57 protein-coding genes and 2 riboswitches (1 of these 59 only partly in view) are annotated in these 54,810 nt (G+C 69.9%); of the genes, 28 read left to right on the forward strand and 29 right to left on the reverse strand.

The genetic code is table 11. The features are described from left to right. From QBJ89_RS11760 to rimP, 5 genes are all read right to left on the reverse strand, one after another. On the reverse strand, positions 1–526 hold a 526-nt coding region (locus QBJ89_RS11760), incomplete at its 3' end, for a translation initiation factor IF-2 associated domain-containing protein (RefSeq protein ID WP_277980686.1). Beyond that, positions 523–1,230: a DUF448 domain-containing protein gene (locus QBJ89_RS11765; RefSeq protein ID WP_277980802.1), complete on the reverse strand. Its 708-nt coding sequence runs from the start codon at positions 1,228–1,230 to the stop codon at positions 523–525. The genes QBJ89_RS11760 and QBJ89_RS11765, both read right to left, overlap by 4 nt. 162 nt (positions 1,231–1,392) lie before the next feature. Next, positions 1,393–1,641, reverse strand: coding sequence for a tautomerase family protein (locus QBJ89_RS11770; protein ID WP_277980687.1), 249 nt, complete (start codon positions 1,639–1,641; stop codon positions 1,393–1,395). After that, entirely contained in the window at positions 1,641–3,302 is a 1,662-nt protein-coding gene (nusA, locus tag QBJ89_RS11775) for a transcription termination factor NusA (RefSeq protein ID WP_277980688.1), read from the reverse strand. The genes QBJ89_RS11770 and nusA overlap by 1 nt, the downstream gene beginning before the upstream one ends. Then, positions 3,302–3,889, reverse strand: a complete 588-nt coding sequence (gene rimP / locus QBJ89_RS11780; protein ID WP_277980689.1) for a ribosome maturation protein RimP — start codon at positions 3,887–3,889, stop codon at positions 3,302–3,304. The genes nusA and rimP overlap by 1 nt, the downstream gene beginning before the upstream one ends. A 282-nt stretch (positions 3,890–4,171) precedes the next feature. Here rimP and QBJ89_RS11785 point away from each other — a divergent pair, with 282 nt between their 5' ends. Both QBJ89_RS11785 and QBJ89_RS11790 read left to right on the forward strand, forming a co-directional pair. After that, positions 4,172–5,284 carry a PQQ-dependent sugar dehydrogenase gene (locus QBJ89_RS11785; protein WP_277980803.1) on the forward strand — a complete coding sequence of 371 codons (1,113 nt, stop codon included), beginning with the start codon at positions 4,172–4,174 and terminating at the stop codon, positions 5,282–5,284. A gap of 87 nt (positions 5,285–5,371) precedes the next feature. Next, the gene (locus QBJ89_RS11790; RefSeq protein ID WP_277980690.1) at positions 5,372–6,574 is read left to right on the forward strand and encodes an MFS transporter; all 1,203 of its coding nucleotides are present in this window, start codon (positions 5,372–5,374) and stop codon (positions 6,572–6,574) included. A 57-nt stretch (positions 6,575–6,631) separates the two neighbouring features. Here QBJ89_RS11790 and QBJ89_RS11795 read toward each other — a convergent pair whose 3' ends face one another. Together QBJ89_RS11795 and QBJ89_RS11800 are read right to left on the reverse strand one after the other, a co-directional pair. After that, positions 6,632–6,793 (reverse strand): PEPxxWA-CTERM sorting domain-containing protein, encoded by a 162-nt coding sequence (locus tag QBJ89_RS11795; RefSeq protein WP_277980691.1) that lies wholly within the window; start codon positions 6,791–6,793, stop codon positions 6,632–6,634. Positions 6,794–6,868: 75 nt separating this feature from the next. Further along, complete coding sequence (locus QBJ89_RS11800; protein WP_277980692.1) at positions 6,869–7,132, reverse strand: hypothetical protein; 264 nt, start codon at positions 7,130–7,132, stop codon at positions 6,869–6,871. Positions 7,133–7,274: 142 nt separating this feature from the next. Further along, positions 7,275–7,377: riboswitch (glycine riboswitch) on the forward strand. Beyond that, a riboswitch (glycine riboswitch) is annotated at positions 7,378–7,491 on the forward strand. Between the two features lie 52 nt (positions 7,492–7,543). Here QBJ89_RS11800 and gcvT point away from each other — a divergent pair. The 4 genes from gcvT (at position 7,544) to gcvPB (ending at position 12,073) form a co-directional block, all read left to right on the forward strand. Then, positions 7,544–8,704 carry a glycine cleavage system aminomethyltransferase GcvT gene (gene gcvT, locus QBJ89_RS11805; RefSeq protein ID WP_277980693.1) on the forward strand — a complete coding sequence of 387 codons (1,161 nt, stop codon included), beginning with the start codon at positions 7,544–7,546 and terminating at the stop codon, positions 8,702–8,704. Position 8,705: 1 nt separating this feature from the next. After that, complete coding sequence (gene gcvH / locus QBJ89_RS11810) at positions 8,706–9,077, forward strand: glycine cleavage system protein GcvH (protein WP_277980694.1); 372 nt, start codon at positions 8,706–8,708, stop codon at positions 9,075–9,077. Positions 9,078–9,143: 66 nt separating this feature from the next. Beyond that, a complete protein-coding gene (gene gcvPA / locus QBJ89_RS11815; protein ID WP_277980695.1) occupies positions 9,144–10,502 on the forward strand; it encodes an aminomethyl-transferring glycine dehydrogenase subunit GcvPA in 1,359 nt (452 codons plus the stop codon). Continuing rightward, the gene (gcvPB, locus tag QBJ89_RS11820; protein WP_277980696.1) at positions 10,499–12,073 is read left to right on the forward strand and encodes an aminomethyl-transferring glycine dehydrogenase subunit GcvPB; all 1,575 of its coding nucleotides are present in this window, start codon (positions 10,499–10,501) and stop codon (positions 12,071–12,073) included. Before gcvPA ends, gcvPB begins: the two co-directional genes overlap by 4 nt. A 92-nt stretch (positions 12,074–12,165) precedes the next feature. On the opposite strand, the gene QBJ89_RS11825 is transcribed toward gcvPB, so the two are convergent. After that, the gene (locus QBJ89_RS11825) at positions 12,166–13,071 is read right to left on the reverse strand and encodes a DMT family transporter (RefSeq protein WP_277980697.1); all 906 of its coding nucleotides are present in this window, start codon (positions 13,069–13,071) and stop codon (positions 12,166–12,168) included. Between the two features lie 90 nt (positions 13,072–13,161). Here QBJ89_RS11825 and QBJ89_RS11830 point away from each other — a divergent pair, with 90 nt between their 5' ends. After that, positions 13,162–14,694 (forward strand): aminoacyl--tRNA ligase-related protein, encoded by a 1,533-nt coding sequence (locus QBJ89_RS11830; RefSeq protein WP_277980698.1) that lies wholly within the window; start codon positions 13,162–13,164, stop codon positions 14,692–14,694. A gap of 22 nt (positions 14,695–14,716) precedes the next feature. Here QBJ89_RS11830 and QBJ89_RS11835 read toward each other — a convergent pair whose 3' ends face one another. The 7 genes from QBJ89_RS11835 to QBJ89_RS11865 form a co-directional block, all read right to left on the reverse strand. Next, entirely contained in the window at positions 14,717–16,393 is a 1,677-nt protein-coding gene (locus tag QBJ89_RS11835; RefSeq protein WP_277980699.1) for a hypothetical protein, read from the reverse strand. A 24-nt stretch (positions 16,394–16,417) separates the two neighbouring features. Continuing rightward, positions 16,418–16,708, reverse strand: a complete 291-nt coding sequence (locus tag QBJ89_RS11840; protein ID WP_277980700.1) for a response regulator — start codon at positions 16,706–16,708, stop codon at positions 16,418–16,420. Positions 16,709–16,886: 178 nt separating this feature from the next. Beyond that, the gene (locus QBJ89_RS11845; RefSeq protein ID WP_277980701.1) at positions 16,887–17,363 is read right to left on the reverse strand and encodes a chemotaxis protein CheW; all 477 of its coding nucleotides are present in this window, start codon (positions 17,361–17,363) and stop codon (positions 16,887–16,889) included. After that, positions 17,306–18,919 carry a chemotaxis protein CheA gene (locus tag QBJ89_RS11850; protein WP_277980702.1) on the reverse strand — a complete coding sequence of 538 codons (1,614 nt, stop codon included), beginning with the start codon at positions 18,917–18,919 and terminating at the stop codon, positions 17,306–17,308. The genes QBJ89_RS11845 and QBJ89_RS11850 overlap by 58 nt, the downstream gene beginning before the upstream one ends. A gap of 108 nt (positions 18,920–19,027) precedes the next feature. Further along, positions 19,028–19,204, reverse strand: a complete 177-nt coding sequence (locus QBJ89_RS11855) for an Hpt domain-containing protein (RefSeq protein ID WP_277980703.1) — start codon at positions 19,202–19,204, stop codon at positions 19,028–19,030. Next, positions 19,201–19,593, reverse strand: a complete 393-nt coding sequence (locus QBJ89_RS11860; RefSeq protein WP_277980704.1) for a response regulator — start codon at positions 19,591–19,593, stop codon at positions 19,201–19,203. Before QBJ89_RS11860 ends, QBJ89_RS11855 begins: the two co-directional genes overlap by 4 nt. Next, on the reverse strand, positions 19,586–20,005 hold the full coding sequence (locus tag QBJ89_RS11865) for a CheR family methyltransferase (RefSeq protein ID WP_347342831.1): 420 nt from the start codon (positions 20,003–20,005) through the stop codon (positions 19,586–19,588). Before QBJ89_RS11865 ends, QBJ89_RS11860 begins: the two co-directional genes overlap by 8 nt. On the opposite strand from QBJ89_RS11865, the gene QBJ89_RS11870 reads away from it, so the two are divergent. Together QBJ89_RS11870 and QBJ89_RS11875 are read left to right on the forward strand one after the other, a co-directional pair. Further along, entirely contained in the window at positions 19,889–20,179 is a 291-nt protein-coding gene (locus tag QBJ89_RS11870; protein ID WP_277980705.1) for a hypothetical protein, read from the forward strand. The two genes, QBJ89_RS11865 and QBJ89_RS11870, sit on opposite strands and share 117 nt — an antisense overlap. A gap of 546 nt (positions 20,180–20,725) precedes the next feature. After that, positions 20,726–21,739 carry a zinc-binding alcohol dehydrogenase family protein gene (locus tag QBJ89_RS11875; protein ID WP_277980706.1) on the forward strand — a complete coding sequence of 338 codons (1,014 nt, stop codon included), beginning with the start codon at positions 20,726–20,728 and terminating at the stop codon, positions 21,737–21,739. Between the two features lie 7 nt (positions 21,740–21,746). On the opposite strand, the gene QBJ89_RS11880 is transcribed toward QBJ89_RS11875, so the two are convergent. Continuing rightward, the gene (locus QBJ89_RS11880) at positions 21,747–22,565 is read right to left on the reverse strand and encodes a DUF4336 domain-containing protein (RefSeq protein ID WP_277980707.1); all 819 of its coding nucleotides are present in this window, start codon (positions 22,563–22,565) and stop codon (positions 21,747–21,749) included. 105 nt (positions 22,566–22,670) lie between these two features. On the opposite strand from QBJ89_RS11880, the gene QBJ89_RS11885 reads away from it, so the two are divergent. Genes QBJ89_RS11885 through QBJ89_RS11895 form a run of 3 tightly spaced genes read left to right on the forward strand, consistent with a single transcriptional unit; the run spans position 22,671 to position 25,656 of the window. Next, positions 22,671–23,792: an 8-amino-7-oxononanoate synthase gene (locus QBJ89_RS11885; RefSeq protein WP_277980708.1), complete on the forward strand. Its 1,122-nt coding sequence runs from the start codon at positions 22,671–22,673 to the stop codon at positions 23,790–23,792. Continuing rightward, positions 23,789–24,409, forward strand: a complete 621-nt coding sequence (gene bioD / locus QBJ89_RS11890) for a dethiobiotin synthase (RefSeq protein ID WP_277980709.1) — start codon at positions 23,789–23,791, stop codon at positions 24,407–24,409. Before QBJ89_RS11885 ends, bioD begins: the two co-directional genes overlap by 4 nt. Then, positions 24,406–25,656 carry an adenosylmethionine--8-amino-7-oxononanoate transaminase gene (locus QBJ89_RS11895; RefSeq protein ID WP_277980710.1) on the forward strand — a complete coding sequence of 417 codons (1,251 nt, stop codon included), beginning with the start codon at positions 24,406–24,408 and terminating at the stop codon, positions 25,654–25,656. Before bioD ends, QBJ89_RS11895 begins: the two co-directional genes overlap by 4 nt. Before the next feature lie 129 nt (positions 25,657–25,785). Here the strand turns inward: QBJ89_RS11895 and QBJ89_RS11900 are convergent, their stop codons facing one another. Further along, a complete protein-coding gene (locus QBJ89_RS11900) occupies positions 25,786–26,199 on the reverse strand; it encodes a GNAT family N-acetyltransferase (RefSeq protein ID WP_277980711.1) in 414 nt (137 codons plus the stop codon). Further along, positions 26,196–26,681: an SspB family protein gene (locus QBJ89_RS11905; RefSeq protein ID WP_277980805.1), complete on the reverse strand. Its 486-nt coding sequence runs from the start codon at positions 26,679–26,681 to the stop codon at positions 26,196–26,198. The genes QBJ89_RS11900 and QBJ89_RS11905 overlap by 4 nt, the downstream gene beginning before the upstream one ends. Positions 26,682–26,754: 73 nt before the next feature. On the opposite strand from QBJ89_RS11905, the gene hisB reads away from it, so the two are divergent. The 9 genes from hisB (at position 26,755) to QBJ89_RS11950 (ending at position 33,689) form a co-directional block, all read left to right on the forward strand. Further along, positions 26,755–27,342 carry an imidazoleglycerol-phosphate dehydratase HisB gene (gene hisB, locus QBJ89_RS11910; protein ID WP_277980712.1) on the forward strand — a complete coding sequence of 196 codons (588 nt, stop codon included), beginning with the start codon at positions 26,755–26,757 and terminating at the stop codon, positions 27,340–27,342. Further along, entirely contained in the window at positions 27,339–27,650 is a 312-nt protein-coding gene (locus tag QBJ89_RS11915) for a YciI family protein (protein WP_277980713.1), read from the forward strand. Before hisB ends, QBJ89_RS11915 begins: the two co-directional genes overlap by 4 nt. Further along, positions 27,647–28,252, forward strand: a complete 606-nt coding sequence (gene hisH, locus QBJ89_RS11920) for an imidazole glycerol phosphate synthase subunit HisH (protein WP_277980714.1) — start codon at positions 27,647–27,649, stop codon at positions 28,250–28,252. Before QBJ89_RS11915 ends, hisH begins: the two co-directional genes overlap by 4 nt. Positions 28,253–28,475: 223 nt before the next feature. Next, positions 28,476–29,210 carry a 1-(5-phosphoribosyl)-5-[(5-phosphoribosylamino)methylideneamino]imidazole-4-carboxamide isomerase gene (gene hisA, locus QBJ89_RS11925; RefSeq protein WP_277980715.1) on the forward strand — a complete coding sequence of 245 codons (735 nt, stop codon included), beginning with the start codon at positions 28,476–28,478 and terminating at the stop codon, positions 29,208–29,210. A gap of 494 nt (positions 29,211–29,704) precedes the next feature. After that, on the forward strand, positions 29,705–30,466 hold the full coding sequence (gene hisF / locus QBJ89_RS11930; protein ID WP_277980716.1) for an imidazole glycerol phosphate synthase subunit HisF: 762 nt from the start codon (positions 29,705–29,707) through the stop codon (positions 30,464–30,466). 11 nt (positions 30,467–30,477) lie between these two features. After that, complete coding sequence (locus QBJ89_RS11935; RefSeq protein WP_277980717.1) at positions 30,478–31,062, forward strand: septal ring lytic transglycosylase RlpA family protein; 585 nt, start codon at positions 30,478–30,480, stop codon at positions 31,060–31,062. 53 nt (positions 31,063–31,115) lie between these two features. Then, positions 31,116–31,466, forward strand: a complete 351-nt coding sequence (locus tag QBJ89_RS11940; protein ID WP_277980806.1) for a phosphoribosyl-ATP diphosphatase — start codon at positions 31,116–31,118, stop codon at positions 31,464–31,466. Positions 31,467–31,476: 10 nt separating this feature from the next. Then, positions 31,477–31,863 carry an HIT domain-containing protein gene (locus tag QBJ89_RS11945; protein WP_277980718.1) on the forward strand — a complete coding sequence of 129 codons (387 nt, stop codon included), beginning with the start codon at positions 31,477–31,479 and terminating at the stop codon, positions 31,861–31,863. A gap of 278 nt (positions 31,864–32,141) precedes the next feature. Next, positions 32,142–33,689, forward strand: coding sequence for an amino acid permease (locus tag QBJ89_RS11950; RefSeq protein WP_277980719.1), 1,548 nt, complete (start codon positions 32,142–32,144; stop codon positions 33,687–33,689). Positions 33,690–33,749: 60 nt separating this feature from the next. Here QBJ89_RS11950 and mscL read toward each other — a convergent pair whose 3' ends face one another. Continuing rightward, on the reverse strand, positions 33,750–34,226 hold the full coding sequence (mscL, locus tag QBJ89_RS11955) for a large conductance mechanosensitive channel protein MscL (protein ID WP_277980720.1): 477 nt from the start codon (positions 34,224–34,226) through the stop codon (positions 33,750–33,752). A 121-nt stretch (positions 34,227–34,347) separates the two neighbouring features. Here mscL and QBJ89_RS11960 point away from each other — a divergent pair, with 121 nt between their 5' ends. From QBJ89_RS11960 to QBJ89_RS11970, 3 genes are all read left to right on the forward strand, one after another. Next, positions 34,348–34,887, forward strand: coding sequence for an NUDIX hydrolase (locus tag QBJ89_RS11960; RefSeq protein ID WP_277980721.1), 540 nt, complete (start codon positions 34,348–34,350; stop codon positions 34,885–34,887). A 189-nt stretch (positions 34,888–35,076) separates the two neighbouring features. Continuing rightward, positions 35,077–36,150, forward strand: coding sequence for a polysaccharide pyruvyl transferase family protein (locus QBJ89_RS11965; protein ID WP_277980722.1), 1,074 nt, complete (start codon positions 35,077–35,079; stop codon positions 36,148–36,150). Next, complete coding sequence (locus QBJ89_RS11970) at positions 36,143–37,528, forward strand: Coenzyme F420 hydrogenase/dehydrogenase, beta subunit C-terminal domain (RefSeq protein WP_277980723.1); 1,386 nt, start codon at positions 36,143–36,145, stop codon at positions 37,526–37,528. Before QBJ89_RS11965 ends, QBJ89_RS11970 begins: the two co-directional genes overlap by 8 nt. A 342-nt stretch (positions 37,529–37,870) precedes the next feature. Here the strand turns inward: QBJ89_RS11970 and QBJ89_RS11975 are convergent, their stop codons facing one another. The 5 genes from QBJ89_RS11975 to QBJ89_RS11995 form a co-directional block, all read right to left on the reverse strand. Continuing rightward, positions 37,871–39,139 carry an MFS transporter gene (locus QBJ89_RS11975; RefSeq protein WP_277980724.1) on the reverse strand — a complete coding sequence of 423 codons (1,269 nt, stop codon included), beginning with the start codon at positions 39,137–39,139 and terminating at the stop codon, positions 37,871–37,873. Positions 39,140–39,204: 65 nt separating this feature from the next. Continuing rightward, positions 39,205–40,974, reverse strand: a complete 1,770-nt coding sequence (locus QBJ89_RS11980; protein ID WP_277980725.1) for an alpha-amylase family glycosyl hydrolase — start codon at positions 40,972–40,974, stop codon at positions 39,205–39,207. A 57-nt stretch (positions 40,975–41,031) separates the two neighbouring features. Continuing rightward, positions 41,032–43,515, reverse strand: a complete 2,484-nt coding sequence (locus QBJ89_RS11985) for a TonB-dependent receptor domain-containing protein (protein ID WP_277980726.1) — start codon at positions 43,513–43,515, stop codon at positions 41,032–41,034. 163 nt (positions 43,516–43,678) lie between these two features. Beyond that, a complete protein-coding gene (locus tag QBJ89_RS11990) occupies positions 43,679–44,674 on the reverse strand; it encodes a LacI family DNA-binding transcriptional regulator (protein WP_277980727.1) in 996 nt (331 codons plus the stop codon). A 32-nt stretch (positions 44,675–44,706) separates the two neighbouring features. Continuing rightward, positions 44,707–45,051 carry a hypothetical protein gene (locus QBJ89_RS11995; protein WP_277980728.1) on the reverse strand — a complete coding sequence of 115 codons (345 nt, stop codon included), beginning with the start codon at positions 45,049–45,051 and terminating at the stop codon, positions 44,707–44,709. 239 nt (positions 45,052–45,290) lie between these two features. Here QBJ89_RS11995 and QBJ89_RS20220 point away from each other — a divergent pair, with 239 nt between their 5' ends. The 3 genes from QBJ89_RS20220 (at position 45,291) to QBJ89_RS12010 (ending at position 47,141) form a co-directional block, all read left to right on the forward strand. Beyond that, a complete protein-coding gene (locus tag QBJ89_RS20220) occupies positions 45,291–45,464 on the forward strand; it encodes a hypothetical protein (protein WP_431522534.1) in 174 nt (57 codons plus the stop codon). Between the two features lie 69 nt (positions 45,465–45,533). Next, positions 45,534–45,788 carry a hypothetical protein gene (locus tag QBJ89_RS12005; protein ID WP_277980729.1) on the forward strand — a complete coding sequence of 85 codons (255 nt, stop codon included), beginning with the start codon at positions 45,534–45,536 and terminating at the stop codon, positions 45,786–45,788. A 240-nt stretch (positions 45,789–46,028) separates the two neighbouring features. Continuing rightward, positions 46,029–47,141 (forward strand): ABC transporter ATP-binding protein, encoded by a 1,113-nt coding sequence (locus QBJ89_RS12010; protein ID WP_277980730.1) that lies wholly within the window; start codon positions 46,029–46,031, stop codon positions 47,139–47,141. Here the strand turns inward: QBJ89_RS12010 and QBJ89_RS12015 are convergent. The 3 genes from QBJ89_RS12015 to QBJ89_RS12025 are packed head-to-tail and all read right to left on the reverse strand — an operon-like array spanning position 47,115 to position 50,115. Further along, positions 47,115–47,972: a carbohydrate ABC transporter permease gene (locus QBJ89_RS12015; RefSeq protein ID WP_277980731.1), complete on the reverse strand. Its 858-nt coding sequence runs from the start codon at positions 47,970–47,972 to the stop codon at positions 47,115–47,117. The two genes, QBJ89_RS12010 and QBJ89_RS12015, sit on opposite strands and share 27 nt — an antisense overlap. Next, on the reverse strand, positions 47,963–48,844 hold the full coding sequence (locus QBJ89_RS12020) for a carbohydrate ABC transporter permease (RefSeq protein ID WP_277980732.1): 882 nt from the start codon (positions 48,842–48,844) through the stop codon (positions 47,963–47,965). Before QBJ89_RS12020 ends, QBJ89_RS12015 begins: the two co-directional genes overlap by 10 nt. Beyond that, the gene (locus QBJ89_RS12025) at positions 48,841–50,115 is read right to left on the reverse strand and encodes an extracellular solute-binding protein (RefSeq protein WP_277980733.1); all 1,275 of its coding nucleotides are present in this window, start codon (positions 50,113–50,115) and stop codon (positions 48,841–48,843) included. The genes QBJ89_RS12020 and QBJ89_RS12025 overlap by 4 nt, the downstream gene beginning before the upstream one ends. A gap of 135 nt (positions 50,116–50,250) precedes the next feature. Here QBJ89_RS12025 and QBJ89_RS12030 point away from each other — a divergent pair, with 135 nt between their 5' ends. Next, complete coding sequence (locus QBJ89_RS12030) at positions 50,251–53,211, forward strand: TonB-dependent receptor plug domain-containing protein (protein WP_277980734.1); 2,961 nt, start codon at positions 50,251–50,253, stop codon at positions 53,209–53,211. Positions 53,212–53,311: 100 nt separating this feature from the next. On the opposite strand, the gene QBJ89_RS12035 is transcribed toward QBJ89_RS12030, so the two are convergent. After that, positions 53,312–53,842, reverse strand: coding sequence for a response regulator transcription factor (locus tag QBJ89_RS12035; protein WP_277980735.1), 531 nt, complete (start codon positions 53,840–53,842; stop codon positions 53,312–53,314). Continuing rightward, positions 53,839–54,810: the 3' portion of an ATP-binding protein gene (locus QBJ89_RS12040; protein ID WP_277980736.1), read on the reverse strand. 327 nt of this gene lie beyond the right edge of the window; only the last 972 of its 1,299 coding nucleotides appear in the window; its start codon lies off the right edge, out of view; it ends in the stop codon at positions 53,839–53,841. Before QBJ89_RS12040 ends, QBJ89_RS12035 begins: the two co-directional genes overlap by 4 nt.

Here is a 54,810-nt window from a genome sequence, read left to right on the forward strand (position 1 = left end):
CGGCAGCGGGCGTGCTCGCTGCGATCTCCGCAGGTGCGGGCGCCGGAGTCGGCTCGGCTGCCGGCGTGGGCTCGGGGGTCGGGGCAGGCGCGGCGGCAGCGGCGCGCGCCTCGGCCTCGGCGCGGGCGCGCTCCTCGACGCGACGGCGCTCGTCCTCGGCGGCGCGCTGGCGCTCGCCCTCCTCGCGGCGGCGCGCTTCCTCCAGCGCGTGCATGCGCTGGTCCTCGGCCTCGCGCAGCAGACGACCCTGCCGCTCCTGCGCGGTCTCATTCGAGACCGGCGGACGCGGCGCAGGGCGCGCCGGCGCGGGTGCTGGCGTGGCCGCGACCGGCTCGGGCGCGGGCGCCTGCGTCGGCTCGGGCGTGCCTTGCGGACCGAGCACGCGGCGACGCTTCACCTCGACCACCACCGTATTGCTACGGCCATGGCTGAAGCTCTGCTTCACCTTGCCGGTCTCGACCGTGCGCTTCAGCCCCAGCGGCGCGCGCATTCCGAGTTTCGGCTTGTCGTTGTCGGTCTCGCTCACTCAAATTCCTCGTGCATTCTCACGGCCGAAGCGGGCCCGGCGGTGCCGGGCGCCGATGCGCCTTGCGCGGCCGTAGCGCAAGGTGCGGGGATCAGTTCAGGGCCGATAAAGTGCAGCCAGCGGTCGAGCGCTTCGCCCAATCGTCCGGCCGCGGTGCGGTCTATGACGCCGATGTGTACCACATTTTCGCGGCCCAGCGCCAACGACAATATGGGGCGCTCGACCGGTAACGCCAAGCCCTTGAGGTCACTTCCTTCGCGATCGCTGCCGACGCGCCATGCCTGGGCCAGCTTGCGGCGCCCGTCCTCGCTCGCGTCGGCGGCGTGGTACAGCGCGTGCAGCTTGCCCGAGCGCGCCGCGGTCTCGATCCGCTCCGCGCCGGTCGCGATCGTGCCGGCACGCGCCTCAAGCCCGAGTCGGTCGAGCGCGTTGCGCTCCAGCGCCGCCGCGATCAGGCTGGGCAGGTCGTCAGGAATGGTAAGGTCACCGGTCTTGAACGCACGCGCGAGCGCGCCGCGCAGCTTGCCCTTGGCGACCGCCCGTTCGAGTTCGGGACGCGCGACGCCGATCCACGCGCCGCGGCCGGGCGCCTTGGCGCGCACGTCGGGCAGCACGCGCCCGTCCGGCGCGAGCGCGAGGCGGATCAGGCGCGCCGGGTCGGCACGTTCGCGCGTGAGGATGCAGGAGCGGACGGGGTCGCTCATGCGGCACACTCCTGGCCATTTCCCGTCATCGCGGGCTTGACCCGGGATCCATGGCGCCGCGAGCGCCACATCTGCTCAGAGGCGAACGTCGCGCCACCGTTCACCGCGCCACCACAGGCGACACGGTCGAAGGAGCGACGCTGCGCGAGGCCGCCTAGGGTCTCATTGTCCGGGTGCCGCATGTGCGTCTCCCTGGCTGGAAGACGCGGCACCCGCCGCGCCGGCATCGCGGTCGGCGAGCAGCTGCCCGCCGGCGCCGTAATTCTCGGTCGACACTTCCTCGATCACGACCTGCACCGCGGCCGGGTTCTTACCCAGCCGCGTCACCAGCGAGGACGTGACGTCAGCCACGATCCCCGCCTTCTGCTCGCGCATCGCGCTGCCCGCCAACCGGATCGAGACGAACGGCATCAGGCCTGCGTCTCCGGCTCGGTGGTCTCGTCGCCAGCGCTGTCCGCCTCGACCGTCTCGTCCGGCGCGCCGCCTTCGTCCTCAAACCAGTGCGCGCGCGCGGCCATGATGATCTCATTGCCCTGCTCGTCGCTCAGCCCGTACTCGCCAAGCACGCCGCCGTTACCACGACCGTCGTTGCGCGAGTCGCGGCGCGGCGCGTCGTCGTTGCGGCGGCGCGGCTCGGCGCGCTTCTTCTCGACCAGCTCGTCGGTGGCGAGGTCCGCCAGGTCGTCGAGCGTCTTGATGCCCGCCTTGCCAAGCGTGACCAGCATCGCCTCGGTGAGATACGGCAGCTCGGCGAGCGCGTCCTCGACGCCCAGCGCCTGGCGCTCCTCGCGCGCGGCCTGCTCGCGGCGGTCGAGTGCCTCCTGCGCGCGGCTCTGCAGCTCCTGCGCGAGATCCTCGTCGAAGCCCTCGATCCCGGCGAGCTCGTCAAGCTCGACATAGGCGACCTCTTCCAGCGCGCCGAAGCCCTCTGCCACCAGCAGCTGAGCCAGCGTCTCGTCGACGTCGAGCTCATTCTGGAACAGCTCGGAATTCTTGACGAACTCCTGCTGGCGCTTTTCGCTGGCGTCGGTCTCGGTGAGGATGTCGATCGCCTTGGCGGTGAGCTGCGAGGCGAGGCGGACGTTCTGGCCGCGACGGCCGATCGCGAGGCTCAGCTGGTCGTCCGGGACGACCACCTCGATGCGATCCTCTTCCTCGTCGATCACCACGCGCGCGACGTTAGCCGGCTGCAGCGCGTTGACGACGAAGGTGGCAGTGTCGGGCGACCAGGGGATGATGTCGATCTTCTCGCCCTGCATCTCCTGCACCACCGCCTGGACGCGGCTGCCCTTCATGCCGACGCAGGCGCCGACCGGGTCGATGCTGGAATCGTGCGAGATCACGCCGATCTTGGCGCGGCTGCCCGGATCACGGGCGGCCGCCTTGATCTCGATGATGCCGTCGTAGATCTCGGGCACTTCCTGCGCGAACAGCTTCTTCATGAAGTCGGGATGCGCGCGGCTGAGGAAGATCTGCGGCCCGCGGTTCTCGCGCACCACCTTGAGGATCAGCGAGCGGATGCGGTCGTTGACGCGTACCACCTCGCGCGGGATCTGCGCGTCGCGACGGATCACGCCCTCGGCGCGGCCGAGGTCGACGACAATATGGCCAAACTCGACCCGCTTGACGACGCCGGTGATGATCTCGCCGGCGCGGTCCTTGAACTCTTCATACTGGCGCTCGCGCTCGGCGTCGCGCACCTTCTGGAAGATTGTCTGCTTGGCAGCCTGCGCCTGGATGCGGCCGAACTCGATCGGGGGCAGCGGGTCGACCAGATAGTCGCCGACGCTCGCGCCGGGCTGGAGCTTCTGCGCGCCCGCGACGTCGACCTGCTTGTAGATGTCGTCGACCAGCTCGACCACCTCGACGACGCGCCACAGCCGCAGATCGCCGTTGTTGGGATCGAGCTTGGCGCGGATGTCCATCTCCTGGCCGTAGCGAGTCCGCGCGGCGCGTTGGATCGCGTCCTCCATCGCCTCGATGACGATCGCCTTGTCGATCATCTTCTCGGACGCGACCGAATTGGCGATCGCGATCAGCTCGGCACGGTTGGCGGTGACCCCGGTGGCCATCAGTTCGATTCCTCTTCTTCCGTATCGGCGTCCGTGTCGGCGGACATGTCTTCTAACTCTTCGTCGGCGCCCTCCATCGAGAGCGGCACGGTCGCGGCGATCAGCCGGTCGGTGAGCACCAGCTTCGCATCGGCGATCAGTGCGAACGGCACGCGCGCCAGCTCGTGCGTGCGCGAGTGACGGATCGCAATCTGGCCATCGGCGTCGATGCCTTCCAGATCACCCTTGAACTGCTTCTGCCCGTCGACCGGCTCGGTCAGCACGATGCGCGCCTCATGGCCGGCCCAATCAGTGAAGTCCTGGCGGCGCGTCAACGGCCGGTCGATGCCGGGCGACGACACCTCGAGCCGGTAGGCGCCGTCGATCGGGTCGCGTCCCTCGGTCTCGAGCTGGTCGAGCAGGTCGGACAGCCGGCGCGACAGTTCGGCGCAATCGTCGATGGTGAGCTGGCGCGTGTCGGGGCGCTCGGCCATCACTTGGAGCGTGCGCTCGTCACCCTTGCCGAACAGCCGCACGCGCACCAGCGCGAAATGCAGCGCCTGCGCCTCAGGCTCGATCAGTCGGTAGAGGGTGTCGTTGTCGCTCAAGTGCACCTGCCGGACATGCGTTGGTCGCCGCCGCGGAGCGAGCCCCGCAGCCCCTTGCACCTCGCGATGTAAGAGAAAGCACGGCGGATATAGCGGCGTCCCCGCGCGGTCGCAAGCGGCAGGGTGGTGTGTCGCCAAATTCGTGCGCGCCGACAGCCGCCGCTGCGATCGTGTAACTAAGTGTGGCCACGCCGGTCGGGGCTTTGAGCGGGGGCGCGCGCCCGGCTAGGCAGGGCCAAGGCCGGGCGACGCTGCTCCTCGGCGCAGGGGAGATACGCCATGATCAGCCGCCGCATCGCCACGACACTCGCCGCCGCGCTGCTGGCGTATGCCGCGCCGGCCGCCGCGCAGGCGGCGCTGCCCTTCACGATCACGCCGGTGGCGGATCTCGACTCGCCCTGGGCGATGACCTTCCTGCCGGATGGCCGCATGCTGGTCACCGAGAAGACCGGACAGCTGCTGCTGGTCGCCGCCGACGGCGCGACACGGCGCATGATCGCGACGCTGCCGGTCAGCGCGGCGGGGCAGGGCGGGCTGATGGACGTGGTGCTCGCCCCCGATTTCGCTCGCAGCCGCAACGTCTATCTCAGCTACTCGGCGGCCGGACAAAGCGGCAAGACCGTGGTGCTCGCGCGCGGCACGCTCACGCGGGCGGCGGGGGCGGAGCAGCTGACCGGTATCGAGACGCTCTACCGCGCCACTCCGCTGGTGGAGGGCGACGGCCATTTCTCGGGCCGAATCGCTTTTTCTCCGGACGGCAAGCATCTGTTCTTCACCGCGGGCGAGCGGCAGAAGTTCACGCCGGCGCAGGACAAGCGGGCGGCGCTCGGCAAGGTGCTGCGGCTCACCCCCGACGGCCGGCCCGCGCCCGGCAACCCGCTCGCGGCGCAGGGCTTTCTGCCCGAAGTGTGGAGTTACGGCCACCGCAACTTGCTCGGCCTCGCGTTCGATCGCGCGGGGCGTCTGTGGGAGCAGGAGATGGGGCCCAAGGGCGGCGACGAGGTCAACCTGATCCTGCCGGGACGCAACTATGGCTGGCCGAACGCCTCGAACGGCACGCATTACGACGGCCGTGACATCCCCGACCATCGCGCCGGCGACGGCTACGAGGCGCCGAAGGTGTGGTGGAACCCGTCGATTTCGCCGGGCGGTATGATGATCTACTCGGGCGCCTTGTTCCCGCAGTGGCGCGGCGACGCCTTCATCGGCGGACTCTCGTCCAAGTCGCTGCTGCGCGTCCATCTCGACGGCACCTCGGCGCGCAAGGGCGATCAGTGGACCATGGGCGCGCGCATCCGCGAGGTGGAGCAGGGACCGGACGGAGCGATCTGGCTGCTGGAGGACGGTGGTGAAAAGGGGCAAGGGCGCTTGCTGAAGCTGACGCCAACCACCTGAGCATCGTCGTGCAGCGCGCTGCACCCTTGACGCTGCACTGCACAATCGCCAGCTGGTCCGGTACAGCATCGCAACCGGGGATATATCATGGCGACCGCCGTCGCCGACGTGCGCCACGCGCCCGTCGGGCTGATCCATCTGTCGCTCGCGGTCGGCGGCTTCGCAATCGGCACCACCGAATTCGCGACGATGAGCCTGCTGCCCGACATGGCGCGGAGCCTTCACGTCGACGCACCCACCGCTGGCCATGTCATCAGCGCCTATGCGCTGGGCGTTGTGGTCGGCGCGCCGACGCTCGCGGTGCTCGGCGCGCGGATGGCGCGTCGCACGCTGTTGATCGCGCTGATGACCCTGTTCGCGCTGGGCAACGCTCTGTCGGCGGTTGCGCCGAGCTATTCCACGATGATGCTGGCGCGCTTTCTCGCCGGTTTGCCGCACGGCGCCTATTTCGGCATCGCCATGCTGGTCGCCGCCTCGCTGGTGGACCAGGGCAAGCGCACCCAAGCGGTGGCGCGCGTGATGCTGGGGCTGACGGTCGCGACGGTCGTCGGCGTGCCGCTGGCGAATTTCATGGGACAGCTGATCGGCTGGCGCTCCTGCTTCGTCGTCGTCGCCGGGCTCGCCGGGCTGACCGCGGCGCTGGTCGCCGCGTTCGCTCCTCGCGACCGCGGCGATCCCGCGGCAAGCCCGCTGCGCGAGCTCGGTGCGCTGCGCCGCACCCAGGTATGGCTGACGCTCGGCATCGGCGCGATCGGCTTCGGCGGGCTGTTTGCGGTCTACACCTATCTTGCCGACACGATGGCGGCGGTGACGCAGGTGGGGCCGCGCACGGTGCCGCTCGCGCTGATGACCTTCGGTGTCGGCATGACCCTGGGCAACATCGTGGTACCGCGCTTCGCCGATCGCGCGCTGCTGCCGACCGCGGCGGCGGTGCTGGTCTGGGCGCTCGTCGCGCTGCTGCTGTGGCCGCTGGCGGCGCCGCACCTGTGGTCAGTGCTGGTGGTAATGTTCGCGATCGGGGTGAGCGGCGCGCTCGGCAGCGTGCTCCAGACACGGCTGATGGACGTAGCCGGGGACGCGCAGGCGCTGGCGGCGGCGCTCAACCACTCCGCCTTCAACACCGCCAATGCGCTCGGGCCGTGGCTCGGCGGAATGGTGATCGCGGCGGGCTATGGCTGGACCTCGACGGGCTATGTCGGCGCCGCGCTGGCGTTATGCGGGCTGGCGGTGCTCGGCGTGTCGGCGCTGGTGGAGCGGGGCACAGGCTCGGTCACGCTTGTGCGGCGGTGACGATCCGCGCGTAAGACGGGCGCGTCGCCGTCGAGCGCCGCGCCCGTCCATTCCTGCTCAGCCCAGCTGCGCGCCGGTGAAGCGAGCCTTGCGCTGGCGCAGCGTGTAGCCGACGACGCCGAAGCCGAGGATCATCAGCGTCCAGGTCGCGGGCTCGGGCACTGCTGCCGAAAGAAGTGAATAACGGGCGCCGGAGAAGCCGTCTGCGTTGCCCAGCATCAGGGTCCTGCCGGTGTGGGCGAAGTTATATGGCGCGTTCATACCGGCAATGAATCACTCCCCGATTACCTGTTTTCACATCACGATACCTGGTTTCGCCTCTGCGATTGCGGCGAGCACCATCCGTTCCCACACCGCGACGTCGCCCGCCGCTGCCATCGCCGGGCTCGGCGCGCGCAGCGTGTGGAGCACGGCGATCGCATCGTCGCGATAGTCCTTCCACGTCGCCTCGACCTGCGCCGAAGCCGACTCGGAGTGGCCGTGGCCGTTGGCGCTGAGATGCTGGCCGGCGAGGACGCGGGCGATGCGGTCGACGGCGGGCGAGGTGGCGGTGTCCATGCGAGCTGCTCCTTCTCCTGTGGTGCAAACGTCTTAGCACGGGCGCGGCTCCGCTGCGCGGTGGCCATAGGGCGCCGTGAACGCGATTGACTCGTGTCGCGCTTGCCGTAGAGCGGCGGATGTCGATGCCGGGTGACCGGCATGGGCGGGCGCGGGAGAGTGCGGCGGGCCTTGCAGGCCGCGAGCCGCCGCCGAAGGAGCAACCACCCCGGAATCTCTCAGGCAGCAGGGACCGCGCCGGCCTTCATCGACACTCTGGAAAGCGGCGGCGCGTGCCTCGGGCAGGCGCTTCCCACCGAAGGGGTAACCCGCGCTCGTGCGCGGGGAAAGCTCTCAGGTCCCGTGACAGAGGGGGAAACGGATCAGGCCGGGCGACCGGCGCGATTCGCCCTCGCACGTACGGACATGATGATGAGCGACTCCGTTCCCCCATCGACCGACCTCCCGATCGACGACGAGCTCGAGCCGATCGAGATCCTCACTCTCCCGCTCGACGCCTGGCACCGCGAGCGTGGCGCGCGCATGGTCGAGTTCGCCGGCTATCACATGCCCGTCCAGTATGAGGGGATCATGGCCGAGCATCTGTGGACGCGCGAGCATGCCGGTCTGTTCGACGTCAGCCACATGGGCCAGCTCGGCGTTACCGGGCCGAACGTCGCCGCCGCACTGGAGGCGCTGATGCCCGCCGCGATCAGCGACGCGCCGCGCAACAAGGCGCGCTACTCGCTGCTGCTCGACGATCAGGGCGGCGTGCTCGACGACCTGATGCTGACGCCGCAGGGCGAGGATCAGGTCTACATGGTCGTCAACGGCGCGACCAAGTATGACGATCTCGCGCACATGATCGAGCGCCTGCCCGACGAGATCACGCTCAATCTGATGGAGGAGCATGCACTGCTCGCTGTCCAGGGACCGGAGGCGGTCGCCGCGGTGGCGCGGCTGATCCCAGGCGTCGACGCCCTGGTGTTCATGCAGGCGGGTGCATTCGACTGGCAGGGCCATGCGCTGTGGATCAGCCGCTCGGGCTATACCGGCGAGGACGGCGTCGAGATCTCGGTTCCCGCGGAGGCGGCGGTGGCGCTCGCCGACGCGCTGGTGGCGCAGCCCGAGATCAAGCCGATCGGTCTCGGCGCGCGCGACTCGCTGCGGCTCGAGGCGGGGCTGCCGCTCTACGGCCACGATCTCGACCCTACCACGACGCCCGTGATGGCCGACCTCGGCTTCGCGCTGGCCAAGCGCCGCCGCGAGGCCGCCGACTTCCCCGGCGCCGCGCGTGTGCTCGCCGAGCGCGAGGCGGGACCCGCGCTGCGCCGCGTCGGGCTGCTCGTCGAGGGGCGCCAGCCGGTGCGCGAGGGTGCGACCGTGGTCGACGACGGCGGCGCGATTGTCGGCCGCGTCACCAGCGGCGGCTTCGCGCCGAGTGTGGGGGCGCCGATCGCGATGGCCTATGTTCCCGCCGCGCTTGCCGCGCCCGGCACCGGCGTGACGCTGTCGCAGCGCGGCAAGCCGCACCGCGCCACCGTAACCGCCATGCCATTCGTTCCCCACCGTTACTTCCGAGGAGTGAAGTGAGATGAGCCGTTATTTCACCGAGGACCACGAGTGGATCGAGGTCGACGGCCAGACCGGCACGGTCGGCATCAGCGACTATGCGCAGGGGCAGCTCGGCGACATCGTCTTCGTCGAGGCGCCGGATTCGGGTCGCAGCCTGGGCAAGGGCGACGAGGCCGCGGTGGTCGAGAGCGTCAAGGCCGCTTCTGACGTCTACGCGCCCGTGTCGGGCACGGTGACCGAGGGCAATCCCGCGCTCGCCGAGGAGCCCTCGCTGGTCAACTCGGACCCGGAAGGCGAAGGCTGGTTCTTCAAGCTGACGCTCAGCGATCCGAGCGAGCTCGAGGCGCTGATGGACGAGACCGCCTACGCCGCCTTCGTCGCCAAATTGTGATGTGACTCTCCTCCCGGACGGGAGGGGAGCAACCCTTCCCTGAGGGGAAGCGGGAGAGACCAGACCATGCGCTACCTACCGCTCACCCCGGCCGACCGCAGCGACATGCTGGCGGTGATCGGCGCTTCCTCGGTCGATGACCTGTTCGTCGACGTACCCGAACCCGCGCGGCTCGACGGCCCCGTGCGCGACTTGCCGCTTCACGCCAGCGAGTTGGCGGTCGAGCGCCACATGACCGCGCTGGCACGCAAGAATGTCGTGGCGGGCGAGGTGCCCTTCTTCCTCGGCGCCGGCGCCTATCGCCACCACGTGCCGGCCTCGGTGGACCATCTGATCCAGCGCGGCGAATTCCTCACCGCCTATACCCCCTACCAGCCCGAGATCGCGCAGGGCACGCTGCAGATGCTGTTCGAGTTCCAGACGCAGGTCGCGCGCCTGCTCGGAACCGACGTCGCCAACGCCAGCATGTACGACGGCTCGACCGCCTGCTGGGAGGCGATCGGGATGGCGCGGCGGATCACGCGGCGCGGCAAGGCGCTGCTCTCGTCCGGGCTGCACCCGCATTATGTGTCGGTCGCCAAGACGATGGCGCGCTACACCGGCGACCTGCTCGCAACCGGCGCGCCCGCGCTGACCGCTGCGACCGACGTCGACCAGCTGATCGCGGCGATCGACGCCGACACGTCGTGCGTCGTTGTGCAATATCCCGACATCCTCGGCCGCGTCGCCGATCTGACCCCGCTCGCCGAGGCGTGCCAGGCGAACAAGGCGCTGCTGATCGCGGTGGTGACCGAGCCGGTTGCGCTGGGGGCGCTGCGTGCGCCGGGCGAGATGGGCGCGGACATCGTCGTTGGCGAGGGCCAGTCGCTCGGCGTCGGGCTCCAGTTCGGCGGGCCGTACGTCGGGCTGTTCGGCTGCAAGGACAAATACGTTCGCCAGATGCCCGGCCGGCTGTGCGGCGAGACGATCGACGCCGACGGGCGCCGCGGCTTCGTGCTGACGCTCTCGACCCGCGAGCAGCATATCCGCCGCGAGAAGGCCACCAGCAACATCTGCACCAACTCGGGGCTGTGTGCGCTGGCCTTCTCGATCCACATGACCCTGCTGGGCGAGGCGGGATTGCGCCGGCTCGCCGGGGTCAACCACGCCGCGGCCTGCCGTGCCGCCGACCGACTCGCGCAAGTGCCCGGCGTGCGCGTGATCAACGAGGCCTTCTTCAACGAGTTCACGCTCGACCTCGGGCAGGAGGCGCGGCCGGTGGTGCGCACGCTGGCGGAGCGCGGCGTGCTCGCGGGCGTGTCGCTCGGGCGGCTCTATCCGGGCGAGGCGGCGCTGGAGAACGGCCTGGTGGTGGCGGTGACCGAGACGGTGACCGACGAGGATATCGAGGCGCTGGCGACGGCGCTGACGGAGGTGCTGGCATGACGATCAACCAGAGCGGCTGGAAGCCGACCGCGCCCGCTGGCCGCGGCGACGCGGCGGGCGCGACCTTCACCGGCAACAAGGCGCTGATGCTGGAGGAGCCGCTGATCTTCGAGATCGGCGACGATCAGACCACGGGCGTCGACTTCGCCGCCGGCGACGTCGCCGGCTCGCGGCTGGGCGGTCTGACGCGCAAGGACCCGATCGGGCTGCCGGGGCTTTCGGAGCCCGAGACGGTGCGCCATTACACGCGGCTAAGCCGGCAGAATTACGCGATCGATCTCGGCCTCTTTCCGCTCGGCTCGTGCACGATGAAGCACAACCCGCGGCTCAACGAGAAGATGGCACGGCTGCCGGGCTTTGCCGACGTTCACCCGCTCCAGCCGATCGACACGGTGCAGGGCGCATTGGAGGTGATCCACCAGCTCGCGCATTGGCTCGTCACGCTCACCGGCATGCACTCGGTAGCGATGAGCCCCAAGGCGGGCGCGCACGGCGAGCTGTGCGGCATCCTCGCGATCAAGGCCGCGCTGGCGAAGCGCGGCGAGGGGCACCGCAAGGTCATCCTCGTGCCCGAATCGGCGCACGGGACCAACCCCGCCACGGCTGCCTTCGCCGGCTTCAGCGTCGAGGACATCCCCGCCACCGCCGAGGGTCGCGTCGATACCGCGGCGCTCACGGCGCGGCTCGGCCCGGACGTGGCCGGGGTGATGATCACCAATCCCAATACCTGCGGCCTGTTCGAGCGCGACCTCAAGGCGATCTCCGACGCGGTTCACGCTGCGGGCGGGTACGTCTACTGTGACGGTGCCAATTTCAACGCGATCGTCGGGCGTGTCCGTCCGGGCGACCTCGGCGTCGACGCGATGCACATCAACCTGCACAAGACCTTCTCCACCCCGCACGGCGGCGGCGGCCCGGGTTCGGGACCGGTGGTGTTCTCCGAGGCGCTCACCCCGTTCGCGCCGCTGCCGTTCGTCGAGCGCGACGGCGACCAGTTCCGCCTCGTCGAGGAGGAGAATGCGGACGCGCATCACGCCGACAGCTTCGGCCGCATGGTCGCCTTCCACGGCCAGATGGGGATGTTCACGCGCGCGCTGACCTACATCCTCAGCCACGGCGCCGACGGATTGCGCCAGGTCGCCGAGGACGCGGTGCTCAACGCCAATTACGTGCTGCGCCGGCTGGAGGACACGCTCGACGCGCCGTTTGCCGGCTCGGGCCCGTGCATGCACGAGGCGATCTTCTCGGATCGCGGGCTGGCGCCGGGCTTCTCCACGATCGACATCGCCAAGGCACTGATCGACGAGGGCTATCACCCGATGACCATGTACTTCCCGCTGGTCGTCCACGGCGCGATGCTGGTGGAGCCGACCGAGACCGAGAGCAAGGCGGCACTGGATCAGTTCATCGGCGCGCTGCGCTCGGTGGCGGAGCGTGCCAAGGCGGGCGACGAGTCGCTCAAGACCGCGCCGCATTTCGCCCCGCGCGCGCGCCTCGACGAGACGCTCGCGGCGCGCAAGCCGGTGCTGGTGTGGAAGCCGAAACTGGCGGAGGCGCAGGCGGCGGAATAGCCGGGCGCCCCGAGACGAGGCGTCGACAACTCGGCCCCCCCCTCAGCACGGACGGAGATAGCCTCGCTCCGCTCGTGCTGAGCTGGCGCCTCTCACGCGATCCCCTGCGCCATCGCCTGCCGCGTTTCCTCGCGGCGGCGGACGTGCTCGCGCCACACGATATACAGCCCCGCCGCGACGATCACCGGCGCGCCCAGCCAGGTCGCTCGATCGGGGAGATGGTCGAACACCAACCAGCCGAGCAACGTCGCCCAGAGCAGCGACGTATAGTCCATCGGTACCACCGCCGAGACCGGCCCGAAGCTCAGCGAGCTCGTCATCGCCACCTGCGCCGCGCCGCCGAACAGCCCGCACGTAACGAGCACCAGCCAGAGCCACGGCGTATGCGGCTGTGCCCAGATCGCATAGGCGATGCCGAGCGGCAGCAGCGAGAGCGTCGAGAACCAGAAGACGGTGGTGAGCGGCTTCTCGGTGCGCCCGATCGTGCGCAGCAGGATCGTCACCACCGCGGTCAGCACCGCGGCGAGCAGACCGCTCAGCGCGCCGTGGAGCGGGATCTCATGGCCGCCGGGCTGCGCCACGATGACGACGCCGGTGAAGCCGACCGCCACCGCCGCCCATCGGCGCCAACCGGTCGGCTCCTTCAGCACCAGCGCACCCAGTACCGTCGCGAAGATCGGCATCGAGAAGCCGATCGTCGTCGCCTCGGCGAGCGGCAGCACGGTCAGCGTGTAGAAGGTGAACGCCATCGAGATCAGGCCCACGACGGCGCGTGCCAGATGCGCACCGAAGCGCCGCGTCGGCAGCGTCGCGAACCCGGGTCCGAGGCCCACCACAGCGGTGACGAGCAGCGCCGCACCGCACTGGCGCCAGAAGAGGATCTCGGCGAGGTGTGCGCCACCGGCCTCGGCCAGCTTGATGCAGGTGTTCATCAGCGCGAACAGCGCCACCGAGGTGAGCCGCAGCGCGACGGCGAGGAGGATACGATCGGATGCCACCCGCTGGCCTGTAGCGAGTTGGCGGTCTGAAGCGAGCCGCGACCTTCGATACGGTTGGCAACCGCTGCCCTCCCGGACTAAGCGCCACGCATGATCAAGCACGCTCTTCCCGTCACGCGCGAGGCCGATTTCGCCGCCTGGTATCAGTCCGTCATCGCCGAGGCCGACATGGCCGAGGAATCGGGGGTGCGCGGCTGCATGGTGATCCGGCCGTGGGGCTATGGCATCTGGGAGCGGATCCAGCGCCTGCTCGACGACCGCATCAAGGCAACGGGCCACGAAAATTGCTATTTCCCCGTGTTCATCCCGCTCTCCTATTTCGAGCAGGAGGCCGCGCACGTCGAAGGCTTTGCCAAGGAAATGGCGGTGGTCACTCACCACCGGCTGATCGCCGACGGCAAGGGCGGGCTGGTGCCCGACCCCGAGGCCAAGCTGGAGGAGCCGCTGGTGGTCCGGCCGACCTCGGAGACGGTGATCGGCCATGCCTTCGCGCGCTGGGTGCAGTCGTGGCGCGACCTGCCGGTGCTGATCAATCAATGGGCCAATGTCGTCCGCTGGGAGATGCGCACGCGCATGTTCCTGCGCACCGCCGAGTTTCTCTGGCAGGAGGGGCATACCGCGCACGCCTCCGCCGAGGAGGCGCGCGAGGAGACGCTGCGCATGCTCGAAGTGTATCGCGACTTCGCCGAGAGCGACCTCGCGCTGCCGGTGGTCGCGGGCGAGAAGCCCGAGAACGAGCGCTTTCCCGGCGCCGTCGCGACCTATTCGATCGAGGCGATGATGCAGGACGGCAAGGCGCTCCAGGCGGGCACCTCGCACTTTCTCGGCACCAATTTCGCCAGCGCGCAGAACATCCGCTTCCAGAACAACGCGGGTGAGCTGGAGCTGGCGAACACGACGAGCTGGGGCGTGTCGACGCGGACGATCGGCGCGCTGATCATGGTCCATGGCGACGATGACGGGATGCGCGTGCCGCCGCGTGTCGCGCCGTGGCAGGTGGTGATCGTACCGATGCTGCGCGACACGCCCGAGGACGAGCCGCTGGTGGCCTATTGCCGCGCGCTGCAGCAGGCGCTGGCGCGGCAGAGCGCGCTCGGCGAGCCGCTGCGCGCGCTGCTCGATCTCAAGCCGGTGAAGTCGACCACCAAGCGCTGGGGCTGGGTGAAGAAGGGCGCGCCGCTGGTGATCGAAGTCGGCGGACGCGACATGGCGGCGGGCAACGTCTCGCTGATCCGCCGGGACCGGCTGTACCGCGCCGACGGCAAGCTCGACAGCGTGGCGATGCCGCGCGACGCGCTCGTCGCCGGGGCGCCCGCACTGCTCGAAGCGGTCCAGCAGGCGTTGTACGAGGAGGCCGCGGCGCGGCTGCGCGCGGGGATCACCCCGGCGGCCGACTGGGCCGCGGTGGCGGCGCATTTCGCGCCCGAGGTGCGCAACCCAGGCTGGCTTGAGGTGCAATGGGCGCGCCCGACCGGTGCCGCACTCGACGCGGTGGTGGAGAAGCTCAAGGCGCTCAAGCTGACGCTGCGCAACGCACCGAGCAATCAGGCGCCGGCGGACGGCACCTGCGTCTTCACCGACGCGCCGGCGGTGGAACGCGTGCTGGTCGGCCGCGCTTATTAAGGGCGGCCGGCGCTGGCGTCGCTCAGAACAGCCCGTCCTCTTCCTCCGACTCCTCGGTGAGCGGCTCCATGCCGGGCAGCAGGAAGCCGGTGTGGACGTCGCGCTCCGCCGCCATCGTGTAGTTCGCGGCGACCTGGTCGAGCAGCGCGCGCAGCGCCGCGTCTCCCGCACCGGGCAATGTGTCGGCGACCCGGATACCCTGCGCGCCGAGCTGCTCGCCGATCGCGGCGACCTCGCTGGCGAGCGCGAGCGGGCGCTCCAGCACCGCGTTGGCGGCGCGCAGCTCGGCGATGAGCGCGCGCGCCTCGCCCTCGCCGTCGCGTATGCCGCGCTCGCTGGTGGCATGGCCCTCACGGATCACCTCGGCGGCGAGCGCGAGCCGATGGCCGGTGGCACCGCCGCGCGAGCGATGCGACGCCGCGATCGTCGCGCCGCTCGCGGACATGGCTTCCAGCGCGCCGGTGATCGCCGCGGTGGCGCGGTCCAGCTGTGTCGCGCAGGTTCCCACCTCGACCGCAACCACTGCCACCGCGCGCCCCATGACGCCAAACCGACGACACAGCAGCCGGGTGTTCACCGCCATGTCGCCGACGTCGCGTCGGATCAGGCGCAGGCCGTCGCAGCGCTGCGCCAGGCCGTCGAGCGAGTCGGTGGTCAGCCGCACGAGCGCGTCGGTGTCGCGATCGGCGTCATGTAGCTGTTCGGTCAGGGCGCTCACCGCCGCGACGTCGCGATCCAGCTCACCCAACGGGTCGCCGCCGTCGCCTTCGGCCATCGCCGCGTTCAGCGTGAGCAGCCGTTCCGTCTCGTCGCCGATCGCACGGAGCGCGTCGCCCAGCTGCGCCGCGCCGGCGGCGAAATCGGCCGCCAGCGAGAGGGTCTGCGCCGCGGCCAGCGCGCGCAGATGGGCGCCCACGCCGGCGTCGCCATCGCGCTCGGCGACGTCGGCGTAGGCCAGGGTCGCCGCGACATGCTCGATCCGCTGCCGCGTGCTGTCGCCGACCTGGAGCGCGTGAAGTGCCGAGCCGACCCGCTTCGCCACGGTGCGCGCCGCCGCGGCGAGCTCGGCCGCGCCGCGGCGCAGCGTCTCGCGGTAACCATCCAGCGCCGCGGCGTCATGCTCGAGCCGGTCGGGAACCTCGGGCACCACCTTTGCGCCCTCGGCGAGCAGCCGCGTCGAGGCGGCGCTGCCGCGCGTGATCCCGGCGGCGAGCGTGCTCAGCTCGGCGAGGATGTGGGCGATATGCTGCTCGCCCTGCTGCAATCGATGCAACATGCCGTCGACGAAGTCGACGAACACCGCCTCGCCCGAGGCGGCGATCTTGATGTTGGGGCCGTAGATCTCGAGGAGCCGCAGCGTGTCGCGCATCTCCAGCACGCGGGCGCGGATCACGCCGAGCTGGGTCGCGATCGCGCTCAGCTCGGCGTCGCGCTCCGCCTGCGCCGCCGGCAGGGTGGTGAGCCGTTGCGCGACCGCACGCAGATCGGCGACCGATTCGGTCGCCGCCTCGGCATCGATCGCGTGGGTCACGCCGTCGAGCGCGCCGATCACGCGCTGCACCGCGCCGACCGCGCTTGCGAGCGTACGGCCAGCCTCGACGAAATGGCGGTCGAGTTCGGCCGCCAGCGCCGCCAGCACGGCGGCGGGCACCGTCGTCTCGGTCCGCTGTCCGGCGTCTGGCGCTACCATGTGCAGCATCGCGTCATTCCTCCCGGCGTCGGCTCAGGCCGAGGGTACCAGCTTGCGGACGATCTTGAGCAATGCCTCGGCCTCGACCGGCTTGGTAAGCCAGCCGGTCGCACCCGCCGCCTTGGCGACGTTGCGCATGTCCTGCGCCGACTCGGTGGTGAGCAGGACGATCGGCGTGAAGCCCAGACCGGGAAGCTGGCGCGCGGCGCGGACCAGGTCGATCCCGCTCAGCGATCCCATGTTGAGGTCCGTCAGGATCATCGCGGGCTTGAGCCCGCCGCTGAGCAGCTCGAGCGCCTGCTCACCGTTCCCGGCCTTGTGCACCGCAAGGCTGGTCTCGCCAGGCGAGCAGCACCTGGACCAGCGCGCTGTGCATGCCGGTGCAGTGCACCAGCGACACGCTGGCCGTGGGCCTCTCGGCGAGGAAGGCGACCAACTCCATCGCCTCCTCGACCGCGCAGCGCTGTTCGATATGCGCGCGCGCGGGTGTAGCGGATCGGCATCACAGCAGCTCCTTGAGGTGGAGGATGAGCAGCACACGCCCGTCGCCGAGGAGGGCGGTGCCGCAATAGCCCGGCACCGCGGCGAGCAGCCCGTCCATCGGGGTGAGGATAACGTCCATGCCCTCGCGGAAATCGTCGATGACGAGGCCGATCGTCTCGCCGGCGACGCGGCACACCAGCACCGCCTCGCCGCGCTCGCCCGGCATGCGCGCCGCGTCGCCCGCCCCGAGCCGCTGTGCCATCCGCACCAGCGGTACAATCGCGTCGCGCAGCACGAACACCTCGTCGCGACCGACGCGCTGGATCGCCTCCTGCCGCAGCCGCACGGTCTGGACGACGAGGTCCATGGGGATGCCGTACAGGCTGCCTGCGATGTCGACGACCATCACGCGGGTCACCGCCATGCTGAGCGGCAGCGTCAGCCGCGTGGTGGTGCCATGGCCGAGCTGCGACTGGACCGAGACACGTCCGCCCATCTGTGCACGGTGCTGAGCACCACGTCCATGCCGACGCCGCGCCCCGACAGATCAGAGACTTCGGCCGCGGTGGAGAAGCCGGGACGGTAGATCAGGTTGACCGCTTCCTGATCGCTCAGCCGGTCGGCCGCCTCGCGCGTGACGATCGCCTTGCTCACCGCGGCGTCGCGGATCGCGGCGGGATCGATGCCGCGTCCGTCGTCGCTGACCTCGACGATCACGCTGTCGGTGTCCTGGAACGCGCGCAGTCGCAGCGTCGCCGCAGCCGCCTTGCCCGCGGCCAGGCGAGTCTCGGGCAGCTCGATGCCGTGGTCGAGCGAGTTGCGCACGACGTGGAGAAGCGGATCGCCAAGCGCCTTGATGATCGTCTTGTCGGCGGCGGTGTCCTGCCCCTCGACGACCAGCTCGACCTGCTTGTCGAGCCGCCGCCCGAGGTCGCGCACCAGCCGCGGAAAGCGGTCGAAGATCTCGGCTACGGGCAGCATGCGCACCTGCATGATCGCGCCCTGCAGCTCCTGCGTCAGCCGATCGATGATCGCATATTGCTCCTTGATCTCGCGCGCCATCTCGCGCGAGCCGTGGATCTCCTCGGCGCGCTTGGCGAGGAACGGCAGTGCGTTCTTGGAGACGACCAGCTCGCCGATCAGCGTCATCAGCGAGTCGATCTTGGCCTGGTCGACCCGCAGCGTGCGCGTCGGCGCGGGCGCCTCCGCGACGGCGGTGGCGCGCGGCGGCTGGGGCACGCGCGGCGGCGCCGCGGCGGCCGCGTCCTGCGCTGGCTCGGCATCGGCGAGCGGGTCGAGCGTGGCGAGAAAGCCGAGCAAAGGTGCGACGTCGTGCGCGGCATGCGCCTCGGCCAGGACCGCCTGCCACGCATCGGCGAGCAGGTGATGGCCGAGGCTGCGGAGAGCGTTGCCGATCACCGCCGCGACCGAGCTCAGCCGTACCGGGTCATAGCCGGATCGCGCGAGCAGCCGCAGCTGCGTCGCCACCAGCACGCGCACCGGCGAGCTATCGGCCACGGCCGCCGCCGCGCCGAGTGCGGCTGCCGGCGCCGGTGCGGTGACCTCGACCGCGTCGCCGCCCGCCAGCAGCCGCAGCGCGCATCGGTCCAGCTCATAGGCCATCGCCTCCTCGGCCGCCTCGCGCGTCGCCGCGGTCAGCGCGATCAGGCGCAGATTGCAGCCATACGGGTCGAAGTCGGGGCCGGGCTGCCACGGCTCACGCGGTTGGATCGCGAGGCCGATCAGCTCGGGCAGCTGCTGGATCGCCGCCACTGGGTCGCTTCCGGCATAGAAACAGGCGGGGTCGGGCTCGTAGCGCAACACCAGGATCGCGTCGCCCGCGGCGCGGCGCGCCGCCGCGACGGCGAGCGCGGCGGCATCGAAGTCGGCGAGCCAGTCGGCCGGGGCGACCGTCAGCGCCGGGTGCGGGCGGCGGCGTGCCGCCCGACGCCGTGCCGAGATGCGCGCGCAGGAGGGCGGCATGGTGCGCGGCGATGCGCTCGGCATCGGCGGCGAGCCGACCGTCGCGCGCCAGCTGGTCGATGAAGGCACTGACCTGATCGAAGCTGTCGAGCAGTTCGTCCACTACTCGCGAGTTCAGCGTGAACTCGCCCGCGCGCACCGCGGCGAGCAGGTCCTCGCCGGCATGGACCAGCCGCGTCATGCGGCGGCGTCGAAGAGCCCGGACGAGCCCTTGAGCGTGTGGACCGCGCGGAACACCTCGTTAATCGCAGCGTCGTCATCGGGCGCGCGCTCGAGCACGAGCAGGCCGGCCGCGGCGGCCTGGAGCAGCTCGCGCGCCTCCTCGACGAAGCGCGTCAATAGCAGGTCGCTCATGCCACCACTCCCGTCATCAGCGCGGCGAAATGAAGCAGCGCGGCGGGCGCGGCGGGCTTGACCAGGTAGAGATTGGCGCCGGCCTCGAGCGCGCGCTCGGCGTCGCCCGCGCCCGCCTCGGTGCTGATCGTGACAATGGGTACTGCCTGGCCAGCGGCGTCGGCGCGCAGCCGCTCGATCAATGCATAGCCGTCCATCTTGGGCATGTTGACGTCGACGACGAGCAGATCGAACGGCGCGACCAGCGCGCGCTCCAGCCCTTCAAGCCCGTTTGCCGCTTCGTCGACAACGAAGCCGGCGCTCTCGAACACCGAGCGATAATAGAGGCGCGTCGTCATCCCGTCGTCGCCGACGAGGATGCGTTTGCCGTGAGGATGCGGCTCAGTCATGATCGACGGGTCTCTGGTAGAGGATCGTGGTGCCGAAACGGCGCGGTGCGAACAGGGACGACATGCGGCTCATGCTCTCGGAATGGCCGAGGCAGATCACACCGCCTGGTCGAAGGCTGTCGTAGAGCGTCTCCACTGCCTGACGGCGTGAGACCTCATCGAAGTAGATCAGCATGTTACGGCAGAAGATCACGTCGATGTCGCGATAGCGCCGCATCGTCGCGGCATCCGCCACGTTGACCTGGGTGAAGTCGATCGAGCCGCGCAGCGCGTCGCAGATGCGATAGCCGTCGCCGTGCGGCGTGAAGTAGCGCTGTTTCAGCGCCGGCGGCAGGCGGTGGAGCGCGCGCTCGCCGTAGACGCCGGCGCGCGCGTCGGCCAGCGCGCGGCTGTCGATGTCCGAGGCGAGGATCTCGATGTCTTCTGCTGGCGCGCGAAGGTGCGTGCCTTGCGCTTCTCCGCCTCTGCGGTGAGCCGCACGCTGTTGATGGAGAGCGCCGCGTTACGCGAGCCCCCCTCGTGCACGCTGCTGCTAGACGTCACAATGCTACTTTTCTTGGCAAGAGCCATGGGGGTGCTCCACTGATCGTTTGAGGCACCTCCCTTCCGCGGTAGGCCGTATATCATGTCTTGAATTAGAAATCACTTTGAGCGGATGTGAAGACAAACTTCTGCGGTGATTGACTTTGCGGTGAGTGATGTCATCTTCACCATGAGAATTAATTGCAAATCGTGAGGTGCGCGGTTTTGGTGTGTAAAGCGTTGTTGTTGTACATCTTGAGACAGAGAGGTTCGTATGAATTGATCGCAGTGGAGATTGTAGGCTAGCGTTGCCATGACGTCGGTCTGCGACGGGATGAAGTCGTTGGGACCGTTTTTTACGCGACGCGGTGGGCTCGGCGCGGCCATGCCTCGGGAGCGACGGAAGGATGAGAAACCCAGCCGCGCCGCTGACGACTCCCCGCCTTAGATCGAGCACGGGTAAGTGGGCCCTCGACGCCGCTGTATGCCTGCGAGCGGTCGTCGCCGACCGGCTGTGCCCAGTCCCAGCCCGCGACCGAAATATGATTGCACGTGCGCGAGGGGTATTTCATAGGTGCAAGATCAACCGCCTACGAGGAAGTCCGGCGCCGTGCTGACGATCATCTGCGACCGACCGCTGGCGCTGCGCGTCGCCGAGCGTGAATCGCCGACGCGCGCGAGCGACGAGTTGCTGGTGCGGATACGGCGCGTCGGCCTGTGCGGCACCGACTACCACATCTATGCGGGCAACCAGCCGTTTCTCAGCTATCCCCGGGTCATGGGGCACGAGCTTGCCGGCGAGGTGGTCGAGGCGCCGCCGGGCTCCGCCTATCGTCCCGGCCAGACCGTGACGATCAATCCCTACCTCGCCTGCGGGCATTGCGTCGCCTGTCGCGCCGGCAAGCCCAATTGCTGCGCCCACATCGCGGTGCTCGGCGTCCACACCGATGGCGGCATGGCCGAGCTGATCGCGGTGCCCGAGCGCGCCGTGATCGACGCCACCGGACTCGCGCCGGAGCAGGCGGCGATGGTCGAATTTCTCGCGATCGGCGCGCATGCAGTGGCGCGCGCGCGGCTGCGGGCGGGAAGTAGCGTGCTGGTGAAGGGGGCGGGGCCGATCGGCCTCGCCACCGCTCTGTTCGCGCGGCTGGACGGTGCCGCGGTGACGCTATGCGACACGCGCCAGCCGCGGCTGGATCGCGCCGCGCACGACTTCGGTTTCGACTCGCTGGTGCTCGCCGACGGCGCGGCGCAGGCGCGCTTCGCGGCGATGACCGGCGGCGACTTCTTCGAAACGGTGTTCGACGCGACGGGCCATCTCGCGGCGATGTGCGACGGGCTCCATCAGGTCGCGCACGGCGGCAGCTACGTGCTGGTGAGCGTGGTCAAGGGCGACCTGGTCTTCGCCGACCCGGAGTTCCACAGGCGCGAGACGACGCTCATCGCCAGCCGCAACGCGCTGGCCGCCGATTTCGCGCGCGTGATCGCCGCTATCCGGGACGGTACGATCGCCACCGAGGCGCTCCACAGCCACAGCGTCGAGGCAGCGGACCTGCCGCGACGACTGCCCGAACTGATCGACGCGGCCGACACGGTGCTGAAGGCGATCGTCCGCTTCGACTGAGCGTCGTCTACACCCAGGCGAACGCACCCCTGAGGCGCGCCGCGCCACCGTTCGCGAACGGTGCGCCGTGCGCCATCACCACGCCCTCGGGCGCCAGCGCCACCATCGCACGGATCGCCGCGCGCATCGGCTCGCCGCCGAGCCGCAGCGCCACGCGCAGGTAGAGCGGCGTGGTACCCGCGGTGCCGCGGGTCGCGCGGGCGACGAGCGCGGTGATCGCGGGCAGCCGCGCCGGCTCGAGGTTCTGCACCAGGTCAGTGAGGATCAGCGTGCGCGTGGCGCGGTGGAGGAACCAGATTTCGCGGAAGCCCGCTCCGCCTTCGACCACGCCCTGGTCGATCGCGCTCGCCCAGGCGGGCGGTGCCTCTTCGCCCAGCACCGAGTCGATCCGCAATCCGGCGCGACGCACCTGCGCGCGCTCGGCGAGGCCCGGTGCGACCCACAAAGTCGCGCGCGGGAAGGCGCGCTGCCAGCGCGGCAGATAGGTCCAGTGTGCCACGTTGGGCGCGACCAGGTGCTGGATTGGACCCAGCGCCTCCAGCGCCGTCGCGAGCGCCGGCGTATAAGGCGTGGGCGAGTGGAGCAGCAGCGCGCCGTCGTCGAGCCGGACCACGGTCATGCGCACCGGCAGCGTGAGGCCGCCGGCGTGTATCGGCCCGCTGTCGACCAGCCAGATATTCTCCGCGAACGGCTTGGGCGCGTCGAGCGGCGGATAGGTGGCGGGTGCGGCGGGGCGCCGGCTGGCGTAAACATAGCCGGCGAGCACGCCCGCGACGGCAATCGCGGCGAGCGCGGGCGCGGCGGCAGGGTAAGGGCGTCGTGTCATACCGCAGACAACGTCGCGCACGCCGCGTCGTGCCGCGTCTCGCCGCAGTTGTGGCTCGCCGCGCCGGCTGGTCTTTTCCCGCCCTCAGGACCTATAGGCGCGGCGATGCTGCTCGCCTCGCACCGTGATCATCTCGCCGCGCTCGCCGCGCGCGACCGGCTCCGTACGCTCGCACCACGTCGCGGCGTGGACTTCTCGTCGAACGACTATCTCGCACTGGCCACGGCACCGCGGTTGCGCGCGGCGGCGACGGCGGCGCTGGAGCGCGGCGTTGCGCTCGGCTCTGGCGGCTCGCGGCTGCTGCGTGGCAACGACACCGAACATGAAGCGCTGGAGGCGGAAGGCGCGCGTTTTTTCGGCAGCGCCGCGACGCTGTTCTTCGGCAGCGGCTATGCTGCCAACACCGCGCTGTTCGCGGCGCTGCCCCAATCGGGTGACCTGCTGGTGTATGACGCGCTCGTCCACGCAAGCGCCCATGACGGAATGCGGCTCGGCCGCGCCGAGACCGTCGCCGCCCCGCACAATGACGCGAACGCGGTCGATTCGGTGATCGCCGCATGGCGCACCCGCGGCGGCAGCGGCACGCCGTGGATCGCAGTGGAGAGCCTGTACAGCATGGACGGCGATCGCGCTCCGCTCGCGGATCTCGCCGCGGTCGCCGAACGCCACGCCGCCATGCTGGTGATCGACGAGGCGCACGCCACCGGCGTGTGGGGTGACGACGGACGGGGCTTCGCCGACACGCTCGACGGGCGCGAAAATGTCATCACGCTCAAGACCTTCGGCAAGGCGCTCGGCTGCGAGGGGGCGCTGCTGTGTTGCTCGCGGCTGGTGCGCGACTTCCTGGTGGCACGCGCGCGCCCCTTCATCTTCTCGACCGCACCGGCGCCGCTTGCCGCCGCGGTCGCACGCGCCGCGCTGACGATGCTCGCCGACGAGCCCGAACGGCGCGAGCGGCTGCACGCGCTGATCGCGCACGCGGGCGCGCGGCTCGGGCCGCTGGGTGCGACCGTAACGGGGACCCAAGTCATGCCGCTGCTGGTCGGCGACGATCGCGCCGCGCTCGACCTCGCCGCCGCGGTGCAGCGTGCCGGCTTCGATGTGCGCGCGATCCGTCCGCCGACCGTGCCGGCCGGGACCGCTCGGCTGCGGCTGTCGCTGACGCTCCACGTCGGCGCGGCCGAGATCGACTCGCTCGCCGACGCGGTGGCGGAGGCGCGGCGATGAGCGTGATCGCGGTGACCGGCACCGATACCGGCGTGGGCAAGACGGTGTTCGCCGCGGCCCTGACGGTCGCGCTTGGCGCCATCTACTGGAAGCCGGTGCAGGCGGGGCTGGACGACGGCAGCGACGCGGCCAGCGTCGAGTCGCTCGGCGTCGAGCGCGCGCGGATCGTCCCCGAGGCGTATCGGCTCACCACGCCCTGCTCGCCGCACCGCGCCGCCGAGCTCGATGGAGGCGTGATCGATCCCGCGCGGCTGACGCTACCCGCGGTCGAGGACGATCTCGTGGTGGAAGGCGCAGGTGGGGCGCTGGTGCCGCTGACCCGCGACTGGCTGTTTGCCGACCAGATCGCGCGCTGGGGCTGTCCCACGGTGCTGGTGGCGCGCACGTCGCTGGGCACGATCAACCACAGCCTGCTTTCGATCGAGGCGCTACGTGCGCGCGGCGTGCCGCTGCTCGGCGTCGCGTTCGTCGGTGACGCGCAGGAGGACAGCGAGGCGACGATCGCGGCGATCGGCCGCGTGCGCCGGCTCGGCCGATTGCCGCTGCTGCCGCGGCTCGACGCGGCCGCGCTGGCGGAGGCCTTTGCCGATGCGTTCGACGTGGCGGCGTTCCGATGAGCGGTTCGCCCGTCTGGCATCCCTTCACCCAGCACGGTCTGGGCGAGCCGATACCGCTCGTCGCTCGCGGCGAGGGCGCGGCGCTGCATACCGCCGACGGGCGTCGCGTGATCGACGCGATCTCCTCCTGGTGGGTGACGACGCACGGCCACAACCACCCGCGGATCGTCGCCGCGATCCGCGACCAGGCCGAGCGGCTCGACCAGATCATCTTCGCCGGCTGGACCCACGCGCCGGCCGAGGAACTGGCACGCGCGCTGACGGCGATCATGCCCGCGGAGCTGACCCGCGTCTTCTTCTCCGACTCGGGCTCGACCAGCGTCGAGGTCGCGCTGAAGATGGCGCTGGGTTACTGGCATGCGTGCGGCGAGCCGCGCGACCGCATTCTGGTGATGGCGCACAGCTACCACGGCGACACGATCGGCGCGATGTCGGTCGGCGCGCGCGGCGTGTTCAACCGGCCCTATGCGCCGCTGCTGTTCGACGTCGGCACGATCCCGTTCCCTGCCGGAGGGGCGGAGCAGGCGACGCTCGACGCGCTGGAGCAGGCCTGCGCCAGCGGCGCGGCGGCGTTCATCGTCGAACCGCTGGTGCTCGGCGCCGGCGGAATGCTGTTCTACCCGCCCGCGGTGCTCGCCGCGATGCGCGCGATCTGCGCGCGCCACGGCGTGCTCTTCATCGCCGACGAGGTGATGACCGGCTGGGGTCGCACCGGCACGCTGCTGGCGTGCGAGCAGGCCGGGGTGGTGCCCGACATCCTGTGCCTCTCCAAGGGGCTGACCGGTGGCGCGGTACCGCTGGCGGTGACGATGGCGACCGAGCCGCTGTTCGAAGCGCATCGCAGCACCGATCGCGCGCGGATGTTCTTCCACTCGTCGAGCTACACCGCCAACCCGATCGCCTGCGCCGCCGCCTGCGCCAATCTCGCGGTCTGGCGTGACGAGCCGGTGCGTGAGCGGATCGTCGCGCTGGCGAACGCGCAGGCCGAGCGCGTGGCGGCGCTCTCCGCTCTGCCGGGCGTAAGCGGCGCACGCTCGCTGGGCACGATCGCGGCGCTCGAGCTGGGGGAGGGGGCAGGCTATCTGTCCGATCGCGCGCCGCGACTGATGGCCTTCTTCCGCGAGCGCGACGTGCTGCTGCGCCCGCTCGGCGACACGCTGTACGTCATGCCGCCTTATTGCATCGGGGCGGACGATCTCGATCGGGTCTATGCGGTGATCGCCGGGGCGGTGACAGCGTTCGGGTGAGGGTGAGGCAAGCTTCTGTAAAGGCGGGCATGTTGTGCGGGCTCCGCGCCCTCGTACCGGCAACCGACATTTCATGGAGGTGCCGCTTCGGCTCCGGGTGCGGCGCCTCCCAGACCGTCTCGCCTGCTCTCAGTCGATGCGCTTCGCCAGAAAGTAGCGCGACTCGCCCGGCGGGTAATCGTCGATCGCGCCGAACATCGCGTAGCCCAGCTTCTCGTAGAAGCCGCGTGCCTGGAAGCTGAACGTGTCGAGCCACACGCCGACGCATCCGAGCCGCGTCGCCTCCACCTCCGCGGCGAGCATCAGCGCGCGGCCCTCGCCGCGGCCGCGCCGTTCGGGCGGCAGCGCGAGATATTGCACGAACAGCCAGCGATAGCTCGCCACGCCCCACAGACCGCCAACGATCGCCCCAGCCTCGTCGCGGAGCACCAGTGCGATCTCCTCGCGCGGCATCTGCCCCACCGCCGAGTCGTTGTGCGCGACCAGCGGCGCGAGGATCGCGGCGCGCACCGCCGCGTCGGGCGCGGCGACTCGCTCGATCACTTCTTTCGCTTGAAATCCACGGCGACGACGTTCGAGCCATCGCTCGCGCCGCTCGCGGGCGGGCCGTCGTTATCGGCCGGGTCGTGCCCGCCGGGGCCGTCGCCCGGCCCCTCTTGCGCCTGGAAGCGCAGCTCGAAGTTGACCGCCGGGTCGTGGAAGCCGGTGATCGCCGAATAAGGGATCACCAGCTTCGACGGCACCTGATTGAAGCTGAGCCCTACCGAGAAGCGCTCGTCGTCGACCGTGAGGTCCCAGAAGCGGTTCTGGAGCACGATCGTCATCTCGTCGGGGAAGCGCTCGACGAGGCGGGACGGGATGTCGACGCCGGGGGCCTGGGTCTTGAAGGTAATGTAGAAATGGTGCTGGCCGGGCAGCCCGCCCGTCTCGGCGACCACGCCCAGCACGCGGCCTACCACGGCGCGCAGCGCTTCCTGCACGATCTCGTCATAGGGGATTTGGCTGTCGGGCAGCATGTCGTTCATGCGCTTATGGGTAGCGCGGTGGGACGAGCGGTCAAGGTTGCTTGGACCGTCCAGCGCGTTATGGACCGGCGTCATGCGCACCGCCACGCTCCGCCGCGACACCAGCGAGACCCGTATCAGCGTGTCCGTCGACCTCGACGGCACCGGCCAATATGACATCCACACGGGAGTCGGCTTCTTCGATCACATGCTGGAGCAGCTCGCGCGTCACTCGCTGATCGACGTCACGCTCCACTGCGACGGCGACCTCCACATCGACCAGCACCACACCGTCGAGGACAGCGCGCTCGCGCTCGGCAGCGCGGTGGCGCAGGCGCTCGGCGACAAGCGCGGCATCCGCCGCTACGCCGACGCGCTGTCTCCGATGGACGAGACGCTGACCCGAGTCGCGCTCGACATCTCGGGGCGGCCGTGGCTGGTGTGGAAGACGGCTTTCACCCAGACCCGGCTGGGCGAGATGGACACCGAGCTGTTCCAGCACTGGTTCCACAGCTTCGCGCAGAATGCCGGGATCACGCTCCACGTCGAGACGCTGTACGGCGACAACAATCATCATATTGCCGAGAGCGCGTTCAAGGGGCTGGCGCGCGCGCTGCGCGAGGCGATCGAGATCGACCCGCGCAAGGTCGGCGTGATCCCCTCGACCAAGGGCACGCTGTGAGCAGCTTTCGCGCCAGCGGCGAGCTGAGCCTGATCTTGCTGAGCTATGTTCGCCCGCTCGACGAGATCGACTCGCTGATGGCCGCGCACGTTGCGTGGCTCGACGCCGGCTTCGCCGAGGGTGCCTTCCTCGTCGCGGGGCGGCGCGAGCCGCGCAGCGGCGGGGTCATCGTGGTGCGCGGCGACCGTGCCGCGGCCGAGGCGATCGCCGCGACCGACCCGTTCGTCACCGCTGGCGCGGCGACCGTGGAGGTGGTGCCATTCCACGCCAGCTTCGCCGCCGACCCGGTCCGCGCGTGGCTGGCATGACGCTGGCGCTGATCGACTATCAGGCGGGCAACCTCCACTCGGTGGCGAACGCGCTGCGCGCCGCCGGCTGCGCCGACCTGGTCGTCACCGCCGACCCCGACGCGGTGGCGCGCGCCGACCGCATCGTGCTGCCGGGGGTGGGCGCGTTCGGCGCGTGCGCCGCGGCGTTGCGCGCGGTCGACGGGCTGGTGCCCGCGCTCGAGCGCCGCGTGCTCGAACAGGGCGCGCCATTCCTCGGCATCTGCGTCGGGATGCAGCTGCTCGCAACCGCGGGCGAGGAGCTCGGCCGCCACGCCGGGCTCGGCTGGATCGACGGCACGGTGCGCCGGATCGACGTCGCCGGCACCGACGCCAAGGTGCCGCACATGGGCTGGAACGACGTGGTACCGCAGGCCGAGCACGTGCTGATCGTTCCGGGCGAGGCCTATTTCCTCCACAGCTACGCTTTTGACGGCGCGCATGTGGTGGCGACCACCGATCATGCCGGCCCCGTCACCGCCGCGGTGGCGCGCGACACTGTGGTGGGGGTGCAGTTCCATCCCGAGAAGAGCCAGCGCTACGGCCTCGCACTGCTGGAACGCTTCCTGGCGTGGCGTCCGTGAGCGGCGCGGTGTTAACGAGTCGGTCGCCCTCGTCCAGCCGGCGGCGTCATCCTGAACTCGTTTCAGGATCCACACCTGCGCGCGGCCGCCGGCCGCTGAGTTGGCGACACGGTGGATTCCAGACCAAGTCCGGGATGATGGCGGTGAGTGGGGGAGGCGTGGTCCCGGTCAAACGCGTCTCCCAGCGCCCCCATCCACCTGCCATCTCGCCGAGTAGTCCCGCATGACCCTCATCGTCTTCCCTGCGATCGACCTCAAGCAGGGCCAGGTGGTCCGCCTCGCCGAGGGCGACATGGCGCGCGCCACCGTCTACGGCGACGACCCCGCCGCACAGGCGATGCTGTTCGCCGAGGCGGGCGCGGCGCACCTCCACGTCGTCGACCTCGACGGCGCCTTCGCCGGCGCCAGCGTCAACGGCGAGGCGGTGCGCGCGATCGTCGCGCGCTTCCCCGGCCACGTCCAGCTCGGCGGAGGCATCCGAACGCGCGAGAGCGTCGAGCGCTGGTTCGATCTGGGGGTAGCGCGCGTGGTGATCGGCACCGCCGCGCTGGAGGACCCCGAGTTCGTCCGCGACGCCGCGCGCGACTTCCCCGGCGGCGTGGTGGTGGCGGTGGACGCGCGCGACGGCATGGTCGCGACCAAGGGCTGGGCCGACGTCTCCACCACCAGCGTGGTCGAGCTCGCGCGCCGCTTCGAGGACGCGGGCGTGGCGGCGCTGCTGTTCACCGACGTCGGCCGCGACGGGTTGCTCAAGGGCGCCAACATCGAGGCGACGGTGGACCTCGCGCGCGCGGTCGACATTCCGGTGATCGCGAGCGGCGGGGTGGCGGGAATCGCGGACATCCACGTGCTGGCGCTGCACGCGCGGGACGGGGTGGAGGGCGTGATCACCGGGCGCGCTTTGTATGATGGCCGCCTCGACCTGGCCGCGGCGCTGAGCGTGGCGGCGGCGGCGTAGCGGGCGCGCGGGCGGCGAAGCGGTAGTTCGGCTCCTCGTGCCCGCGCGCGCGGGAGCCTGGCGAACCGGACGTTGCGAGCTGTTGCCCTGCGTGACCCCGGGCTCCGGCGTTCGCCGGCGAACAGCTCAGCCTGGACAAGCCGGTTCCTGACCCACACCGCTGCGCGCGACCAATCCGCGCGCCGCGCCGCGTCGTCCGTGCGGCGCGTGCAGCCAGAAACGATTGTCCTGCTCCAGTTGAACCTCCCATGCGTGCTGGCGGAACCAGGACCAATGCGTGATCGTACGGCGCTCGTGCGGCCACTCGGTTGGAAAAGCGCCTCGCGGGTTGGCCAGCATGACTAGCAGCGCACAAAGCCGGCATCGCATCGCCCGACTCTTCCTCGGCCGAAAAAAGCAATGATGCCGTCGTGCGCGCTGCAAGGAACCCCCGCGCTGACCGACTTCGGTGGCGCGCTTGCCCTTGCCCGCCCGCTTCGGCATGAGCGGCACGCATGACCGTCCGTGCCCGCGTGATCCCCTGCCTCGACGTCGCCGATGGCCGCGTCGTCAAGGGCGTCAACTTCGTTGATCTGGTCGACGCCGGCGACCCGGTCGAGCAGGCGCGCGCCTATGACGCCGCCGGCGCGGACGAGCTCTGCTTCCTCGACATCACCGCCAGCCACGAGGCGCGCGGCACGCTGCTCGACGTCGTCAGCCGCACCGCCGCGGTCTGCTTCATGCCGCTTACCGTCGGCGGCGGGGTGCGCAGCGCCGAGGACGCGCGCGCTTTGCTGCTCGCCGGCGCGGACAAGGTCGCGGTCAATTCCGCCGCGCTGGCGCGCCCCGAGCTGGTGAGCGACATCGCCGAGCGGTTCGGCAGCCAATGCTGCGTCGCGAGTGTCGACGCGCGCCGCGTCGGCGACGGCTGGGAGGTGTTCACCCACGGCGGACGCCGCGCCACCGGGATCGATGCGGTGGTGCACGCGCTGCGCCTCGCCGAGCTGGGCGCGGGCGAGCTGCTCGTCACCTCTATGGACCGCGACGGCACGCGCGACGGCTACGACCTCGCGCTGGTGCGCGCGATCGCGGATCGCACCGAGGTGCCGGTGGTGGCCTCGGGCGGGGTGGGCACGCTCGACGACCTCGTCGCGGGGGTGACTGAGGGGCATGCCTCGGCGGTGTTGGCCGCCTCGATCTTCCACTTCGGCCAGGCCACGGTCGCCGAGGCGCACGCAGCGCTTGCAGCGGCGGGCGTGCCGGTGCGCGCACATTGAGGTGCGGCGCGGTGCGGGCGGGATGGGGCCGAGCCGCACGGCGCACGACGGGGGCGGCGCTGCTGGCGGCGCTGCTCGCCGGCTGTGGCGGCCACTATCGGCCGGTGAGCGACGCGCCGGTGCGGCTCGGCCGCCCTTATGTCGTGCGCGGCGTCACCTACACGCCCGCAGTCGACCCGAGCTACGACATGCTTGGCTATGCCAGCTGGTACGGCGGCGAGTCGGGTAATCGCACCGCGTTGGGCGAGCGGTTCCGCGCCAAATGGGTGACCGCGGCGCACCCCACGCTGCCGCTGCCCAGCTACGTCGAGGTCACCGCGCTCGACACCGGGCGCGTGATCCTGTTGCGGGTGAATGATCGCGGCCCGTTCGTGCGCGACCGGCTGATCGACCTGTCGCGCGGCGCGGCCGAACTGCTCGGCGTGCGCGCGCGCGGCCACGTCGCGGTGCGCGTGCGCGTGGTCGAGCCGCCCGAGCGGGACCGCGCGCGACTGCGCCGGGGCAGAGCCGCGGCGCCGCGACCCGACGTCTCGCCCGAGGTTGTCGCCAACCTGCGCGCGCAGCTCGACACCGGCCTGCGCGCGATCGGTCGCTGAGGGGGCTCCGCCCCGACTTGACCAGCGGCGTCTCGCACGGCACCCGGCGCACCATGGACCAGCCCGACCCGCTCGACCGGCTCTTCGCGACGGTTGCCTCGCGCCGCGGCGCCGACCCTGCCTCTTCCTATACCGCGTCGCTGTTCGCGAAGGGGCGGCCGCGCATCGCGCAGAAGCTCGGCGAGGAAGCCGTTGAGACCGTGATCGCGGCGCTGCGCGGCGACGAGCGCGCGATCGTGCCCGAGGCGGCGGACCTGCTCTACCACCTGCTGGTGCTGCTCGCCGACGCCGGGTTGACGCTCGACGAGGTTCGCGCCGAGCTGACGCGGCGCGAGGGCGTGTCGGGGCTCGACGAGAAGGCCGCGCGCGGCGGCCCGCTGCCGCTCTCCTTCCGACCCGAGTGAGGACCGCCCGATGACCGTCGATGCCACCCAGCCCTATGACGACGCCAACATCTTCGCCAAGCTGGTGCGCGGCGAGATCCCGTCGCGCCGGGTCTATGAGGACGAGCACAGCATCGTCTTCCACGACATTGCGCCTTGGGCACCGGTGCATTTGCTCGCGGTGCCGAAGGGTCGCTATGTCAGCTGGGACGATTTCTCGGCGAGCGCGAGCGTTGAAGAAATCGTCAGCCTCACCCGCGCGATCGGCCAGGCGGCGCGCGAGGCGGGGCTGGTCGAGCGCGGCTATCGTCTGATCGCCAACACCGGGCTCGACAGTCACGCCGAGGTGCCGCACCTCCACGTCCACATCCTCGCCGGCCGCGCGCTCGGCCCGATGCTGGTGCAGCAGGACGGGTGAGGACGGGAGCTGGATGTTCTAGGTGGATTGCCGGACTTGGTCCGGGATCCCCTCTCCCGCACGAGCAGCGCGCGGTGGTTGTGCGGCACGGTGGATCCCGGACCAAGTTCGGGATGACGGATGTGTAGGGGCATGGCGGGCCGGTACGGCCTGGATCGGCACCGAGGTCCACCTGACGCTCCCCCAACGCCCTGTCATCTCCGCGCAACACTATTGCGCGTCGCCACACACCCGCTACGCTCCTGTCCAGCAATTTTCCCTTGGGGGCATCGAACGTAATGATCTTCGGGCGCGTCAAACCTCTCGACGCCATCCTCGCCACCGCCGAGCGCAAGTCGCTCCACCGCACGCTCGGCTGGTTCCAGCTGACGCTGTTCGGTATCGGCTGCGTGATCGGCACCGGCATCTTCGTGCTCACCGCCGCGGGCGCGCAGAAGGCCGGGCCGGGCCTGATGCTGGCGTTCGCTATCGCCGGCGCGATCTGCATCGTTGCGGCGCTCTGCTACGCCGAGATCGCGGCGATGATCCCGGTGGCGGGATCGGCCTATACCTACACCTATTCCACCATGGGCGAGCTGCTCGCCTGGACGGTCGGGTGGGCGCTGATCCTCGAATATGCCGTCGCCGCCAGCGCGGTGGCGGTCGGCTGGTCGGGCTATTTCAGCGGGACGATCCTCAACCAGTTTCTCGGCATCCATTTGCCGGCTTGGCTCTCCGCCGCCCCACTCGCGCTTGGCGGCGCGCCGGGAGGGTTCATCAACCTGCCCGCGGTGGTGATCGCGGGGCTGATCACCTGGCTGCTGATGATCGGCACCACCGAGAGCGCGCGGGTCAACGCGGTGCTGGTGGCGATCAAGGTGATCGCGCTCACCGCCTTCGTCGCGCTGACGCTGCCGAGCGACTCGTTCAGCAGCGGGAATTTTAACCCCTTCCTGCCGGCGGGCGTGTTCGGCGGCTTCGGCACCGGCGTCGGCGCGGTTGGCGCGGCGGCGACGATCTTCTTCGCCTATGTCGGCTTCGACGCGGTCTCGACCGCGGCGGAAGAGACCAAGAACCCGCAGCGCAACGTGCCGATCGGGCTGATTGGCTCGCTGCTGTTCTGCACCATCTTCTATATCCTGGTTGCCGCTGGCGCGATCGGCACGATCGGCGGCCAGCCGATCATGGGACCGAACGGCATACCCTTCCCGACCGGCTCGGAGGAGCTGGCGCGCCAATGCGCGCTGCCGCGATATGCCGACATGCTGGTGTGCTCGAACGAGGCGCTGGCGCACGTGCTGCGCGCGATCGGCTGGTCCAAGGTGGGCAATATGCTCGGCATCGCCGCCTTCCTGGCGCTGCCCTCCGTGATCCTGATCCTGATGTTCGGCCAGACCCGCATCTTCTTCGTGATGAGCCGCGACGGGCTGCTGCCGGAAAAGCTCTCGGCGGTGCACCCGAAGTGGAAGACGCCCTATGTCGTCACCGCGATGACCGGGATCGGCGTGGCCTTCGCGGCGGCGTTCCTGCCGGTGGGGCAGCTCGCCGACATCGCCAATGCGGGGACGCTCTACGCCTTCATGATGGTGGCGTTCGCGGTGATGATCCTGCGCCGTACCGCGCGTGACCATAAGCGTGATTTCCGCACCCCCGCGTTGTGGCTGGTCGGGCCGTTGACGATCGTGGGCTGCGTCTTCCTGTTCTTCAACCTGCCCTCGGCGGCGATGCTGGTGCTGCCGATCTGGGGCGGGGTCGGGCTGATCATCTACTTCGCCTATAGCCGCCACCACAGCCATGTCGGCCGCGGCATCGTCGACGCCGACGACAACGCGACGACGCTGCACTGAGCAGCCTCCGCTCGACCGTGACGCTCTCCCGCGTGGGGAGAGCGTCCGGAGATCGCCGGCTCAGACCAGTGGGGGCGGGGTGCGCGTCCCCGTGCCGGCGCGCAGCTCGTCGCGGATCTCGCGCAGCAGCGCAACCTCGGCGGCTTCGGCGGCGGGCTCGGCGGTGCCTTCCTTCTTCTCGCGCTCGGCCGCGGCGATCACGCGGTTGACGCTGCGCATCAGCAGGAAGACGATGAAAGCGAGGATGATGAAGTTGATCACCACGGTGATGAACTCGCCGTAGCCGAACAGCGGCACCCCCGCCGCCTTGAGCTGGGCATAGCTCGTCAGCGAGCCGGCGTAGTTCGCGGGGACCGGCCCCAGCTTGACGAAATAGCTCGAAAAATCGAAGCCGCCGAAGAGCGCGCCGACGATCGGCATGATGATGTCGTCGGTCAGCGACTTGGTGATAGTGGCGAAGGCGCCGCCGATGATCACGCCGACCGCCAGGTCGAGCACATTGCCTCGAGCGATGAACGCCCTGAAATCCTTCAACATGTCCGTCTCCCTGCCGGCTCTCGTCGCGGGCAGATCCAGGTTAAGCGCGGATTGTCGCTTCGCCAAGCCACCGCGCTGACCTAGAGAGGCGCCTTTCAACGTCAGCACCGAGCGAGATCCGATGACCAAGCCGCACCGCGACGCCGATGCTCCTGCCGAGACGGTCTGGGCGGGCCGCTACATCGAGGTGAAGACCCAGGGGCAGTGGGAATATGTCGCACGCCGCAACGGCATCCAGGCCGCGGTGATCGTCGCGATCGACGACGCCGACCGGGTCGTGCTGGTCGAGCAGTATCGCGTGCCGCTCGGCCGCCGCTGCCTCGAGCTCCCTGCCGGACTGATCGGTGACGAGACCGCGGGTGAAGCGGTCGCCGCCGGCGCCGCGCGCGAACTGGAGGAGGAGACGGGTTATCGCGTTGGGCGGATCGAGGAGCTCGGCTTCTTCTACTCGTCGCCCGGCATGAACAGCGAGGGCTTCACGCTGGTGCGCGCGTATGATCTCGAGAAGGTCGGGCCGGGCGGCGGCGAGGCCGACGAGGACATCGAGGTGCACTTGGTGCCGCGCGCCGAGCTGGCGCGCTTCGTGCTGGCGAAGCGCACCCAAGGCGTGGCGATGGACGTGAAGATGCTGCTGCTGCTGGCGGACGGCCTGCTGGCGTGAATTCTCCCCGGCACGGGGGGGCTCCGCCTGCGGAGAGCGCCCTCCGCCAGCCTGCGGCTGGTCCCCAGCAGCGGCTTGATCATGCTCCGCGTGATCAAGGGTCGTCCGGGAGACGATCCGACCCGCTGCTCCGCGGGCGAGGAGGAGTTGTAAGCGGAACCGCTCGAGCCCAGAGCGATTAACCCCATAATGACTGCCTCACCGCGCAAGGTCGGGATCCTGACCTTCCACCGCTGCATCAACTACGGCTCCTACTGGCAGGCGCGCTGCCTGACGGAGGGGCTGCGCTCGCTCGGCCACGACGCGCGGCTGCTCGACCATCACAGCGACCAGGTCGCGCGTGCTGAGTGGCGCTGCTCGTTCCAGCCGACCTTGCCCGAGCGCACGCCGCGTACGGATCTTCCGGCCTACAAGACCAAGGGCCGCAAGTTCGTCGCCGCCTTCGATCGCCTGCCGCAATCGCCGCGTTTCCCGCTGCACCGGCCCGACACCAGCGGCTATGACGCGATCGTCGTCGGTAGCGACGAGGTGTGGAACTTCCGCCACCCCTGGTACGGCGGCGCGCCGATCTTCTTCGGCGAGGGGCTGAGCGCGCCGCGGCTGGTCTCCTACGCTGCCAGCTTCGGCAACCATGACGCCGCTGACGGCATCTCGGACGATTGGGCCGCCAAGCTGCGGCGCTTCACCGCGGTGTCGGTGCGTGACGCCAACTCGCGCGCGCTGGTGCAGACTGCGCTGGGCGCCACCCCGCCGCTGGTGCTCGACCCCGTGCTTCAGTTCGGCGACCGCGTCCACGCCGCCGCGCCGCCGTCGGGCAAGGGCGGCTATGCCCTGGTTTACGGTCACGGCTTCCCGGAGTGGCTGCAGCGCCAGATGCGCGACTGGAGCCAGCGCAGCGGCGTGCGCCTGGTCAGCATCGGCTATCGCAACGACTGGGCCGACGAGCAGGACATCGCCGCCGGCCCCGAGGAGTTCGCGCAGCGCGCCGCCAACGCCAGCGCACTGGTGACCAACTTCTTTCACGGCTGCGTCTTTGCGCTCAACAATCGGACGCCTTTCGTCACCGCGCCGTCGCCCTACCGTTTCAACAAGGTGCGCGACCTCGCCGCGGCGCTCGACGCGCAGCGCCATATCGTCGCGCCCGGGCTCGGGGCGGCTGACTATGACGCTTTGCTCGGCGCGCCGCCCGCACCGGCGGTGTATGAACGGATCGAGGGGCTTCGAGCCGAGTCGCTCGCCTATCTGCGCCGCGCGCTTGGTTGAGCCGCTCGCGCCGCGCGACGTGGTGCGCTCGGGGCTGTGCATCGGCTGCGGCGGCTGCGCGGCCGACGCGCCGGCGGGCGCGATGGCGTGGGATCGTTACGGCACGTGGAAGCCCGCCGGTGCCTTCACGTCCGCATCCACCGAAGAATTCGCGCAGCGCTGCCCCTTCTCGCCCGACGCGCGCGACGAGGACCAGATCGCCGCCGAACGTTTCCCTGACGCGCCGCGTGTGACGCCGTTGCTGGGCCGGCACGAATCGACCTGGGTCGGGCATGTCGCCGAGGGTGCGTGGCGCGAGTCGGGCAGTTCGGGCGGCATGGTGAGCTGGGTCGCGGCCGAGTTGCTGCGCACGGGTGCGGTGGACGCGGTGGCGCATGTCGCCCCGATTGCGACGCCGCAGGAGGACGGGCGCTACTTCGCCTATCGCCTGTCACGCGACGCCGGATCGCTGCTGACCGGCGCCAAGTCACGCTATTATCCGGTCGAGCTCGCCGCGGTGCTGCGCGAGATCCGCGCGACGCCGGGGCGTTATGCGATCGTGGCGGTGCCGTGTTTCGCCAAGATGATCCAGCTCGAACGCGCGCGCGACCCGGTGTTGCGCGAGCGCGTGCCGCACGTGCTCGGGCTGTTTTGCGGGCATCAGAAGAGCGCCCGGCTGGTCGACAGCTTCGCTTGGCAGCTCGACACGCCGCCGTCGCGCGTGCGCGCGGTCGATTATCGCATCAAGGACGCGGGGCGGCCGGCAAACTGGTACCGCGCACACCTCACGCTCGACGACGGCACCGCGCGGGCCGAGGACTGGTGGCACCTCGCCGATGGCGACTGGGGCGCGGGCTTCTTCCAGAACAGCGCCTGCGACATGTGCGACGACGTCGTCGCAGAGACCGCCGACGTCGCGTTCGGCGACGCCTGGGTCGAGCCCTACTCGTCCGACGGACGCGGCACCAACGTGGTGGTGGCGCGCACGCAACTCGTCGACGGTCTGATCCGCGTCGCAGTGGCGGAAGGGCGGCTGGCGCTGGAGGAAGTAGACGCCGCGTTCGTCGAGGCGACCCAGGCGGCGGGTTTTCGTCATCGCCGCGAAGGGCTGGCCTATCGGCTGACGTGGCGGCGCTGGCGCAGCGGCGTGGCCAAGCGCAAGCGGGTCGCGCCCGCGGCGCGCGCGCTGCCGCTGCGGCGACGCTTGGTGTATCGCACGCGCGCCGGCATCGCGCGCTGGAGCCACCGGCTGGCGTGGCTGTCGGCGCGGACGGGGAGGCCAGGGCTCTACCTTCATTGGGCGCGGCCGGCGCTGGCCTTCTATCGCTCGCTCGCCTGGTCGCATGGGCGGCTCGGGGGCTGGATCGACCGGGTGCTGCCGGACGTACGGCAGCGATAGAATCAGCGAGGACGCGAGGCGACTGGGCTCGTGGCGCAGCGGCGTTCTTCACTTCGCATGGAGGAGCCGAAGCTCCTTGCGGCGACGCGGCGGCGATCTTTGCGCCTCTTGCGTTAACAGGAGCGCAACCTCGCTAAGGCGTGCCCAATCCCGGTAAAGCGCCGCGCACATTGGCTGACCGGATGATGGTCTGCGCGGAGGCGCGGAGACGCAGAGAGGGTTCACTCGCTGCTGCGCCCCGCGCGTCATCTGCTAAGGGAATGCAGCGCCGGCGCGCGCTCCCGTCTCTGCGCCCCTGCGTCTCTACGCGAGTCTTCCGCGCTGCCTAGAGGCGCTAGGCTGTCACGCTGCCAAGCGGGCACTGCGCCCCACCAGCACGGTCGCGACCGCGCCGAGCAGCATCAGCGCGCCGGCGAGCAGCAGCACCGCGCGCGCGTCGCCGCCGAGCAGGTTGTGGTAGAACAGCGGGATCGACAGGCTCTCGATCATCATCGGGATGACGATGAACATGTTGAAGATGCCCATGTACACGCCGTTGCGCGCGGGCGGGATCATGTCGGTAAGCATGACGTACGGATTGCCCATCATGCCGGCCCAGCCGATCCCGATCCCGACCATCGCGACGTACAGCCAAGCCTCCTGCCCAATCGCGGGGATCGCCAGCATCGCCGCACCCGAGGCGGCGAGGCAGCAGGCATGGACCCGCTTGGCGCCGTAGCGCCGCGCCAGCGGCATCAGCGCGAGCGCGGCGACGAAGGCGACCGCGTTGTAAAAGGCGCCGAGCTGCCCGACGGTCAGCGCGGTGTCGCGGAACGCCTGGCTGGTCGCGTCGGCGGTGCCGTGGAGCGAGCGCGCCAGCGCGAAGGCGATGAACTGCCAGTATGCGAACATGGCGTACCATTGGCACAGCATCGCCAGCGCAAGCTGGCGCATCGGGCGCGGCATCTCCACCAGCGCGGTGCGAAGATCCGCGAGGGCGGATCGCAGCGTCAGCGGCTCGGCCTCGAGTCGCGCGCGCTCCCCGGCCGGCAGCGGCAGCTCGGGCACGCGCCAAACCGACCAGAGGATCGTCGACAGCGACAGCACCGCGCCGATCACGAACGCGATGCGCGTGATGTCGGGGATGCCGTTGGCGTCGACCGCGTCCTTGTCGAGGCCGACCCACACCAGCAGGCTCGGCGCGAGATAGGAGAGCGTCTGCGCCAGCCCGGTGAAGGCGGATTGCGTCAGGAAGCCGGTCGGCCGCTGCTCGGGCGCGACCCGGTCGCCGACATAGGCGCGATAGGGCTCCATCGTCACGTTGTTGGCGGCGTCGAGCACCCACAACAGGCTCGCAGCGACCCACAGCGCGCGGCTATACGGCATTGCGAACAGACACAGGCTGCACAGCACCGCACCCACGAGAAAATAGGGCGTGCGGCGCCCGAGACGCGAGGTGGTGCGGTCGCTCATCGCACCGATCAGTGGCTGGACGAGCAGCCCGGTGACCGGCCCGGCGAGCCACAGCAGCGGCAGCGTCGCCTCGTCGGCGCCGAGATATCCGTAGATCGGGGCCATGTTGGCCTGCTGCAGCCCAAAGGAGAATTGCAGGCCGAGGAAACCGAGGTTCATCTCGACGATGCGCGCAAGCGAGAGGCGGGGGCGCGACGTCTCCCGGGCTGCTACCGTCGTCGACCTCATCGCTCTCCCTCCAGCCAGACCACGCCCCAGCCCGGCGCGATCTCGCAGGATGCGCCGGTCAACCGATCGCGGCCGGCCGAGGGAAGAGCGACAGGCGCCGCGCCGAAGTTGAGGAACACGCGGTCGCTCCCGCATGCCACCCCGAGCAGCGCCGGTGCGCCCGTGTCGATCAGCGCTGGCGCGCCCGCGCCGCCGCTCGCTACGCGCGCCGCCCGCAACGCGCGCAGGTCGCCGCTGATCCGACGTGCCGCCGCACCGTCGAGCGCGGCCCAGTCCATCTCGGGCCGATGCAGCCAGCGGCCCTCGTGCGCGCGCTCCGGATCGTCGCGATAGGAATCATCGTTGAGCAGGCCGAGCTCGTCGCCCATGTAGGTCGTCGCCAGCCCGCCGCTCGCGATCGCCAGCGCGTTGAGCAGCGCGATGCGGCGGTATGCCGCCTCGCGCTCCGCCTCGTCACGCGCTGACTCCAGTCCGGCCAGCGAGGCCATGGTGCCATTGCTGCCGTGGAGCACCGCGCCGTCGCTCTGGAACGGCGCGCCGCGGCCCCAGCCGCCGTCCGCCCCCTCGAGGAAATGCGCCGCCGTGGCGAGCCGGCGCTCGGGCGCGGGGTCGATCGCGCGGAGGTCGCCAAGCACCGAACCCCAGCCGATATCGTCGTGGCAGCGCGCGTAGCTCAGCCAGTTGGCGCCGCGCGGCAGCCCGCCGCTCGCGCCGATGATCGCCGCCGGCAAGGCCGCCGACTGCTCAGCGAGGCCGACCCAGCCCGCCACCATCAGCGAGTTGTTGTAGACGAGGTGGCACTCGGGCTCGAACCCCTCGCCCTCGTCCAGTCCGAAATAGGGCGGCACGTAGGCGGTGGGCACGATCGCCTCCGCCTTGAGCAGGGTGGCGGGTGCGGCGATATCGAGCGCGGCGCGCAGTGCGCGGACGATGTAGTGGGTCTCGGGGAGGTTGCGGCAGTCGCTATCGGGCTGCTTCCACAGGAAGGCGATGCTGTCGAGCCGGAACGCCTCGACGCCGTGGTTGCCGAGCCGCAGCGCGACGTCGAGGATGGCGAGGAAGACGTTCGGGTTGCGCCAGTTCAGATCCCATTGAAAAGGGTAGAAGGTGGTCCAGACGTGACCGCCCATCGCCGGCACGAGCGTGAAATTGCCCGGGGCGGTGGCGGGGAAGACCTGCGGCAGGGCAGCCTCGCGCGCGCGCGCCTCGGCCTCGTCGAGCACGATGTAGAAGTCGCGATAGAAGGGATCGCCCGCCTTCGCCGCCTTGGCCCAGAGATGGTCCTCGGCGGTGTGGTTGAGCGCGAGATCGACGCACAGGCTGATCCGCGCGTCACGCAGGCGTGCGGTGAGCGCCTCGAGGTCGTCGATCGTGCCGAGCCGCGGCTCGACGGCGAGATAGTCGGAGACGGCGAAGCCGCCGTCGCTGTCGCCCTCGCGGGCTTTCAGCAGCGCGAGCAGGTGGAGGTAGCGTACACCGAGCGCCTCGAGATGACCGACCTTGCCGGCGAGCCCCGCGACCGTGCCGGCGTAGCGGTCGACATAGGTGGAATAGCCCAGCATGTCGGGGCGGACGAACCAGTCGGGATCGGCCAGCCGCGCCGCGTCGAGCGCGCGCAGCGCCTCGGGCCGCTCGGCGTGGCGCTCGCGGAGAAGTGCCTCGGTCGCGGCCCACAGCGCGTCGGTGTCACCCTGCGCGCCGTAGAGCCGGTCGAGCTGTCGCCGCAGCCGCGGTGCGATCGCGGCGAGCCGCTCCTCCATCGTCATCCTTCCTGTCACATCGCGCACCATAGACGCGCCCAGTGCCGCCGCCACACCTGTGCGTCAGAAATCGAAGCGCACCGAGGCGGCAATGGTGCGACCGTTGATCGAGCGCGCGCGCACCAGCCCGTTGGCGGGGATGCTCGCGTCCTCCGCCTCGGTGATGCCCTTGACGTCGAACAGATTGTTGACGTTGAGATTGAAGCTGACGTTCTCGGCGGCGCGCACCAGCAGGAAGCCGTTGACCTGGGTGTAGGCGGGCATCTTCAGGTCGTTGATCGGCTGCGTGTAGCTCGAGGTGGTGCCGATCACGTTGGTGCCGACGCTCACGCGCCCGAAGTCGAGCTGCGGCGTCGCCTGGTAGACGAACGCGGCCTGGCGTTGCGGGCGGTTGCCGTCGAGCGTCGAGTCGGTGGCGTCGCGCTTGATCGTGGCGTCGGTATAGGTGCCCGCCGCGGTCAGCGAGAAGGGGCCGGCGCGAAAGCGGCCCTCCAGCTCGACGCCGGTCGCCTCGTAGTCGCGGCTGGTGAACTGCTGCTGCGACAGCAGGTAATTGGTCTCCTGCGTGCGCGCGTTGAACACGGTGGCGTAGAGCGCCAGCGGCCCGGTCGAGAACTTCAGCCCGCCCTCGGCCTGCTTGACGAAGTCGTATGGCTTGGCCCCCGCGACCAGCCCGCCGGTAGTGGTGTCGATCAGCGGGCCGAACAGCAGCCGGTCGGCGTTGACGCGGCCGCCGCGGCTGTAGCGCGCGAACGCCGCCAGCGTGTCGCTCAGCCGGTAGTTGATACCGGCCGAATAGGAGAGATAGCGGTAGGTATAGTCAACCGGCGTGCGGTTGGCGGGGATGAACGCCACTGCCTGCTCGGCCGAGGAGAGGAAGCCGTTGCCGTCGATGTCCTGCGCGCGCGTCGTCGTGGCGCCGGGCAGGTCGCCCGCGATCCCGCCCTTGGCACTCCCGAAATCATAGCGCAGCGAGCCGTCGACGTTGAGCCGGCCGAGCTCGAAGCCGAGCTGCGCGAACGGCGCGTTGGTGGTGTAGCGCATGTCGTAGCTGCGGCGGCAGCAATTGCCGAAGAAGGACGCGGAGTAGAGCGTGCCACCCGCGGTGCGCGCCACGCCGGTCGAGTCGCGCACGTCGACCAGCACCGAGCGGCCGTCGCCCTGCACGGTCTGGTAGAAGCTGGTCCACAGCCAGTCGGTGACGATGTCCTGGCGCGAGTTGTAGATGCCCGCCGCCAGCGTCACCGCGCCGCCGCCGACATCGACCTTGCCGTTGACGCGCAGATCGTTGGTGATGTTGTTGAGGCTCTTCAGGTCGACGTCGAACAGCACCACGCTGGCGAGCAGGCCGTTGCCGCCGAGCGTCGACGGACTCGCGATGCGCTGCCCGGCGAGCGGCCCGCTCGCGTAATAGAGCTGTGCGTTCGGACCGGCGAGCGCGTCGGCGGCGGTCTGCGCATCGCCGACGCCGGCGGGGAAGGGGGAGATGAAGTCGCCCGAGATGTCCGAATAACGGAACCGCTCGGTCACGTTCCAGCCGTCCGCGATCGCGACCTGGCCTTCGAAGCCGACCGACTTGACGTCGGGGTGCATGCCGTCGCTGATGCTGCGCCGCACGGGCTGGTTATCGCCGTCGAGTGTCAGCACCGAGCCGATGTAGCGGCTGTGCAGCGTGTCCTGGTTGATCGAGAAACCGGGCACGTTGCTGTAGCTCGGGTCTGCGCCGCTGCCGCTCACGCGCACCGGGTTGGGTAGATAGGCGATGCTGCGATCGTCGAGATACTTGCCGTACAGGCGGATGTAGCCACCCTCGAACTCGCGCGTGATATTCGCCTTGATCTGGCCGCCGCGCATCGCGTCATAGCCGACCTCGCGCGGGCCGTCGCCGAGGCGATAGTAGCCGCTCAGTTCGTAACGCGTGTTGGCGTCGATCCGGCCGCCATAAGCGAAGTCGGCGCGATACTCGCGATAGTCGATACCGGACGAGAGCTGGAACGAGCCGCCCTCCTGCTCGCCCGTCTTAGAGATGAAATTGATAATCCCGCCGGGTGAGTTGCTGGCGAAGGTGGAGGCGGAGCCGCCGCGCACCGACTCGATGCGCGCGAGCGACAGGTCGTTGCGGATGAAGATGTCGGCATTGCCGAAAATGATGTCGCCGAACTCGAGGACGGGCAGGCCGTCTTCCTGGAGTTGGAGGAATTTGCTGCCGCCCGAAGCGACCGGCAGGCCGCGCACCGAAATGTTGGCATTGCCTTCGCCGCCGGACGCCTCGACGCGGACGCCGGGCAGGTTGCGCAGGATCTCGGCGGTGTTGCGCGGCGGGATCTTGCTGGTGAGGTCGGCGTCGAGCGAGCTGACCGACACCGAGGTGTCGAGCCGGTTGCGCCCCTGTGCGACGCCGGTGACGACGATGTCCTCGGCGAGCGCGGGCGTGTCGGTTGTCTGGTCCGCCGCCGTCTCGGTGACGGGGGCCGTGGTCTGCGCCTGAGCGGCAGCGGCGAGCAACAGCGCCGGGACCCCGGCGAGCAGGCGGTAACGCGCGATCATGATATCCTCCCCAGCGGGTGAACGGTCGTCTCCGCGACCGGCTAAGAAGTTGATGCAACGTTATGCAATCGATTGCAATAACCTTTTACAAACGTTTGCGTTAGAAGTTGTGCTCTGCCGGTGTGGATGTGCCTGCCGCTTCAGAATGCGCGCGGCGTGCCGCTCAGGTTGAGGCGCGCACCACCAGCTCGGGCACAATCACCGCGTGCTCCGCCGCCTCTCCCGCGACCCGCGCGAGCAACCGTTCGACCATCAGCGCGGCGCCTCGCGCGAGGTCCTGACGGATCGTCGTCAGCGGCGGCGAGGTGTGGGCGGCGAGCGTGACGTCGTCATAGCCGATCACCGCGACTTCGCGCGGCACGTCGAGTCCCGCTTCGCTCACCGCGCGCAGCACGCTCATCGCGGCGACGTCGGAGGCGGCGAAGATCGCGTCCGGCAAGGTGCCGACCGCGAGTCGGGTCCGCATCGCGGCATGCACTCGATCAGGATCCATCGCGGTGGCGAGCACCTCGGCGCGCACCCCGGCCGCGCGCGCGGCCGCGGCGAAGCCGGCGAGCCGATCGGCGAACTCGGGCGGGGCGGGGTCGCCGACGAAGAGCAGCCGGCGGCGACCGCGTTCGAGCAGATGCTCCGCCGCGAGCCGCCCGCCTGCGATATTGTCCGAGCCGATCGCGAGGTGACGCTGCCCGTCGCGGTGGACGCCCCAGGCGACCAGCGGCCCATAGCGCGTGGCGACACGCTCGATCGTCTCATATTGATCCGACTGGCCGATGAGCAGCAGGCCGTCGACTCGTCCGGCGTCGACCAACCGATCGAGCCAGTCGCCGTTCTCGGGCAGCACGCGCGAGAGAAGCACGTCATAGCCGCGATCAACCAGCAGGTCGGCGATATAGCCGAGCAGCGAGAGGAAGAAGGGGTCGGTCAGATGCTGGGTGCGCGCGTGCCCCAATGGCATCGCCAGCCCGATCGCCCCGGTGCTGCGCAGCCGCAGGTTGCGCGCGAGCTGGTTGGGGCGGACGTCGTGCTCCCGCGCCAGCGCCTGGATGCGCGCCTGAGTCGCCTTGCTCACCGACGGGTGGCCCGACAACGCGCGCGACACGGTGGCGGTCGACACGCCCGCGAGCGCGGCAATGTCCGCGAGCTTCGTCGGCTTCGACAACAAACGCAGACCCCCTGAAATTGCTCGGACATTTAGCCGCGAGACGGGCGTGGCCGCAACCACCTCGGGGTCGTAGTCGGCGGCGGTCGGGCCTGCGCGGCGAGACGGGCGATCTCGCGGTCGACGAAGTCCATCAGCAGCGCCATGACCGCGGGCGGCGATTCCTGCTTCTTCATTACCCGGCGCTGGCAGATTCTGGCCGAAACGACGAGGATCGTCTCGGCCAGAAAGCGCAGCGGCTCGGCCGCGCTCGCCTGCGGCACGATCGCGCTCAGCGCCTGGATCAGCCGCTCGTCGACCGAGCGGAAGATCGCGGCCAGGCGGGGGTTGCGGGTGGTCTCGGCGATGATCTCGGAGACGAGCCGCTCGTCCGGCATGTCGGCGCAAGGGATGAAACGTTCGACCCAGGCGCGTACGGCGGCACAACCTACACCGGCTGTTCGACGGCGGGCGCAACGCGGCAACCTCGATGACGCCAAGGCCTCGCAGCAGGTCGCGGTGCCGACCTACGAGCGGACGATCCAGACCGCGTTCGGCGAGGTGGCGGACGCGCTCGCCCAGCGCGGCACGATCGGCGAGCAGGTGTCCACACAGGGCGCGCGCCGGGGCCGCGACCGTGGCGGCGCGACTGTCCGACGCGCTCTACCGTGCCGGGGGCGATTCGTTCCTGACCGCGCTCGACGCGCAGCGTACCGCTTATTTGGCGCAGGAGCAGCTGGTGACCACGCGACCCAACCACACCAGCAACTCGGTGGAGCTGTACCGCGTCTTCCGCGGCGGACTGCGCTGACGCGCAAACGTTTGCTTGCAGCCGGGCAGATTCGGCGTACTCTTTCCTCGAAATGACGAGGAGAGGGCGATGCTGTCGAACGAGCGCGCTGGTGACGAGAGCATCGTCATCCTTCAGACATTGCTATGCCTGATGCGCGAGAAGAACCTGCTGTCGCGCGCCGATATCGAGGATCTGTGCGACCGCGTCGCGGCGCGCGCGGCGCAGGCCGAGCGCGATCCGATGCCGTGCTGCGCCGAGGCGACGAGCGCGGCCGCACACGAGATGGCGCGGATCGGCAGTTACATCGGCCAGCGCTACGGCGGCAAGCACCGGCGGCTGTGAGGGGGGCGGCGGCGGCGTCTAGCGTCACACGGCCGGGCAAGTAGCGACACCCGAATCCTTCCCGGCACGGGGAGGGGGACCGCCGCGCGCAGCGCGGTGGTGAAGGGGGGCGCATGGCGCAGTGCTCGCGGAAGCCCCCCTCCACCAGCCTGCGGCTGGTCCCCCTCCCCGCGAGCGGGGAGGATCGATGACGAAAGCCGCCCCTTGTCACCGCCCCGCTAACCAGCGACACTCACCGCCGTGGCCAGCGTTGACATCCAGGGGCTCGCGAAGCGCTTCGGTGCGAGCGACGTGCTCCGACCCACTGATCTCCACATCGCCGACGGCGAGTTCGTCGTGATCGTCGGCCCCTCGGGCTGCGGCAAGTCGACGCTGCTCCGGCTGATCGCCGGGCTCGAGGAGCCGAGCGCGGGCCGGGTGCTGATCGGCGGGAACGACGTGACCGACGCCGCGCCCGCCGACCGCGAGCTGGCGATGGTGTTCCAGTCCTATGCGCTCTACCCGCACCTCACCGTCTACGAGAACATCGCCTTCCCATTGAAGGTGGCGCGACTCGCCAAGGCCGAGGTGCGCCGTCGCGTCGAGGAGGTGGCCGAAGCGCTCGACCTGATGCCGCTCCTCGCGCGCCGGCCAAAGGCGCTGTCGGGCGGGCAGCGCCAACGCGTGTCGATCGCGCGCGCGATCGTGCGTCGTCCCAAGGTGCTGCTGCTCGACGAGCCGCTTTCCAATCTCGACACCGCGCTGCGCGTGCGGATGCGTCACGAGTTCGCGCGGCTGCACCAGCAGCTCGGCAGCACGATGATCTACGTCACGCACGATCAGCTCGAGGCGATGACGCTCGCCAACCGCATCGTCGTGATGAGCGCGGGTCGGGTCGAGCAGGTCGCGCCGCCGCTCGAGCTCTACGCCGAGCCCGCGACGTTGGAGGTGGCCGCCGCGATCGGCTCGCCGGGGATGAACCTGCTCGCGGTGACGATCGCCGCGGCCGACCACGACGGCGCGACGGTGCGGCTGGCGGACGGCGCCGAGCTGCGCGTCGCGGTCGCGGTGCCCGCTGCCGCGGTCGGCGCGGCGGCGACGCTGGGCGTGCGGCCGGAGAACCTCTATCCCGCCGACGGCGGCGCCTTCGCCGGTGTGGTCGAGCTGTTCGAGCGGCTCGGTCCGCTCTCCTTCGCGCATCTCGGCACATTTGGCGATCACCCAGCGGTGGTGGCGCAGCTGCCCGGCGACCGCGCGGTGACCTTGGGCGAGCGGCTGCGCTTCGCGGTCGCGCCCGAGGCGGCGCATCTGTTCGACAGCGACGGCCGCGCCTATCCGCGCCCCGCCTCAGCCCTTGACGCTGCCGCCGAGTAGCCCGCTAATATAAAAGCGCTGAAGCGGCACGAAGAGGATCAGCACCGGCAGGGTGGTGACCACCGCCGCCGCCATCATCAGCTCGCCGTCGGCGGCATGTTCGCGCGAGATCGCCGCGACCGCGACCGGCAACGTGTAGAGCTGCTGGTCCGCCAGCACGATCAGCGGCCAGAGGAAGTCGTTCCAGCTGCCCAGGAACATGAACAGCGCCAGCGTCACCGTGATCGGCGCGAGCAGCGGCAGCACGATCTGCGCGAAGATGCGCCGCTCGCTGGCGCCGTCGAGCCGCGCCGCGTCGAGCATCTCGTCGGGGATCGACAGCGCCGCCTGACGCACGAACAGGATCGCGAAGATGCCAGCGAGCGAGGGCAGGATCACGCCGGCATAGCTGTTCACCAGCCCGAGCTCCTTGAAGATCAGGAACAAGGGCAGCATCGCGACCTGGCCGGGCACAACCAGCGCCGCGACGAGCAGTTGAAGCAGCCGCTCGCGTCCGCGGAAGCGCAGTTTGGCGAACGCATAGCCGGCGGGCACGGTCAGCAGCAGTCCCAGCAGAGTCGACAGCGCCGCCACGGCGAGGCTGTTCCACAGCGCCGGCACGATGCGATAGTCAAACCACGCGCCGTCGATCAGCCGGCGCGCGAGCAGCTCGTGGTAATTCTCCCACGACCAGTGGGACGGCCACAGCCGCGGCGGGAAGCGGCTCGACTCGCCGCGCGGCATGAACGAGACGAGCACCATCCACACCAGCGGCGCGGCGGTGAGCAGCGTCACCGCTACCACCGCTGCGTTGGTGGCGATCGCGCGCCAGTGGCGGCGGGTCACAGCCATTCGTAGCGTCGCCCGATGCGCGCCTGCACGAAGGTGAGCGCGAGGATCAGCAGCAGCAGGATGAACGCCACCGCCGAAGCCTGGCCGAGGTTCCACCATTTGAACCCCTCGTCGAACATGAAGTACAGCACCGTGGTCGTGCTCTGCGCCGGCCCGCCGAGCGTCATCACATAAGGCTCGGCGAAGATCTGGAGGAAGCCAGCGACGCTCATCACGGCGGCCAGCAGCAAGGTGGGCCCGATCGCGGGCAGGGTGACGTGGCGGAAGCGAGTCCAGCGCGAGGCACCGTCGAGCCGAGCCGCCTCCATCAGGTCGTGCGGCACCGCGGACAGTGCCGCGGTGAAGACAATCATGTTGTAGCCGAAGATCTTCCACGTGACGAACAGCAGGATTGCGGGGATCGAGGCATGCGGGTCGCCGAGCCAGTCGACCGGCGGCACACCGACCCAGTCGAGTGCGCGGTTGAGCAGCCCGAAGCGCGTGTTGAGCAGGAAGCGCCACACCACCGCGGTCGCCACCACGCTGGTGACATAGGGTGCGAACAGCAGCACGCGCCATAGCGGCTTCCATCGCACGCTGGCGTCGTGGAGCAGCAGCGCCGCCGCGAGCGAGGTACCGATCGCCATCGGTACGCCAAGTAGGGCGAACAGTGCGGTGTTGCCGAGCGCGCGCCAGAACAGCGGCGTGGTCAGCAGGTCGGCGAAGTTGCCGAGCCCCACGAAGCGCAGCGCGCCCCAGTCGGCGAGCGCGTAGATCGAGTAATCGGTGACGCTCAGCGCCAACGCCAGCAAGGTCGGCAAAGCGAAGACGAACAGGATGATCGCGAGCACCGGCAGCACAAATCCCCAGGCGGTGCGCTCCTGCCGGGTCACGTCAGCTGCCCCGCCTCGACCAAAGCGCGGCGCTTGGCGAGCAGCCGGTCGACGCGGTCGTCCATTGCCACCAGCGCGGCGTCGATGCCGAGCTGACCGCGCACCACGCGTTCGGCGATCAGCTGCACCTCGATGCGGATCCGCTCCCACTCCACGATCATCGGCTCACGCGTCGGATCGCGCATCTGCTCGGCGAAAGCGGCAAGTGCGGGCTGGCGCAGTTGCGGCGTGTCCCAGGCGGCGGCGCGCGCTGGCAGGGTGCCGATCAGCCGCTGATAGGTCAGCTCGCTCGCGGATGAGGTGAGGTGGCGCACCAGCGACCAGGCGGCGGCGGGCCGGCGCGAGCGTGCCGAGACGCACAGGCTCGCCGCGATGCCGGAGACGCGCCCGGGACCCTGCGGACCGGGCATGCGCGCGGTACTCCACAGCGCGGGAGGAATCTCGGCGGCGCGGCGATGCAGGTCGAGCGTCAACGTCGGGCCATAGGGATAGACCGCGAAGTAGCCCTGCGCGAAAGCGGCGACCGGATCCTGCACCTCGGTGGACAGCGCCGGCGGGGCGAGCCGCTCGCGGAACAGCGAGACGTAAAAGGCGAGCGCGTCGCGGAAGTGCGGGTCGCGGAAATTGCCGCGCGTGTCGCGCTCGCGCAGTGGCCGCGCACCGGTCTGCCCGGCGAAGGTGAAGAGCGTGTCCCACCAGTTGAGCAGCATGAGGAAGGCGTAGTTGTCGGGCGCGCGCGCCTTCAGCCGCTGCCCCATGCGGCGCCACGAATCCCAGTCCTCCGGCGGCGCGGCATAGCCGGCGCGCTCGAGTAGGTCGCGGCGGTAATATTGCACCTGTGGCGCGACTGACCAGGGCACCGCATAGGGCTGACCGTTCGGTCCGGTGGCCGCGCTCACGCCGGGGAACAAGCCGGTGAGCAGTGCGGCGTCGATGACGGGCGCGAGCGCACCGATCAGGGCGAACTCGCCGACCCAGCCATCCGGCAGCATGAACACGTCCGGCAGCGAGTCGCCGGCCTGCGCGGTGAGTAGTTTCTCGTGCGCCGCGGTCCAGGGCAGCGTCTGCACCTCGACCTGGAAGCCGGTCGCGCGCGTGAACGCGGGCATGAGCATCGGCGAATAGTCGCCCTCGTAGCTCATCGCCCACAGGCTGATCGTGTCGGACGAACGTCGCGCGGTACAGCCACCCGCCGCGGCCGTCGAAAGCGCCGCGACCAGGGAGCGCCGGGACCAACCCGCGGCACGCGCGAGCTTCCCCCCGTATGTCACGCTGCATCAACGTCTCGCCCGAAATTGGGTTGCGCTAGGTTGTTAACAATTAGAAACTTTCCGGCTCGGCGGACGTTCGAGCGGGAAAGAAGAAGCCGGCATGCAGGGCCCGGCGCGATCCGAAGGGGAACCAGGATGCCGTCTCAGCTCTCCTCGCGAGCCATGTTGCTCGCGGGCGCACTCGCCTGCGTCGCTGCCGTGCCGGCCTGGGCGCAGGCTGCGGCACCTTCCGACGCCGCGCCCGACACGTCCGGCACCGGCTCGAGCGAGGACATCGTCGTCACCGGGTCGCGCATCGCACGTCCCGATTTCGAAGCGCCCAATCCGATCGTCTCGTTCGATAGCCAGCGCATCCAGCAGTCGGGCAACACCAACGTCACCACCTTCCTCCAGCGCGTGCCGGCGCTGACCACCTCGCTCGACAATGCCGACAGCGCGGGCCCGAACCGGCCCGACAACCAGCTGTACGGCGCGGCGGGGCTCAACCTGCTTAGCCTGCGCGGGCTCGGCTCGGCGCGGACGCTCGTGCTGGTCAACGGGCGGCGCCACGTCTCGGGCCAGATCGACTCCGCCGCGGTCGACATCAATTCGCTACCGACCGACCTGATCGAGCGGGTCGACGTGCTCACCGGCGGCGCCTCGGCGGTGTACGGCGCCGACGGCGTGTCGGGCGTGGTCAACTTCATCCTCAAGCGCGACTTCGACGGCGTCGCGGGCCGCACTCAGTTCGGCATCTCGGAGCAGGGCGACGCCGGCAACCGCTTCGCCTCGCTGATGGCGGGCAAGAACTTCGCGGGCGGGCGCGGCAATGTCACGGCTTACTACGAGTATAACGCCGACGATCCGCTGCAGAACGACGATCGCTCCTTCCTGCGCCGCCAGAACCGGCTCTACACGGTGTCGAACCCGGCCTATGGCGGGCCGGGCTCGGGGACCTATCAGCAGGTGCTCGCGGGCGACCTGCGCTATCCCGGCGGCTCGCCCGCAGGCGTGATCGACATCGGTGGCACGCTCTACAACGGTGACGGCTCGCTCTACGACCCCGGTATCGATGCGGGCGGCGGGTTCGCCAGCGGCGGCAGCGCGACCTCGGTCGCAGGCTATGTCGGCGATCTGCTGCCCAAGACCGAGCGCCACGCCGTCAATTTGCTGACCCACTATGATTTTTCGGACGTGTTCCAGCTCAGCCTGGAGGGCAAGTTCGTCCAGTCGACCGCCACCACCTTCGGCGGCTTCACCGGCAATTACACCGGCGACTTCACGCTGGATAACCCCTATCTACCGCTCAACCTGCGCGACGCCGCGCTGGCGAATGCGCAGCGCGTGATCTCGTCCAACCGCAACAACACCGACTTTCCGCGTACCGGTGAGAGCGATCGCCGCCGTACCTGGCGCGGCGTGATCGCGGCAACCGGCGCGGTGAGCGACCATGCGCGCTACGACGTATCCTACACTTACGGCCAGACGGACGTACGCATCACGAAGCTCAACGACCGCTGGGAGGATCGCTATTACGCCGCGCTCGACGTGGTGACCGATCCCTCCACCGGTCGCCCGACGTGCCGCTCGAACCTCAACCCCGCCGCGGTGCAGGTGCCGACGGTCAGCTTTACGCCGGGGCCGAACAGCGGCTGCCTCCCGATCAACACGTTCGGGGTCAACGTCACCGATCCCGCGGCACTGGCCTGGGCCACCAACAACAATGTCAGCAGCGCGCGCGTCACTCAATCGGTCGCGAGCGCGGCGCTGACGGGCGACTTCGGCGCCTTGTTCGCCCTGCCCGGCGGGCCGGTGAAGTTCGCGCTCGGCGGCGAGTATAGGCGCGAGACCAGCCGCTTTGATCCCAACAGCTTCCTTACCGGGGAGCAATGGTACCAATATGACGAGGGCAACAAGTTCGACCCGACCTTCGTGATCTCGCCCTCGCGCGGCGCTTTCGATGTGTACGAGGTGTTCGGGGAGGTCGACGTGCCGCTGTTGCGCGACCAACCCTTCTTCGAGACGCTCTCGGTCGGCGCGGCCGGGCGCTATTCCGACTATTCCACCATCGGCAGCACCAAAGCCTATCAATTCAACGGCCTCTGGGCGCCCGTACGCGACATCAGCTTCCGCGGCAGCTACAGCCAGGCGGTGCGCGCGCCCAACATCGGCGAGCTGTTTGCGCCGGTCGGGCCGGCTACCAACTTCTTCTCGGACCCGTGCTACGTCGAGAATCGCAACGCCGGGACGTCGACCCGTGCGGCCAATTGCGCCACGTTGATCAGCGGGCTCGGCGCCGATCCGGCCGCCTTCACCGCTGCGGACAACCCTGATGCCGCGGTGCTGATCAACGGCTCGCGCAGCGGCAACCCGGGCTTGAAGGAGGAGACCGCGCGCACCTGGACCGCTGGCACGGTGCTACGCCCACGCTTCCTGCCGGGGCTGACGATCTCGGCCGATTGGTATGACATCCGCCTGAGCGACGCGATCAGCATCGCCGACGCCAACACCATCGCCAACCTCTGCGTCGATCAGCCGACGCTCGACAACGTCTATTGCGCCGCGATCCGCCGGCGACAGGGCACCGGCTATATCAACGGTTATACGGTGCAGCCGCAGAACGTGGCGCGCTTCGCCACCGCCGGGCTCGACCTCAATATCAGCTACGTCCTCCGCACCGCCTCGGCGGGTACATTCGATATCCGCTTCGTCGGCGGCTACCTCAACAAGCTGGAGCAGATCGCGACGCCGGGCGCGCAGGTCGAGGATCAGGTCGATCAGTTCAATCGCCCCAAGTACAATTTCGTCTTCTCGCCGACGTGGTCGCTGGGCGTCGTGACGTTGAGCTACAACCTGCGCTGGTTCGACGCGACGCGGCGCTTCGCCAAGCTGACCACCGACAACAACCCCGATTATGCGCCCGCGTCGTTGCTGCGCTACAAGGAGCTGTGGCAGCACGACGTCCAGGTGCAGGTCGCGCCGGACGAGGGCATCGGCTTCTACGTCGGCGTCAACAATCTGGCGAACCAGCGGCCCTCGGTCGACTCAGTCGATCAGCCGATCTCGTCGCTCGGGCGCTATTACTACGCGGGCGCGAAAGTGCGATTCGGGGCGTAGCTATTGTGCCCTGGCGTAGGCCGTGGCCTAGTTGGGAGAGGCTGGTGGGGCTCACAACTGACATCCCACCTGGGCCCCGGCCTACGCCGGGGCACATCGATCACAAATGCCGCTTGCCCAGCTTCCGCGCCAGGGTGCGACGGTGCATGCCCAGCCGTCGTGCTGCCTCGGAGACGTTGAAGCCACAGTCCGCCAGCGTCTGGTGGATATGCTCCCACTCCAGCGTACGCAGCGAGGTGGGGTGCGCGACCAGCTCGACCGAGGTGTCACCTTCGCCCGAGGCCTGGAAGGCGGCCTCGATGTCGTCCGAGTTCGCCGGCTTGGACAAGTAATTGGTCGCCCCCAGCTTCACCGCCTCCACCGCGGTGGCGATGCTGGCGAAGCCGGTAAGCACGACGATCCGCATCGCCGGATCGATCGCGTGGAGCCGCTCGACGCAGGTCAGCCCCGAGGCACTGCCAAGCCGCAAGTCGACGACCGCGTGGTCGGGCTTCAACTCGGCCGTTGCGGCGTCGAGCTCCTCCGGATCGGTGATGGCGCGCACCTGATAGCCGCGCCGCTCGAACGAGCGCGCCAGCGTGCGCGCGAACACCGCGTCGTCCTCGATGATCAGCAGCCGGCGCGCGCTCATGATGTCTCCTCCGGGATCGAGATCGCGGCGAGCGGCAGTGTCAGCGTCACCTCGCTGCCGCCGCGCTCGCGATTGCGCGCCGACACCGTCCCGCCGAGCGTCCGCAGCACGTTGACGGCCAGGAACAGCCCCAGCCCGGCTCCGCGCCGCGCCTTAGTGCTGAGATAAGGCTTGCCCAACCCGTCGAGGATCGACTGCGGGAAGCCGGCGCCGTCGTCGCGCACCGCCAGCACCAGCCGGTCGCCGTCCCACCAGGCGCACAGAGTGATCGTCTTCGCTCCGGCCTCGACCGCATTGTCGAGCAGGTTGGTGATCGTCTGCGCCAGCGCCTTGTCGGCGACGATGCGCGGGTCGCTCGTCATCAGATGCTCGTAGGTCGCGGTCGGTCCCTTGCTCTCGTTCCACGAGTCGACGATCCCGGCGAGGAAGGTGCGCAGCGTGGTGCGCACCGGGGCGTTGCCGCGCACCTCGCCCGAGGCGAGCAGCACCTGGCCCAGGATGTCCTTGCAGCGGGTCACCTCGGCGCGCATGTCGTCGAGGTCGGCGAGCAAAGCGGGCGAGCGCGCGATCGCGGGTTCGCGCCGCCAGTCGCCCAGCATCACCGCGATCGAACTGAGCGGCGTGCCGAGCTCGTGCGCCGCGCCGCTGGCGAGCAACCCCATGCGGACGATATGCTCCTCCTCCGCGGCGCGCTGGCGCAAGGCGGCGAGCCGCGCATCATGCTCGGAGACGTTGCGGACGATGCGCGTGACGAACAGCGCGAGCAGCGTCGCGGTGAGCGTGAAGTTGAACCAGCTCGCCGCGACATAGGGGAGCGACAGCTCCGACGCCCAGAAGTGCGGCAGCGGGAAGGGCGGGGCGGCCCAGGCGAGCCAGGCGAACAAGGTGCTGGTGATCACCACCATCGCCCAGCTGGTCCAGCCGCGCAGCAGCAGCGCCGCGATCACGACCTGGAGCAGGAAGAGCGT

Source organism: Sphingomonas phyllosphaerae, assembly GCF_029623345.1.
GTDB lineage: Bacteria > Pseudomonadota > Alphaproteobacteria > Sphingomonadales > Sphingomonadaceae > Sphingomonas > Sphingomonas phyllosphaerae_C.

What these genes read in the sequence shown, in the direction of transcription:
- QBJ89_RS11765 (WP_277980802.1), bottom strand. Translation starts at nt 1,230, where the DNA reads ATGAGCGACCCCGTCCGCTCCTGCATCCTCACGCGCGAACGTGCCGAC.
- QBJ89_RS11770 (WP_277980687.1), bottom strand. Translation starts at nt 1,641, where the DNA reads ATGCCGTTCGTCTCGATCCGGTTGGCGGGCAGCGCGATGCGCGAGCAG.
- nusA (WP_277980688.1), bottom strand. Translation starts at nt 3,302, where the DNA reads ATGGCCACCGGGGTCACCGCCAACCGTGCCGAGCTGATCGCGATCGCC.
- QBJ89_RS11790 (WP_277980690.1), top strand. Translation starts at nt 5,372, where the DNA reads ATGGCGACCGCCGTCGCCGACGTGCGCCACGCGCCCGTCGGGCTGATC.
- QBJ89_RS11795 (WP_277980691.1), bottom strand. Translation starts at nt 6,793, where the DNA reads ATGCTGGGCAACGCAGACGGCTTCTCCGGCGCCCGTTATTCACTTCTT.
- QBJ89_RS11800 (WP_277980692.1), bottom strand. Translation starts at nt 7,132, where the DNA reads ATGGACACCGCCACCTCGCCCGCCGTCGACCGCATCGCCCGCGTCCTC.
- gcvT (WP_277980693.1), top strand. Translation starts at nt 7,544, where the DNA reads ATGAGCGACTCCGTTCCCCCATCGACCGACCTCCCGATCGACGACGAG.
- gcvH (WP_277980694.1), top strand. Translation starts at nt 8,706, where the DNA reads ATGAGCCGTTATTTCACCGAGGACCACGAGTGGATCGAGGTCGACGGC.
- gcvPA (WP_277980695.1), top strand. Translation starts at nt 9,144, where the DNA reads ATGCGCTACCTACCGCTCACCCCGGCCGACCGCAGCGACATGCTGGCG.
- gcvPB (WP_277980696.1), top strand. Translation starts at nt 10,499, where the DNA reads ATGACGATCAACCAGAGCGGCTGGAAGCCGACCGCGCCCGCTGGCCGC.
- QBJ89_RS11830 (WP_277980698.1), top strand. Translation starts at nt 13,162, where the DNA reads ATGATCAAGCACGCTCTTCCCGTCACGCGCGAGGCCGATTTCGCCGCC.
- QBJ89_RS11835 (WP_277980699.1), bottom strand. Translation starts at nt 16,393, where the DNA reads ATGCTGCACATGGTAGCGCCAGACGCCGGACAGCGGACCGAGACGACG.
- QBJ89_RS11845 (WP_277980701.1), bottom strand. Translation starts at nt 17,363, where the DNA reads ATGGGCGGACGTGTCTCGGTCCAGTCGCAGCTCGGCCATGGCACCACC.
- QBJ89_RS11855 (WP_277980703.1), bottom strand. Translation starts at nt 19,204, where the DNA reads ATGAGCGACCTGCTATTGACGCGCTTCGTCGAGGAGGCGCGCGAGCTG.
- QBJ89_RS11860 (WP_277980704.1), bottom strand. Translation starts at nt 19,593, where the DNA reads ATGACTGAGCCGCATCCTCACGGCAAACGCATCCTCGTCGGCGACGAC.
- QBJ89_RS11880 (WP_277980707.1), bottom strand. Translation starts at nt 22,565, where the DNA reads ATGACACGACGCCCTTACCCTGCCGCCGCGCCCGCGCTCGCCGCGATT.
- QBJ89_RS11885 (WP_277980708.1), top strand. Translation starts at nt 22,671, where the DNA reads ATGCTGCTCGCCTCGCACCGTGATCATCTCGCCGCGCTCGCCGCGCGC.
- bioD (WP_277980709.1), top strand. Translation starts at nt 23,789, where the DNA reads ATGAGCGTGATCGCGGTGACCGGCACCGATACCGGCGTGGGCAAGACG.
- QBJ89_RS11895 (WP_277980710.1), top strand. Translation starts at nt 24,406, where the DNA reads ATGAGCGGTTCGCCCGTCTGGCATCCCTTCACCCAGCACGGTCTGGGC.
- QBJ89_RS11905 (WP_277980805.1), bottom strand. Translation starts at nt 26,681, where the DNA reads ATGAACGACATGCTGCCCGACAGCCAAATCCCCTATGACGAGATCGTG.
- hisB (WP_277980712.1), top strand. Translation starts at nt 26,755, where the DNA reads ATGCGCACCGCCACGCTCCGCCGCGACACCAGCGAGACCCGTATCAGC.
- hisH (WP_277980714.1), top strand. Translation starts at nt 27,647, where the DNA reads ATGACGCTGGCGCTGATCGACTATCAGGCGGGCAACCTCCACTCGGTG.
- hisA (WP_277980715.1), top strand. Translation starts at nt 28,476, where the DNA reads ATGACCCTCATCGTCTTCCCTGCGATCGACCTCAAGCAGGGCCAGGTG.
- hisF (WP_277980716.1), top strand. Translation starts at nt 29,705, where the DNA reads ATGACCGTCCGTGCCCGCGTGATCCCCTGCCTCGACGTCGCCGATGGC.
- QBJ89_RS11940 (WP_277980806.1), top strand. Translation starts at nt 31,116, where the DNA reads ATGGACCAGCCCGACCCGCTCGACCGGCTCTTCGCGACGGTTGCCTCG.
- QBJ89_RS11945 (WP_277980718.1), top strand. Translation starts at nt 31,477, where the DNA reads ATGACCGTCGATGCCACCCAGCCCTATGACGACGCCAACATCTTCGCC.
- QBJ89_RS11950 (WP_277980719.1), top strand. Translation starts at nt 32,142, where the DNA reads ATGATCTTCGGGCGCGTCAAACCTCTCGACGCCATCCTCGCCACCGCC.
- mscL (WP_277980720.1), bottom strand. Translation starts at nt 34,226, where the DNA reads ATGTTGAAGGATTTCAGGGCGTTCATCGCTCGAGGCAATGTGCTCGAC.
- QBJ89_RS11960 (WP_277980721.1), top strand. Translation starts at nt 34,348, where the DNA reads ATGACCAAGCCGCACCGCGACGCCGATGCTCCTGCCGAGACGGTCTGG.
- QBJ89_RS11965 (WP_277980722.1), top strand. Translation starts at nt 35,077, where the DNA reads ATGACTGCCTCACCGCGCAAGGTCGGGATCCTGACCTTCCACCGCTGC.
- QBJ89_RS11975 (WP_277980724.1), bottom strand. Translation starts at nt 39,139, where the DNA reads ATGAACCTCGGTTTCCTCGGCCTGCAATTCTCCTTTGGGCTGCAGCAG.
- QBJ89_RS11980 (WP_277980725.1), bottom strand. Translation starts at nt 40,974, where the DNA reads ATGACGATGGAGGAGCGGCTCGCCGCGATCGCACCGCGGCTGCGGCGA.
- QBJ89_RS11985 (WP_277980726.1), bottom strand. Translation starts at nt 43,515, where the DNA reads ATGATCGCGCGTTACCGCCTGCTCGCCGGGGTCCCGGCGCTGTTGCTC.
- QBJ89_RS11995 (WP_277980728.1), bottom strand. Translation starts at nt 45,051, where the DNA reads ATGCCGGACGAGCGGCTCGTCTCCGAGATCATCGCCGAGACCACCCGC.
- QBJ89_RS12005 (WP_277980729.1), top strand. Translation starts at nt 45,534, where the DNA reads ATGCTGTCGAACGAGCGCGCTGGTGACGAGAGCATCGTCATCCTTCAG.
- QBJ89_RS12015 (WP_277980731.1), bottom strand. Translation starts at nt 47,972, where the DNA reads ATGGCTGTGACCCGCCGCCACTGGCGCGCGATCGCCACCAACGCAGCG.
- QBJ89_RS12030 (WP_277980734.1), top strand. Translation starts at nt 50,251, where the DNA reads ATGCCGTCTCAGCTCTCCTCGCGAGCCATGTTGCTCGCGGGCGCACTC.
- QBJ89_RS12035 (WP_277980735.1), bottom strand. Translation starts at nt 53,842, where the DNA reads ATGAGCGCGCGCCGGCTGCTGATCATCGAGGACGACGCGGTGTTCGCG.